The 57,671-nt window shown below is 72.4% G+C and carries 48 protein-coding genes (1 of these 48 cut by a window edge); 22 read left to right on the top strand and 26 right to left on the bottom strand.

Features of this window, described 5'->3' with window-relative positions:
- Positions 1-1,639, bottom strand: partial view of a sensor histidine kinase gene (locus ACZ6W9_RS20105; protein WP_470119006.1) — the 5' portion only. Its footprint begins 176 nt before the window's first position; only the first 1,639 of its 1,815 coding nucleotides appear in the window; the start codon lies at positions 1,637-1,639; its stop codon lies off the left edge, out of view.
- A gap of 192 nt (positions 1,640-1,831) precedes the next feature.
- Here ACZ6W9_RS20105 and ACZ6W9_RS20100 point away from each other — a divergent pair, with 192 nt between their 5' ends.
- Together ACZ6W9_RS20100 and ACZ6W9_RS20095 are read left to right on the top strand one after the other, a co-directional pair.
- Positions 1,832-3,244 (top strand): dihydrolipoyl dehydrogenase family protein, encoded by a 1,413-nt coding sequence (locus tag ACZ6W9_RS20100; RefSeq protein WP_389967933.1) that lies wholly within the window; start codon positions 1,832-1,834, stop codon positions 3,242-3,244.
- 327 nt (positions 3,245-3,571) lie between these two features.
- Positions 3,572-4,318, top strand: coding sequence for a hypothetical protein (locus ACZ6W9_RS20095; protein ID WP_470119004.1), 747 nt, complete (start codon positions 3,572-3,574; stop codon positions 4,316-4,318).
- Positions 4,319-4,388: 70 nt separating this feature from the next.
- Here the strand turns inward: ACZ6W9_RS20095 and ACZ6W9_RS20090 are convergent, their stop codons facing one another.
- The gene (locus ACZ6W9_RS20090; RefSeq protein ID WP_362937379.1) at positions 4,389-5,534 is read right to left on the bottom strand and encodes an acyl-CoA dehydrogenase family protein; all 1,146 of its coding nucleotides are present in this window, start codon (positions 5,532-5,534) and stop codon (positions 4,389-4,391) included.
- 78 nt (positions 5,535-5,612) lie between these two features.
- A complete protein-coding gene (locus ACZ6W9_RS20085) occupies positions 5,613-6,728 on the bottom strand; it encodes a M24 family metallopeptidase (RefSeq protein WP_389967929.1) in 1,116 nt (371 codons plus the stop codon).
- Between the two features lie 234 nt (positions 6,729-6,962).
- On the opposite strand from ACZ6W9_RS20085, the gene ACZ6W9_RS20080 reads away from it, so the two are divergent.
- The 3 genes from ACZ6W9_RS20080 to ACZ6W9_RS20070 all read left to right on the top strand — a co-directional run bounded on the left by ACZ6W9_RS20080 (position 6,963) and on the right by ACZ6W9_RS20070 (position 10,743).
- The gene (locus ACZ6W9_RS20080) at positions 6,963-8,192 is read left to right on the top strand and encodes a PP2C family protein-serine/threonine phosphatase (RefSeq protein ID WP_470119002.1); all 1,230 of its coding nucleotides are present in this window, start codon (positions 6,963-6,965) and stop codon (positions 8,190-8,192) included.
- A 94-nt stretch (positions 8,193-8,286) separates the two neighbouring features.
- Entirely contained in the window at positions 8,287-9,195 is a 909-nt protein-coding gene (locus ACZ6W9_RS20075; RefSeq protein ID WP_362937370.1) for a 5'-3' exonuclease, read from the top strand.
- 141 nt (positions 9,196-9,336) lie between these two features.
- Entirely contained in the window at positions 9,337-10,743 is a 1,407-nt protein-coding gene (locus ACZ6W9_RS20070; RefSeq protein ID WP_470119000.1) for an RNB domain-containing ribonuclease, read from the top strand.
- 114 nt (positions 10,744-10,857) lie between these two features.
- Here ACZ6W9_RS20070 and ACZ6W9_RS20065 read toward each other — a convergent pair whose 3' ends face one another.
- The 8 genes from ACZ6W9_RS20065 to ACZ6W9_RS20030 form a co-directional block, all read right to left on the bottom strand.
- Entirely contained in the window at positions 10,858-11,025 is a 168-nt protein-coding gene (locus ACZ6W9_RS20065; RefSeq protein WP_362937364.1) for a hypothetical protein, read from the bottom strand.
- A gap of 291 nt (positions 11,026-11,316) precedes the next feature.
- On the bottom strand, positions 11,317-14,046 hold the full coding sequence (locus ACZ6W9_RS20060) for a DEAD/DEAH box helicase (protein WP_362937361.1): 2,730 nt from the start codon (positions 14,044-14,046) through the stop codon (positions 11,317-11,319).
- Positions 14,047-14,106: 60 nt separating this feature from the next.
- Positions 14,107-14,982: a diacylglycerol kinase gene (locus ACZ6W9_RS20055; RefSeq protein ID WP_389967922.1), complete on the bottom strand. Its 876-nt coding sequence runs from the start codon at positions 14,980-14,982 to the stop codon at positions 14,107-14,109.
- Positions 14,983-14,999: 17 nt separating this feature from the next.
- Positions 15,000-15,902 carry a twin-arginine translocase subunit TatC gene (tatC, locus tag ACZ6W9_RS20050; RefSeq protein WP_362937355.1) on the bottom strand — a complete coding sequence of 301 codons (903 nt, stop codon included), beginning with the start codon at positions 15,900-15,902 and terminating at the stop codon, positions 15,000-15,002.
- Positions 15,903-15,937: 35 nt separating this feature from the next.
- Positions 15,938-16,246: a Sec-independent protein translocase subunit TatA gene (tatA, locus tag ACZ6W9_RS20045; RefSeq protein WP_362937352.1), complete on the bottom strand. Its 309-nt coding sequence runs from the start codon at positions 16,244-16,246 to the stop codon at positions 15,938-15,940.
- A 66-nt stretch (positions 16,247-16,312) separates the two neighbouring features.
- Positions 16,313-16,522, bottom strand: a complete 210-nt coding sequence (locus ACZ6W9_RS20040; RefSeq protein ID WP_389967919.1) for a hypothetical protein — start codon at positions 16,520-16,522, stop codon at positions 16,313-16,315.
- 55 nt (positions 16,523-16,577) lie between these two features.
- Positions 16,578-17,531 carry a helix-turn-helix transcriptional regulator gene (locus ACZ6W9_RS20035; protein WP_362937346.1) on the bottom strand — a complete coding sequence of 318 codons (954 nt, stop codon included), beginning with the start codon at positions 17,529-17,531 and terminating at the stop codon, positions 16,578-16,580.
- Positions 17,528-18,487: a helix-turn-helix transcriptional regulator gene (locus ACZ6W9_RS20030; RefSeq protein WP_362937343.1), complete on the bottom strand. Its 960-nt coding sequence runs from the start codon at positions 18,485-18,487 to the stop codon at positions 17,528-17,530. The genes ACZ6W9_RS20035 and ACZ6W9_RS20030 overlap by 4 nt, the downstream gene beginning before the upstream one ends.
- A 40-nt stretch (positions 18,488-18,527) precedes the next feature.
- Between ACZ6W9_RS20030 and ACZ6W9_RS20025 the strand changes: the two genes are divergently transcribed.
- The 6 genes from ACZ6W9_RS20025 to ACZ6W9_RS20000 all read left to right on the top strand — a co-directional run bounded on the left by ACZ6W9_RS20025 (position 18,528) and on the right by ACZ6W9_RS20000 (position 25,263).
- Positions 18,528-19,730 (top strand): DUF3866 family protein, encoded by a 1,203-nt coding sequence (locus tag ACZ6W9_RS20025; protein WP_470118996.1) that lies wholly within the window; start codon positions 18,528-18,530, stop codon positions 19,728-19,730.
- Positions 19,731-19,898: 168 nt separating this feature from the next.
- Entirely contained in the window at positions 19,899-20,612 is a 714-nt protein-coding gene (locus ACZ6W9_RS20020; protein ID WP_389967915.1) for a response regulator transcription factor, read from the top strand.
- The gene (locus ACZ6W9_RS20015) at positions 20,609-22,066 is read left to right on the top strand and encodes a HAMP domain-containing sensor histidine kinase (protein ID WP_389967913.1); all 1,458 of its coding nucleotides are present in this window, start codon (positions 20,609-20,611) and stop codon (positions 22,064-22,066) included. The genes ACZ6W9_RS20020 and ACZ6W9_RS20015 overlap by 4 nt, the downstream gene beginning before the upstream one ends.
- Positions 22,067-22,156: 90 nt before the next feature.
- Positions 22,157-23,014 (top strand): polyphosphate polymerase domain-containing protein, encoded by an 858-nt coding sequence (locus tag ACZ6W9_RS20010; RefSeq protein ID WP_389967911.1) that lies wholly within the window; start codon positions 22,157-22,159, stop codon positions 23,012-23,014.
- Positions 23,015-23,018: 4 nt separating this feature from the next.
- Positions 23,019-23,696 (top strand): DUF4956 domain-containing protein, encoded by a 678-nt coding sequence (locus ACZ6W9_RS20005; protein WP_389967909.1) that lies wholly within the window; start codon positions 23,019-23,021, stop codon positions 23,694-23,696.
- Positions 23,697-23,700: 4 nt separating this feature from the next.
- Positions 23,701-25,263, top strand: coding sequence for a CotH kinase family protein (locus ACZ6W9_RS20000; RefSeq protein ID WP_389967907.1), 1,563 nt, complete (start codon positions 23,701-23,703; stop codon positions 25,261-25,263).
- A gap of 49 nt (positions 25,264-25,312) precedes the next feature.
- On the opposite strand, the gene ACZ6W9_RS19995 is transcribed toward ACZ6W9_RS20000, so the two are convergent.
- The 7 genes from ACZ6W9_RS19995 to prcB all read right to left on the bottom strand — a co-directional run bounded on the left by ACZ6W9_RS19995 (position 25,313) and on the right by prcB (position 31,625).
- On the bottom strand, positions 25,313-25,807 hold the full coding sequence (locus ACZ6W9_RS19995; protein ID WP_389967905.1) for a DUF3291 domain-containing protein: 495 nt from the start codon (positions 25,805-25,807) through the stop codon (positions 25,313-25,315).
- A 43-nt stretch (positions 25,808-25,850) separates the two neighbouring features.
- Positions 25,851-26,477, bottom strand: a complete 627-nt coding sequence (locus ACZ6W9_RS19990; RefSeq protein WP_470118992.1) for a helix-turn-helix transcriptional regulator — start codon at positions 26,475-26,477, stop codon at positions 25,851-25,853.
- 107 nt (positions 26,478-26,584) lie between these two features.
- Complete coding sequence (locus ACZ6W9_RS19985; RefSeq protein WP_389970779.1) at positions 26,585-27,538, bottom strand: FKBP-type peptidyl-prolyl cis-trans isomerase; 954 nt, start codon at positions 27,536-27,538, stop codon at positions 26,585-26,587.
- 96 nt (positions 27,539-27,634) lie between these two features.
- A complete protein-coding gene (gene pafA, locus ACZ6W9_RS19980) occupies positions 27,635-28,993 on the bottom strand; it encodes a Pup--protein ligase (RefSeq protein WP_362937313.1) in 1,359 nt (452 codons plus the stop codon).
- A 292-nt stretch (positions 28,994-29,285) separates the two neighbouring features.
- Positions 29,286-29,837 (bottom strand): hypothetical protein, encoded by a 552-nt coding sequence (locus tag ACZ6W9_RS19975; RefSeq protein WP_389970783.1) that lies wholly within the window; start codon positions 29,835-29,837, stop codon positions 29,286-29,288.
- Between the two features lie 116 nt (positions 29,838-29,953).
- Positions 29,954-30,787 (bottom strand): proteasome subunit alpha, encoded by an 834-nt coding sequence (prcA, locus tag ACZ6W9_RS19970; protein WP_389970786.1) that lies wholly within the window; start codon positions 30,785-30,787, stop codon positions 29,954-29,956.
- Between the two features lie 19 nt (positions 30,788-30,806).
- On the bottom strand, positions 30,807-31,625 hold the full coding sequence (gene prcB / locus ACZ6W9_RS19965) for a proteasome subunit beta (protein ID WP_389970870.1): 819 nt from the start codon (positions 31,623-31,625) through the stop codon (positions 30,807-30,809).
- 214 nt (positions 31,626-31,839) lie between these two features.
- Between prcB and ACZ6W9_RS19960 the strand changes: the two genes are divergently transcribed.
- From ACZ6W9_RS19960 to ACZ6W9_RS19930, 7 genes are all read left to right on the top strand, one after another.
- Positions 31,840-33,222 (top strand): extracellular solute-binding protein, encoded by a 1,383-nt coding sequence (locus ACZ6W9_RS19960; RefSeq protein ID WP_470118989.1) that lies wholly within the window; start codon positions 31,840-31,842, stop codon positions 33,220-33,222.
- 278 nt (positions 33,223-33,500) lie between these two features.
- On the top strand, positions 33,501-34,346 hold the full coding sequence (locus tag ACZ6W9_RS19955) for a carbohydrate ABC transporter permease (protein ID WP_389970793.1): 846 nt from the start codon (positions 33,501-33,503) through the stop codon (positions 34,344-34,346).
- Positions 34,343-35,287 carry a carbohydrate ABC transporter permease gene (locus ACZ6W9_RS19950; protein ID WP_389970796.1) on the top strand — a complete coding sequence of 315 codons (945 nt, stop codon included), beginning with the start codon at positions 34,343-34,345 and terminating at the stop codon, positions 35,285-35,287. The genes ACZ6W9_RS19955 and ACZ6W9_RS19950 overlap by 4 nt, the downstream gene beginning before the upstream one ends.
- On the top strand, positions 35,284-36,369 hold the full coding sequence (locus ACZ6W9_RS19945; protein ID WP_389970799.1) for an ABC transporter ATP-binding protein: 1,086 nt from the start codon (positions 35,284-35,286) through the stop codon (positions 36,367-36,369). Before ACZ6W9_RS19950 ends, ACZ6W9_RS19945 begins: the two co-directional genes overlap by 4 nt.
- A complete protein-coding gene (locus tag ACZ6W9_RS19940; RefSeq protein ID WP_389970802.1) occupies positions 36,366-37,574 on the top strand; it encodes a CehA/McbA family metallohydrolase in 1,209 nt (402 codons plus the stop codon). The genes ACZ6W9_RS19945 and ACZ6W9_RS19940 overlap by 4 nt, the downstream gene beginning before the upstream one ends.
- Positions 37,574-38,653, top strand: coding sequence for a Gfo/Idh/MocA family protein (locus tag ACZ6W9_RS19935; RefSeq protein ID WP_470119108.1), 1,080 nt, complete (start codon positions 37,574-37,576; stop codon positions 38,651-38,653). Before ACZ6W9_RS19940 ends, ACZ6W9_RS19935 begins: the two co-directional genes overlap by 1 nt.
- Positions 38,654-38,740: 87 nt before the next feature.
- Positions 38,741-41,623, top strand: a complete 2,883-nt coding sequence (locus ACZ6W9_RS19930; protein ID WP_470118985.1) for a glycoside hydrolase family 38 N-terminal domain-containing protein — start codon at positions 38,741-38,743, stop codon at positions 41,621-41,623.
- Positions 41,624-41,741: 118 nt separating this feature from the next.
- On the opposite strand, the gene ACZ6W9_RS19925 is transcribed toward ACZ6W9_RS19930, so the two are convergent.
- Positions 41,742-41,951, bottom strand: a complete 210-nt coding sequence (locus ACZ6W9_RS19925; protein WP_179828145.1) for a ubiquitin-like protein Pup — start codon at positions 41,949-41,951, stop codon at positions 41,742-41,744.
- A 747-nt stretch (positions 41,952-42,698) separates the two neighbouring features.
- Between ACZ6W9_RS19925 and ACZ6W9_RS19920 the strand changes: the two genes are divergently transcribed.
- A complete protein-coding gene (locus tag ACZ6W9_RS19920) occupies positions 42,699-43,493 on the top strand; it encodes a serine/threonine-protein kinase (RefSeq protein WP_389970808.1) in 795 nt (264 codons plus the stop codon).
- A gap of 123 nt (positions 43,494-43,616) precedes the next feature.
- Here the strand turns inward: ACZ6W9_RS19920 and dop are convergent, their stop codons facing one another.
- The 4 genes from dop to ACZ6W9_RS19900 form a co-directional block, all read right to left on the bottom strand.
- Positions 43,617-45,134, bottom strand: coding sequence for a depupylase/deamidase Dop (gene dop, locus ACZ6W9_RS19915; RefSeq protein ID WP_362937276.1), 1,518 nt, complete (start codon positions 45,132-45,134; stop codon positions 43,617-43,619).
- A gap of 86 nt (positions 45,135-45,220) precedes the next feature.
- Positions 45,221-46,471, bottom strand: a complete 1,251-nt coding sequence (locus ACZ6W9_RS19910) for an acyltransferase family protein (protein WP_389970812.1) — start codon at positions 46,469-46,471, stop codon at positions 45,221-45,223.
- Positions 46,472-46,663: 192 nt separating this feature from the next.
- A complete protein-coding gene (gene arc / locus ACZ6W9_RS19905; RefSeq protein WP_362937270.1) occupies positions 46,664-48,427 on the bottom strand; it encodes a proteasome ATPase in 1,764 nt (587 codons plus the stop codon).
- A gap of 206 nt (positions 48,428-48,633) precedes the next feature.
- The gene (locus ACZ6W9_RS19900; RefSeq protein ID WP_362937267.1) at positions 48,634-49,500 is read right to left on the bottom strand and encodes a tRNA (adenine-N1)-methyltransferase; all 867 of its coding nucleotides are present in this window, start codon (positions 49,498-49,500) and stop codon (positions 48,634-48,636) included.
- A 115-nt stretch (positions 49,501-49,615) separates the two neighbouring features.
- Here ACZ6W9_RS19900 and ACZ6W9_RS19895 point away from each other — a divergent pair, with 115 nt between their 5' ends.
- The gene (locus ACZ6W9_RS19895; RefSeq protein WP_470118981.1) at positions 49,616-50,722 is read left to right on the top strand and encodes a GNAT family N-acetyltransferase; all 1,107 of its coding nucleotides are present in this window, start codon (positions 49,616-49,618) and stop codon (positions 50,720-50,722) included.
- A gap of 98 nt (positions 50,723-50,820) precedes the next feature.
- On the opposite strand, the gene ACZ6W9_RS19890 is transcribed toward ACZ6W9_RS19895, so the two are convergent.
- Together ACZ6W9_RS19890 and ACZ6W9_RS19885 are read right to left on the bottom strand one after the other, a co-directional pair.
- The gene (locus tag ACZ6W9_RS19890) at positions 50,821-52,152 is read right to left on the bottom strand and encodes an FHA domain-containing protein (protein WP_389970819.1); all 1,332 of its coding nucleotides are present in this window, start codon (positions 52,150-52,152) and stop codon (positions 50,821-50,823) included.
- A 229-nt stretch (positions 52,153-52,381) separates the two neighbouring features.
- On the bottom strand, positions 52,382-53,473 hold the full coding sequence (locus ACZ6W9_RS19885; RefSeq protein WP_389970874.1) for a site-2 protease family protein: 1,092 nt from the start codon (positions 53,471-53,473) through the stop codon (positions 52,382-52,384).
- Positions 53,474-53,643: 170 nt separating this feature from the next.
- Between ACZ6W9_RS19885 and ACZ6W9_RS19880 the strand changes: the two genes are divergently transcribed.
- Complete coding sequence (locus ACZ6W9_RS19880; RefSeq protein ID WP_389970822.1) at positions 53,644-54,513, top strand: RecB family exonuclease; 870 nt, start codon at positions 53,644-53,646, stop codon at positions 54,511-54,513.
- 14 nt (positions 54,514-54,527) lie between these two features.
- Here the strand turns inward: ACZ6W9_RS19880 and ACZ6W9_RS19875 are convergent, their stop codons facing one another.
- Positions 54,528-56,417 (bottom strand): ABC transporter substrate-binding protein, encoded by a 1,890-nt coding sequence (locus tag ACZ6W9_RS19875; RefSeq protein WP_389970825.1) that lies wholly within the window; start codon positions 56,415-56,417, stop codon positions 54,528-54,530.
- 261 nt (positions 56,418-56,678) lie between these two features.
- Between ACZ6W9_RS19875 and ACZ6W9_RS19870 the strand changes: the two genes are divergently transcribed.
- A partial coding sequence (locus tag ACZ6W9_RS19870) for a trypsin-like serine protease (protein ID WP_470118978.1) occupies positions 56,679-57,671 on the top strand: 993 nt, incomplete at its 3' end.

Raw genomic sequence — 57,671 nt, 5'->3', positions numbered from 1 at the left:
CCGGGGCGGCCCCCCGCCCGGCTCCGGCCTCACCGCCGGAGGCATCCGGGGCGTCGGAGGCATCCGGGGCGTCAGAGCCGTCGGAGGCGTCCGGGATGTCGGCTACCGGCAGTGTGAGGATGAAACGGGCGCCCTCGGTGTACTCGGTGTCCAGCCAGATCCTGCCCTGGTGCTGCTCGACGATCTTCCGGCAGAGCGCCAGGCCGATCCCGGTGCCCTCGTAGGCGTCCCGGTGGTGCAGCCGCTGGAAGATCACGAAGATCTTGTCGGCGAAGTGGGCCGGGATGCCGATCCCGTTGTCGGTCAGGGAGATCCGCCACTCCCCGTCGTCCTTCTCGGCCGCGATCCGCACATGCGCGCGGCGGTCCGGGGAGCGGAACTTCAGCGAGTTGCCGATCAGGTTCTGCCAGAGCATCACCAGCTGGGTACGGTCGCCGATGACCACCGGCAGGTCCCCCACCTCGATCTCGGCGTCCGCCTCCTCCACGGCCGTCGAGAGATTGTCCAGCGCGTGGCCGACCATCTCGTTCAGGCCGGCCGGGACGGGATCCTGTCGGATGCGGCCCACCCGGGAGAAGGTGAGCAACTCGTTGATGAGCACCTGCATCCGCTTGGCACCGTCGACGGCGAAGTCGATGTAGGTGTTCGCCCTCTCGTCAAGCTGACCGGCGTAGCGCTGCTGGAGCATCTGGCAGAAGGATGCGATCTTGCGCAGCGGTTCCTGCAGGTCGTGCGAGGCGACGTAGGCGAACTGCTCCAGCTCGGCGTTGGATCGTTTCAGCTCCTCGGCCTGGGCGGCGAGCTGCTGCCGGGAGCCGCGGGCCTCCTCCAGTTCGGTGACGATCCGCCGCCGCATCGCCTCCATGTCGCTCGACAGCGCCGCCAGGTCGGCCGGGCCGCCGGTGTCGACGTGGTGGGAGAAGTCGCCCCCGGTGACCCTGCGGGACGCCTCGCCCAGGCGTGCCAGGGGGCGGAACACCGCCAGCCGCAGCAGCACCGCGACCGTGACGATCGTCAGGAGGAAGGCCGCCAGGATGATGAAGAACGTGGTGTCGCGGGTCGTGCGGGCCCGCTCCAGCTCGGCGCGGGCGCGGTCCCTGACCGCGCTCCAGGCGGCGTTCTGGTCGTCGAGCGCGCGGCGGACCGCGTCGAAGGCCGTCTTGCTCTCCTCGGCCCGCTCCTGGGTCACGGCCGAGGTGCCGCCGCTCCGTACGGCCGCGATCATCGGCTCGGCGTACTCCGAGCGCCATCGCTCGCTCAGCCGCTGGACCGTCTCCAGGCGGTCCAGCATCCTCTCCCCCGACGCCACCATCCGCACCTGCGCCGCGGCGGTCCGCTGGGCGCTCAGGCCGTCCTCGTACGGCTGGAGGAACTCCTCCTTGCCGGAGAGGACGAACCCCCGCAGGCCGGTCTCCTGGTTCACCAGGCTCGTCTGCATGCGCTCCGCCTGGAGCCTGCCCACGGTGATCTGGTCGATGAGCCGGTTGGACGCCTCGGCCGCGGTGCGCAGCACGCTCGCGCCGAACACCGCGGACACGGCGAGCAGCACGGCCATGGCCAGCAGCACCACGTTGAACCATGTCTGCGCGTTCCAGCGGCCATGCCGGGAACGGGCGGCGCGCGCCTGGTCGGAGGTCATGACGTCTCATCTCAGGGATCCGGCTCGCCGGGGCCGGGGAACACAACGGCTGACGAAAGATACCGGAACGGGGGGCCTTCGCCGTACCCGATCCGGCGTCACGGGTCCGGGGCGGGCGGGACGTACCCGTGTCGGAGTGGGAAGCTGGTGTGATCCCCGCCGTTCGACGGCGTACGCGTCCTGGAGGTAGTGGTGTCCGACGAGTTCGACGTGATCGTGATAGGGGCCGGTCCCGCCGGGGAGAACGTCGCGGCCCGGGCCGTCCGCGGGGGGCTGAGCGCCGCGGTGGTGGAGAAGGACCTCGCCGGCGGAGAGTGCTCCTACTGGGCGTGCGTACCCAGTAAGGCGCTGCTACGCCCGGTGGAGCTGGCCGCCGACGTCAGCCGGGTGCCCGGCATGTCCCTCGGCCCCCTGGACGTCGCCGCGGTGCTCGCCCGGCGCGACGAGGCCGTCTCGCACCTGGACGACGCCGGACAGGTGAAGTGGATCAAGAACGTGCCCGCGGAGTTCGTACGGGGCCGGGGACGACTGAGCGGGCCGCTGCGGGTCGAGGTGACCGCTCCCGGCGGCGCCGTCCGCCTGCTGACCGCCCGGCACGCGGTCGTGCTGGCCACCGGCAGCCAGGCGGTGCTCCCGCCGGTCCCCGGTCTGCGGGAAGCGGCCCCCTGGACGAGCCACGAGGTGACCGTCGCCCAGGAGGTCCCGAAGCGGTTCGTCGTGGTGGGCGGCGGCGTGGTGGCCTGCGAGATGGCGCAGGCCATGCACGGGCTGGGCGCCGCGGAGACGACGATGCTGGTGCGGGGCCACTCGCTGCTGGACCGGATCGAGCCGTTCGCCGGGGAGCTGCTGCGCGACTCGCTGGCCGACGGCGGCGTCGACGTCCGCTTCGGCGTCGAGGTGACGAAGGTGGAGCGGCCCGTACCGGGCGGCCCGGTGACCGTCCACCTGAGCGAGGGACCGCCGATCACGGCCGACGAGCTGCTGATGGCCACCGGACGCCGGCCCGCGACCGGCGACCTCGGCCTCGACACCGTGGGCCTGTCCGGGAAGGGCCCGGTGGAGGTCGACGACAGCATGCGCGCCACCGGGGTCCCGGAGGGCTGGCTGTACGCGGTGGGCGACGTCAACGGCCGCAACCTCCTCACCCACATGGGCAAGTACCAGGCGCGGGTGTGCGGCGACGTGATCGCGGCGCGGGCCCGGGGCGACCGCGACGACCTGCCGGGGCTGCGCGCCGTCGCCGACTCCCTCGGCGCGCCCCAGGTGGTCTTCACCGACCCGCAGATCTGCGCGGTCGGCCGGACCGAGGCCGCCGCCCGCTCCGAGGGGTTCGACGTCCGCGTGGTGGAGTACGACCTGGCCTCGGTGACCGGGGCCTACCTGCTCGGCGAGGACTACCGGGGGCGGGCGAAGGCGGTGGTCGACGAGCGGCGCCGCGTCCTGCTCGGAGTGACCTTCGTCGGCGCGGGCGTCGCCGAGCTGCTGCACTCGGCGACGATCGCGGTGACCGGCGAGGTCCCCCTCGACCGGCTGTGGCACGCCGTCCCGTCCTTCCCCACCGTCAGCGAGATCTGGCTCCGCCTCCTGGAGGAATACGGCCTCTGACCCCTCACGGACACCGGTGACCGGACCCGCTCAAAGGCACCCCTGATCGGACCCGCTCAAGGGCGCGACTGGCTGGACCCGCGAGGGGGCGCCGGTGTCTGGACCCGCTCGGGGGCGCCGGTGTCTGGACTGAGGAACGCAGCCGCGAAGCGGCGGAGTGACGAGGGAAGACACCGGCTCAGGAGCCCCCGAGCCGCGACGCGCAGCGTCGCCATAAGCACAGTTTAGAAAAGCTTTGCCCCTTTCCCGCCACCACACCCACCCCATATGCGGAATTAAGACCATACAGATGGATTCCGGGAAGTTCGGGGAGGTGAGGTCGCCGCCATGAAGACGAGCGATGACGCGGCGCGGTGGCCCGCGTCGCGGGAGGGCGGCCCTCCCGGGGTGCTGCCCGTCTCCCTCGAGCCCGACTTCCGGGCGCTGGACCGGCGGGAGCGGGCCATCATCGGCCGGATGCTGGCGGGCCTGACCCTGGGCATGGCCCTCGCCCTGGCCGGCCGGATGCTCACCGAGGTGCTGCCCACGCATGTCGTGGCCTTCTACGATCCCTACCTGTACGGCGTGCTGATCCTGGCCATGACCCGCGGCATCGCCCGGCCCGGATGGGCTCTGCTGACCGGCGGCCTGACCGGGGCGGGCATCGCGGCCGGTCAGATGACGGCCTACGCGCTCGACCGCCAGACCCCGCTCATCCCCGGCGATCCCGGCGATCCCGGGGGCATCGGCTGGGAGATGGCGGCGCTGGCCGTCGTGCTGGCCGCCTTCGGCCTGACCGGGCATCTCTGCCGTCGTCCCGGCCTGTGCGGCGACCTCGTGGTGGGGGCGCTCAGCGGGGTGCTGCTGGCCCGGTTCGCCCAGGAACTGCGGTCGGCGGAACTGCTGGACAGTGTGAACTCCTTCTCCGCGCTCCCGTGGTCGCTCGCGGCTCTGGTGATCATGGGCCTGGCGTTGCCGGTCATCCTGCGCCCGACCGCCGCGGCGCGGGCCCGCACCGCGGTCGCCACCCTGGCCTGCGCCGTCCTCTGCACGGTCGGCTTCGCCTTCGTACCCGTCCTGTCCCTGCCCGTCTGACCGGGGGGCCGCCGGAGCCCCCGGAGCCGCCGGAGCCCCCGGCGGCCAGGATCGACCCCGGACCAGCCGGTCAGCCCTTGGCGACGGCCCTGCCGATGACCAGGCGCTGGACCTGGTTGGTGCCCTCGACGATCTGCAGCACCTTCGCCTCGCGCATGTACCGCTCGACCGGGAAGTCCTCGACGTAGCCGTAGCCGCCGAGCACCTGCACCGCGTCGGTGGCGGTCTTCATGCACACGTCGGTGGCGAACAGCTTGGCCATCGCGGCCTGCGTGCCGTACGGCCGGCCGGCGTCGCGCAGCCGGGCGGCGTCCAGGTAGAGGGCGCGCGCGGCGGCGATCTGGGTGGCCATGTCGGCGAGCATGAAGCCGACGCCCTGGAAGTCGACGATCCGCGAGCCGAACTGCCGCCGCTCCCTGGCGTATGAGGCGGCGGCGTCGAACGCGGCCTGGGCCACGCCCACCGCGCAGGCGGCGATGCCGAGCCGCCCGCCGTCCAGGGCGGCCATGGCGATCCGGAATCCCTCGCCCTCGGCGCCCACCATGGCGTCGGGGCCGAGCCGGGCGGCGTCGAAGCGGACCTGGGCGGTCGGCGAGGACTTCATGCCCATCTTCCGCTCGGGCTCGCCGAACGACAGTCCCGGCGTTCCCGCCGGGACGTGGAAGCAGGAGATGCCGCGGGCCCCGTCGGGGGAGGTGCGGGCCATGAGCGTGTAGAAGTCGGCGGCACCGCCGTGGGTGATCCACGCCTTGACCCCGTCCACGGTGTAGCCGCCGGCGTCGCGCGCGGCCCGGGTGGTCAGGGCGGCGGCGTCGGAGCCGGACTGCGGCTCCGAGAGGCAGTAGGCGCCCAGCAGCTCACCGCCGAGCATCTCCGGCAGCAGTTCCGCGCGCTGGGCGTCGGTGCCGTAGGCCGCGACGGGGAAGCACGACAGGGTGTGCACCGACAGGCCGAGGCCGACCGCGAGCCACCCGGCCGCCAGCTCCTCGATCACCTGGAGGTAGACCTCGTACGGCTGCGCCGCGCCGCCGTGCTCCTCGGGGTAGGGCAGCCCGAGGAGGCCGGAGCGGCCCAGGGTGGTGAAGACCTCCCGGGGGAAGCGCCCGGCGGCCTCGTCGGCCGCGGCCCGGGGCGCGACCTCCTTGCCGGCGAGGTCGCGGACCAGGTCGATCAGGTCGTGGGCCTCGGCGGTCGGCAGAACACGTTCAACGGTCATATCCGCACACTCCAGGTCATGGGCGCGAGCGACAAAAAGGGTGACCGGGTTCACCGGCCACCCCGATTGTGACACTTGTTACACGATGACGAGTTCGCGAGGCCGGTGGTTGACGCGCTCCCCGCCGTCCTCGGTGCAGACGAGGATGTCCTCGATGCGGGCGCCGTGGACGCCGGGGAGGTAGATGCCCGGTTCGACGGAGAAGGCGAAGCCCGGTGCCAGCGGCTCGGCGTTGCCCGCGACGATGTAGGGCTCCTCGTGGGTCTCCAGGCCGATGCCGTGGCCGGTGCGGTGGATGAAGTACTCGCCGTAGCCCTCCTCGGCGATCACCTCCCGCGCGGCGGCGTCGATCGCCTCGCACGCGACGCCGGGCCGTACCGCCCGGCAGGCGGCCTCCTGGGCGCGCTGGAGCACGTCGTAGTACTTGGCGAAGTCGGCCGGGGGCTCCCCGACGCAGTAGACCCGGGTGGAGTCGGAGCAGTAGCCGCCGGGCATCTGACCGCCGATGTCCACCACGACCGGCTCCCCGGCCTGGATCACCCGGTCCGACAGCTCGTGGTGCGGGCTGGCGCCGTTGGGGCCGGAGCCGACGATGACGAAGTCGACGGTCGTGTGGCCGGCGGCGACGATCGCCTCGGCGATGTCCCGCCCGACCTCCCGCTCGGTACGGCCGGCCCGCAGGAACTCCGGGACCCTGGCGTGGACGGAGTCGATGGCGGCGCCCGCCTCGCGCAGCGCGGCCACCTCCGCCGGGCTCTTGCGCATGCGCAGCTCCCGCAGGACCGTCCCGGCGAGCACCTGCTCGGCGGCGGGGAGCGCGTCGCGGAAGCGCAGCGACTGCATCGCCCACATGCGGTCGGCCAGCCCCACCTTGGAGACCCCGCCCAGCCGGGCGGCGATCGCGGTGTACGGGTCGTCGGTCTCGTCCCAGGGCACGAACTCGATGCCGAGCCGGGAGGCCGGTGAGTGCTCGGCGGCGGGCAGCTCCAGGCGGGGCACCACGAGGAAGGCGTCGCCCTCGGCCGGCAGCACCAGGCAGGTCAGCCGCTCCAGCGGCAGCGCGTCGTAGCCGGTCACGTACCGCAGGTCGGGGCCCGGCGTCAGGAGCAGCGCGCCGAGTCCGGCGGCGGCGGTCGCCCGCCGGGCGTCGGCCAGGCGGGTAACGGGATACAGGTCAGCAGACTCCGTTGTCACACCGCCCAATCTAGTGCCGGAAGGACGAACGGCGCATCCGGCCCCGGAGCGCCAAGGAAAGTGCGGGAAAGCCAGGGAAACCCCACCCGGACCGCGACGATGTCACTACACTCCGTTGAAGGACGATCACAATTTGTCGATAGAATATCCGCAAGACCCCTCATTTCGAGAGCGAGCTAAATGGTCGGCGTAGTGGGCGGCCACCAGCCACCCCTCCACCCACGAAACGACCACGTGACCGGTTCCGCCCCGCTGACCGCGACCGACACGGCGCGGCGCCCGCGGGGAGAGCTGGACGGGCACCTGGCCGTCGAACACCACCTCCTCAGCGTCCGGCTGGCACAGGCCGAACGGCTGGGCGATCTCGGCTGGGCCGAATGGAACCTCCAGACCGGGGAGACCATCTGGTCCGACCGGGTGTACGCCATCTTCGGCCGTGATCCCGGGGAGGGCCCCATCCGTCTGGCGGATCTGATCTCCCACGTCGAGACGGGCGACCGGGCCGGTCTGGATCACCTGCTGCGGGCCGTCGTGCACCGGGCCGAGCCGGGCGAGACGGAGTTCCGCATCCGCCGCCGGGGGGAGATCCGCAACCTGCGGGCGGCCCTTGACCCCGTGGCGGCCGAGGGGCGCACCGCGGTGCACGGTGTGATCCAGGACGTCACCGGCCACCGGCGGGCCGAGCACGGCGTCGCCGAGGCGCGGCGCCGGCTGGGCGAGCTCCTCGGCCGGGCGACCCGGGACCGGCGGCGCAGCGAGGTCCTGCGCGAGGCGCTGCTGCCCGGCCCCGCCGCCCCGGCCGGCCTGCCCGGCGTGCGGATCGAGACGCGCTACCACCCGGCCGGCGCCGAGGACGGCCTCGGCGGCGACTGGCACGACGTCGTCCCCCTGCCGGACGGCCGGATCCTGCTGGCCGTCGGCGACGTGTCCGGGCACGGCCTGCCCGCCGCCGCGGAGATGACCGTGCTGCGGCACGCGCTGGCGGCCCTGGCGATGACCGGCGAGCCCGCCGGCCGGCTGCTGTCGTGGCTCAACCACGTGGTGACGCACCGGATGGCCGAGGCCACCGCTACCGCCGTCGCCGGTCACCTCGACCCGGCCACCGGGGTGTTCACCTGGAGCCAGGCCGGGCATCCCGCACCGGTCCTGGTCCGCGACGGGACGGCCGTCCAGCTCGACCCGCCGGAGGGGGTGCTGCTCGGCGCCACCCTCGCCGAGCCGTACGCCTCGGCCGCGATCCGGCTGCGCGAGGACGACCTGCTGCTGTTGTTCACCGACGGGCTCGTGGAGCGGCGCGACCGCGACATCGACGACGGCGTCGCGTTGCTGCTGAGGGCGGCGGCCGGGCTGTCCGGGCTGCGCGGGGCCGGGCTCGCCGCGGGGCTCGACCGGCTCGTCGAGGCGGTCGGCGGACCCAACCCGGAGGACGACGTCTGCGTTCTGGCGTTCGCCCCGGCCGGTTGAGCGCCGTGATCCGTCGTCCCAGGCCCGGCGGCCCCGGCCGCCCGTCGGCGGCGGCATCTCCCGCCCCCCGGCGACTTACCGGCATGCTGGTGCGATGACGACCGATCCCCAGAAGCTTCTTCTGCTCGACACCCCTTCCCTGTACTTCCGCGCCTTCTACGGCGTCCCCGAGTCGGTGACCGCACCGGACGGCATGCCGGTCAACGCCGTCCGCGGCCTCATCGACATGATCGCCATGCTGGTCCGGGACCACTCCCCCGGTGAGCTGGTGGCCTGCATGGACGCCGACTGGCGCCCGGCCTTCCGGGTGGCGGCGATCCCCTCCTACAAGGCGCACCGGCTCGCCGCCGACGGCGGCGAGGAGGTCCCCGACACCCTCGCCCCGCAGGTGCCGGTGATCGAGCGGGTGCTCGACGCCGCCGGCATCGCCCGCGTCGGGGTGCCCGGCTACGAGGCCGACGACGTGATGGGCACGTTCACGGCCCGAGCCCGCGGACCGGTGGACATCGTCACCGGCGACCGCGACATGTTCCAGCTCGTCGACGACTCCCGCCCGGTCCGCGTCCTGTACACCGCGCGGGGCGTGAAGAACCTCCAGGTCGTCGACGAGGACGCGGTGTCGGCCCGGTACGGCGTGCCGGGCCGTTCCTACGCCGACTTCGCCGTGCTGCGCGGCGACCCCAGTGACGGCCTGCCCGGCGTCGCGGGGATCGGCGACAAGACGGCGGCCGCCCTGATCACCCGGTTCGGCTCGCTGGAGGCGCTGGTCAGGGCCCTGGACGACGGTACGGGCGATCTGCCCGCCGGGCAGCGCGCCAAGCTCGCCGCGGCCCGCGACTACCTGCGCGCCGCCCCCGCGGTGGTCCGGGTCGCGCCCGACGCGCCCGTCCCGGAGCTCGACCTGTCCCTGCCCGCCGCGCCGCGCGACCCGGAGGCGCTCGACGCCCTGGCCGAGCGGTACGGCCTGCGCGGCCCGCTCAAGCGCCTGTCCGCCGTGCTCTGAGGAGGACAGGGGCGGCATCATCGGGGGCCTGCGGGGAAGGCGTGTTCTCCGACCCCGCACCCGAAGGACGTCGAGATGCCAGGATCCACCGACGCGACGGTGAACGATAGGTTGGCCCCCGTGTCCCCCAGAACCATACGGATGCCCGAAGAGTCCCATCCGCGGCTCGACGATGGTTTCGAGCGGATCCGCCGGGAGCTGCGGCTTCCCGAGGAGTTCCCCCGCGCAGTGATCGACGAAGCCGAGTGGGTCGCCCAGACGCCCGCCCTGCCGGAGCTGGACCGCACCGACCTGCCGTTCATCACCGTCGACCCGCCCGGCTCCATGGACCTGGACCAGGCGATGCACCTGGAAGAGCGGCCCGGCGGTTACCGCGTCTGGTACGCCGTCGCCGACGTCGGGGCGTTCGTACGGCCCGGCGGTGCGATCGACCTGGAGGCCCGCGAACGCGGCGAGACGGTCTACCTGCCCGACGGCCGGGTTCCGCTGCACCCGCCCGTGCTGTCGGAGGGCGCGGCCAGCCTGCTGCCCGGGGTGACGCGTTCGGCCGCGCTGTGGTGCGTCGACCTCGACTCCGACGGCCGGATCGCGGGCGCCGACGTGACGCGGGCGCTGGTGCGCAGCCGCGAGCGGCTCGACTACGACTACGTGCAGGCCGCGGTGGACACCGGCACCGCCGACGGCACGCTGCGACTGCTGGCCGAGATCGGCCGGCTCCGCCTCGCGCTGGAGCGCGACCGCGGCGGGATCAGCCTGCCCACGCCCGAGCAGGAGGTCGTCCCCGACGCGGGCGGCTACCGGGTGGAGCTGCGCGCCTCACTCGACGCCGAGGCGTGGAACGCCCAGATCTCGCTGCTGACCGGCATGGCCGCCGCCTCGATGATGCTCGACGCCGAGATCGGCCTGCTGCGGGTGCTGCCGCCCGCGCCGGCCGAGGAGGTCGCCCGGATGCGCCGGGCCGCCGCCGCCCTGGGCGTGCCCTGGCCCGAGGACGCCTCCTACGGCGACATGGTGCACCGCCTGGACCCGAAGGTCCCCGAACACGCCGCGTTCCTGCGGGAGTCCACGGTGCTGCTGCGCGGCGCCGGGTACGTCGCCTTCAACGGCGAGCCTCTCCGGCAGGCGGAGCACGCCGCGGTGGCCGCGCCGTACGCGCACGTGACCGCGCCGCTGCGGCGGCTCATCGACCGCTACGCCACCGAGATCTGCCTGGCGGTCGCGGCGGGCGAACCGGTTCCGGAAGAGGTCCAGGCGGTCATGGGCGAGCTGCCGGACATCATGCAGGCCACCGGGCGGCGGGCGAGCGCCGCCGAGCGGGCCTGCGTGGACCTGGTGGAGGCGTTCGTGCTGCGCGACCGGGTGGGCGAGACGTTCGACGCGGTGGTGATCGACGTGGCCGACGACGGGGAGTCCGGTGTGGTCCAGGTCACCGGCCCGGCGGTGGTGGCCCGCTGTGACGGCGGGCGGCTTCCGCTGGGCGAGGCCGTCCGGGTACGGCTGACCCGCGCCGACCCGGCGACCCGGGAGGTCCGGTTCAGCGTGGCGTAGTCCCGCCGTCACGGACGAAGGCCGCGCCCGGATCGCCGGGCGCGGCCTTCCGCGCTGTGACGGGGCCTCGCGCGGCGGGCCCCTGCGGGACCCGCGCGGTCCGCCCGTCCTCGGTCAACGCCTGAGGGTCCAGCCGGTGCCGACTCCCATCAGGTGCAGGGCGACGGCGAGCAGCCCGGCCAGGGCGAGCGTGGCCACGGTCACGACGGTGCCGATGGCCACACCGGCGATCTGGAAGATCAGGGCGAGGAGGAACAGGATTGCGGCGATGAGAGCGAACACGGTTACCTCCCTGAGCGGGGGTCCAAAAGGGGCCTGATACCGGGATTTCCGTGGCGATCACTCAGGAAACAGGCCCCGGGGCTACTTTCCGCGCACCGGCCGTCACAGGGTATTGACCGAGCGGTCAGTCTGCCCGCTCTGCGGACCGGGAGCACCGGCCATGCGTTCCGCGGGCCGGAGCCGCCGGTCCCCTGCCCGGAGCGGCGCCGAGGCCGCCGGCCACCGTCCGGAGCGGCGCCGTACCCGGAACGGCGCCGCTCCGCCCCGGGCCGGCCCACCGAGGAGCCCGGGTCAGCCCACCGAGGAGTAGGCCACCACACCGCGCCGCAGGGCGTCCATCGCCTTGCCCGCCGTCTGCTTGACCTTGCTGTCGGCGGGGGCCGCCTCGGCGATCTGACCCAGCAGGTCCAGCAGCTGCTTGATCCACCGGACGAAGTCGCCCGCGGCCAGCTCGGAGCCGCCGAGACCGTCGCCCAGCACGGCGTCGAGGTTGTGCCCCCGGGCCCAGCGGAACGCCGCCCAGGCGAACCCGGCGTCGGGCTCCCGGAGGAACGACAGGCCGTGGTCGCCCTCGATGGACTCCAGCTCGGCCCACAGGCGGATCATGTCGGCCAGTGCCTTCTGCGCCTCGCCCCCGGGCAGCCTGGGCTGGCGGCCCTCATCGGCCTGCCGGGACTCGAAGACCAGCGCGGAGACGCAGGCGGCCAGCTCCGCCGGGTCGAGGTCCTCCCAGATGCCGGCGCGCAGCGACTCGGCGGTGAGGAGGTCCAGCTCGGTGTAGAGGCGGCCCAGCCGGCGGCCCTCGGCGGTGACGTGCTCACCGTCGAGGTAGCCGAGCTGGTCGAGCACCCCGCAGACCTTGTCGAAGGTGCGGGCGATGACGTGGGAGCGGCCCTCGACGCGGCGGCGCAGGCCCTCGGTCTCGCGCAGCAGCTTGTAGTAGCGCTCGGCCCAGCGGGCGTGGTCCTCACGCTCGTCGCAGCCGTGGCAGGGATGCTGCCGGATGTCCCGGCGCAGGCGCGCGACCTCCTCGTCCTCGGCGGCGTGGTCGCGCACCCTGGGCGGCTTGCCGAAGTCTCGGTCGCCGAGTTTGGCGTGCATCGAGGAGACGAGGTTCGCGCGGTCCTTGGGCGAGCGGGAGTTGAAGCCCTTGGGGATGCGCAGCCGCTCGACCGGCTCCACCGGCATCGGGAAGTCCGTCGGCGAGAGCTTCTTGACCTGCTTGCCGATGGTCAGCACCAGCGGGGAGGGGCCTTCGCCGCGGGAGTTGAGGCCGGGGTCGAGGACGAGCGCCAGGCCGGCCCGCCGCCCGCCGGGGACGCGGATGATGTCGCCGGGCCGCAGCGCCTCCAGCGAGCGCAGCGCCTGCGCCCGGCGGGCCGCGCCGCGCTGCCGTGACAGCTCGGCCTCGCGGTCCGACAGCGTCCTGCGCAGCGCGGCGTACTCCTCGAAGTCGCCGAGGTGGCACGTCATCGCCTTGCGGTAGCCCTCCAGGGCCTCCTCGTGGCGGCGGAGCTGCTTGGCGATGCCGACCACGGCCCGGTCCGCCTGGAACTGCGCGAAGGACGACTCCAGGAGGGACCTGGCGCGCTCCCGGCCGACCTGGCCGACCAGGTTGACCGCCATGTTGTAGGAGGGGCGGAAGCTGGAGCGCAGCGGGTAGGTACGGGTGCTGGCCAGGCCCGCGACCTGCAACGGATCGGTGCCCGGCTGCCACTGGACCACCGCGTGGCCCTCGACGTCGATGCCGCGCCGCCCGGCCCGGCCGGTGAGCTGGGTGTACTCTCCGGGCGTCAGGTCGGCGTGGGTCTCGCCGTTCCACTTGTCGAGCTTTTCGATCACCACCGAGCGGGCGGGCATGTTGATGCCCAGCGCGAGGGTCTCGGTGGCGAAGACGGCCTTGACGAGGTTGCGGGTGAACAGCTCCTCGACGACCTCCTTGAAGGTCGGGAGCATGCCCGCGTGATGGGCGGCCAGGCCACGCTCCAGGGCGTCGCGCCACTCGAGGTAACCCAGCACCGCGAGGTCCTCGTCCGGCAGGTGCGCGGTGCGCTCGTCGACGATCTGGCGGATCTCGTGCCGCTCGGCGTCGGTGGTGAGCCGGATTCCGGCGAAGACGCACTGGGCGACGGCGGCGGTGCAGCCGGCCCGGGAGAAGATGAAGGTGATGGCGGGCAGCAGACCCTCGGCGTCGAGCCGCTCGATGGCCGCGGCGCGGTCCGGCGGGCCGGGCCTGCGGGGCCGGGAGTAGCCGCGGCGGCCCCGGCCGAACGCCTGGCGCTCCTCGTCGCGGGCGATGCGCATCAGGGCGGGGTTGACCTGCGGGCGGCGGCCCTCCTCGTCGGCGACGAACAGGTCGTACAGGCGGTGGCCGACGAGCATGTGCTGCCAGAGCGGAACCGGGCGGTGCTCATCGACGATGACGCTGGTGTCACCGCGCACCTCGCCCATCCACTCGCCGAACTCCTCGGCGTTGCTGACCGTGGCCGACAGGGCGACCAGCCGCACCGACTCGGGCAGGTGGATGATCACCTCTTCCCAGACCGCGCCGCGGAAGCGGTCGGCCAGGTAGTGCACCTCGTCCATGACGACGAACCCCAGGCCGGTGAGCGTGGAGGACCCGGCGTAGAGCATGTTGCGCAGGACCTCGGTGGTCATCACCACGATGGGGGCGTCGCCGTTGACGCTGTTGTCGCCGGTGAGCAGGCCGACGTCGGCGGCGCCGTACCGCCGGACCAGGTCGTTGTACTTCTGGTTGGACAGCGCCTTGATCGGGGTGGTGTAGAAGCACTTGCGGCCCTCGCTCAGGGCCAGGTGAACCGCGAACTCACCCACGACGGTCTTGCCCGAGCCGGTCGGAGCGGCGACCAGGACCCCGTCGCCCGCTTCCAGGGCCCGGCAGGCGTCGAGCTGGAAGTCGTCCAGCTCGAAGTCGTACAGACCGCGGAACGAGGTCAGCGCGGGCCCGCTTTCGGCCTGGCTCTGACGGAAGGCAGCGTAACGTTCCGCTGGGGTCGTCATGTCTCCACCCTACCGACCCCGGGATTCCGATCGATCCGCCCGTGCCCCGCGCCAGACGCCCTACGCCAGGACGTTCAGGGCGCCGGGGACGATCTCGCAGGTCAGGGGGATGGGGCCGAGGCGCTCGCCGTCGGCGTAGGCGACGACGCCCGGAGCCTCCAGCGTCACCCGCCGGACGCGGTGGACCGTCACCGAGGGGTGGGAGACGTGGGTGCCGCGATACACCCGGGGGAAGGTGCGCAGGAACTCCCCGCGGGGCACGGCGCCGAGGATCGTCACGTCCAGCAGGCCGTCGTCGGGGACCGCGGCGGGGCACACCCGCATGCCCGCGCCGTAGGAGCAGGTGTTGCCGACGGCGACCAGCATCGCCTCGCGCTCGACCACCTCGCCGTCGAGGTCCAGGCGGAACGGGATGGGCCGGAAGGAACGCAGCTCCTGGGCCAGCGCGACGACGTACCTGGCCATGCCGGGCGGCCAGGTGAGCCGGTTGGCCCGCTCGTTGACCCGCGAGTCGAAGCCGCAGGCCACCACCCCGGCGAACCACTCGTCCGCACCGGCGCGGGCGGCGTCGACCGTCCGCACCCGCCCGCGCAGCACCGCGTCGGCGGCGGCCAGGGGGTCGCGGACCGGCAGGCCGAGCGCGGCGGCGATGTCGTTGCCGGTCCCGGCCGGGATGACGCCCAGCGGGACGTCGGTGCCCGCGACCGCCTGGACGGCAAGGTGGACCAGGCCGTCGCCGCCGAAGGCGACCAGCGCGCCGGGGCCCTCGGCGACCGCCGTGCAGGCACGCTCCAGGGCGTCGTCGGCGGACTCGCCGAGGATCACCGAGACCTCGGCGCCGCCGCTGCGCAGCCGGTCGAGCACCGGGGCGAGCAGGCCGCGGGAACGGCCGCCCCGGGCGGCGGGGTTGACGAGCAGGGCGATCTCTCCGGGCACAGACCGGAACCTATCCGCTACCTCGCCGGATCGGAATCAGTCGTGTCCGAATCGAGAGGGGAAACCTCGTCCGGCAGAGCGGACGCCTCGTCGTCGGACAGGTGGGAGAAGTCCCCGCCCTTGGCAGCGGCTCTGCGTTCCCGCAGGTACATGAACCCCTCGGCCAGGGCGAACAGCAGGACCATGGGCAGGGCGAGCGCGATCATGGAGAACGGGTCGGTGCTGGGGGTGGCGATCGCCGCGAAGACGAACATGATGAAGATCACCATGCGGCGGTGGGCGGCCACCGTGGCGTGCGGCAGGACGCCGATCACGTTGAGGAACACCATCAGCAGCGGCAACTCGAAGGAGACCCCGAAGATGATGAGCATCACCAGCGCGTAGGTGAGGTAGTCGTCCATCTCCAGCAGCGGGATGGCGTTCGACGGGGCGAACCCCAGCAGGATCGACAGCCCCTTGTCCATGATCACATAGGCCAGCGCGGCGCCCGCGAGGAACAGCGGGATCGCCATGCCCAGGAACGCCGCCGAGTAGCGCTTCTCGTTGCGGTACAGGCCGGGGGTGACGAACGCCCAGATCTGGTAGAGCCAGACCGGGGAGGAGACGACCAGCGCGAAGAGCGCGGCGACCTTCAAATTGACGAAGAACGCCTCGAACACCCCGCGGATGGCGAACGTGCACTCGCCCTTGCGCAGCACCTGCGAGGCGGGCAGGTTGCAGTAGGGCTTGGTGATGAACGCCCAGATCGGGTCGAAGAAGACGAGCCCGATGATGATCCCGGCCACCAGGCCGAGCAACGCGATGATCAGCCGGTTGCGCAGCTCACGGAGGTGGTCCATGAGCGGCATGCGCCCCTCGGCCGCGCCCTCGGACGGGACCGACCGGTTCTGCCCAGGCTTGGGCCATTTCAGCAGCGCCATTGACGAATCCCGGTCCGAGAAAGTGTTGAGTTGGACTACTGGGGCTTGGAGGCGGCCTGGGCGCGGAGGCGGGCGGCCTGCTCCTCCAGGGCGCGGGCCTGCTCCTCCGCGGAGAGCGCGGGCGCCGGGGTGATCTGCTGCGGCGCGGGGGCCGGAGCGGGCTGCTGCGGCTGGACGGTGGCGGCCGGAGCCTCGTCGTCGTCGCGGAGCTTGGAGGTCTCCGCCTTGAAGATGCGCAGCGAACGGCCCAGCCCGCGCGCGGCCTCCGGCAGCTTCTTCGCGCCGAACAGCATCACCAGGATCACCCCGATGATGATCAGCTCAGTGGGTCCAAGGTTGCCCATGACACATCCTTACGCGAGCGACATGCGGTCTTCTGCCACCGATCGTACGCTGCCCGGGTGACAGACTCATCCCTTCGGCGGAGTCCGGCCGGCCACCGACAGTCGCGCCTCGGCGGTCCGCTCGGCGAGCAGCGCCCGGGCCGGCTCGATCCGGCGCCGGGTCCGGTCCACCTCCCGGCCCAGTTCGCGGGCCGCGACCAGCACCCGAAGGCCGAGGACGGCGAGCAGCGCCAGCCCCGCGAGGGCCAGCCCCGTCCCGGCGAAGATCCAGTTCATACCGGCCGATCCTACCGCCGACGGCCAACGGAAGGTTTTGAAACGTTCACTAACTTTATACGCTTTCGTACAGTTTGAGGGCCGATGCGGCGGCCTCCCGGACGCTCGCCGCCAGCGACGCGGGCGACAGCACCCGGCCGGTGTCGCCCAGCCGCAGCGCCAGCCGTACCAGCCAGCCCTGGTCCCGCGCGCGCAGCGCCACCCGCAGTCGGCCCTCGCCCAGCTCGGTGACCTCCTCGCACGGGTAGTACTCGGCGACCCAGCGCCCGGCCGGGGTCAGCTCCAGCTCCACCAGCTCGTCGGTGGAGGAGGGCCGGAACACCCCGGGCGTCACCTCGCCGGGCTCGGCCCCGTCCGGCGGGTCGGCGGGCACGTCCAGCACGTCCACGGTGAGCATCCGGTCCAGCCGGAACAGCCGCACCGCCTCCGCGCGGTAACACCAGCCCGACAGATAGGAACGGCCGTCCACCATGACCAGCCGCAGCGGGTCGACCTCGCGCGGGGTGACCTCGTCGCGGCCCGGCACGTAGTAGCGCAGCGACAGCCGCCGCCGGCGGCGCAGCGCCTCGTTGACCGTGGGCAGCGCGTCCGGGGCGGCGTCCACCTCCACCGCGACCTGGCTGCTGACCGCCGCGGCGGCCTCCCCCGCGGCCCGCTCCAGCTTGGCGATGACCCGCGACAGGGCGTCGCGGTCGCCGAACTCCGGCAGCTCGGCGAGCATCCGCAGGGCCACCAGCAGCGCGCTGGCCTCGTCCACGGCGAGCCGCAGCGGCCGGGCGATGGTGTCGGCGTTGTCGATGAGGATCTCGCCGCCGTCCCAGGAGACGTCGATCAGGTCGCCCGGGGTGTGGCCGGGCAGCCCGCACATCCACACGAGCTGCAGGTCGTCGATGAGCTGCTTCTCGGTCAGCCCGAAGACCTTCGCGACCTCGGGGACCTGCGCGCCCGGGTGCGACATCAGGTAGGGCACCAGGGCCAGCAGCCTGGGCAGCCTGTCGGCCGTGCTCACGTCAGTGCTCCCTTCAGGCGGCAGATCACCGCGTCGCGGGCGTCCGGCGGCCCGACCACCTCGGCGTCCGCGGCGAAGCCGACCACCCATCCGGCCAGCCGCTCGGGGTCGTTGAAGTCGAGTTCCAGCTCGTCCCACCCGCCGGATGCGGGCCGTACCTGCCTGGCCACCTGGCGCAGCCCCTGGCAGGTGCCCTCACGGACCCGGATCAGCGCGGTGCGCTCCCGGACCGTCATGGCGTCGCTGTAGCCGACCATCGACTTCAGGTCGACGCCCTCGGGCACCACCACGTCGCCGGGGCGGCCGGTCGGGGTGACCGGCCCGGTGATGCGGCTGAGCCGGAAGACCCGCGCGTCGTCACGGTCGCGGTCGTGGCCCACCATGTACCAGCGGCCGCGCCGGCTGACCACGCCCCACGGCTCCACCGTACGGGTCAGCACGGTCTGGCTGGAGGCGGCGCGGTAGGGGAAGCGGACCGCGCGCCGGTCGCGCACGGCCTCCCACAGCGCCGGGAACGCCGGGTCCTGGGTGTCGAGCCGCAGCTCCAGGGCGCCGCCGAGCACCCCGCCGGCCTCCTCGGTCTCCACCCCTCCGGCGCGCAGCTTCAGCAGCGCCTTGCCGGCCGCCTCGGCCAGGCTGGCCCGCTGCCACACCTGGGCCGCCAGGCCCACCACGGCCGCCTCGTCGGGCTCCAGGGTGATCTCGGGCAGCTCGTAGCTCTGCCGGACGATCCGGTAGCCCGGATCCTCCTCCCAGGGGTCCTTGTGCACCTCGATCGGGATGCCGATCTCGCGCAGCTCGTTCTTGTCGCGCTCGAACATCCGCTGGAAGGCCTCGTCGTTGTCGGCGTCGTAGCCGGGCACGGCCTGGCGGATGTGATCGGCGCTGAGCGGCCGACGGGTGGCCAGCAGGCAGATCACGAGGTTCAGCAGCCGCTCGGTCTTCCGGCGTGACATCGGGCCTCCTTCCTCTTCGAAGTGACGCTACTCTTCCCGCGTGATCAGATGGCGCAAGGGAGTCGTCGCGCGGGTCCGGCGCGAGTGGCCGGGAGCGGTGGAACTCGACGTCACCACCGAGGAGGGCGGCGCGCGAGCGCTCGCCTATCCCGCCCTGGTGGGGCGCCCCGAACCCGGCGACACGGTGCTGCTCAACACGACCGCGCTCGCGATGGGCCTCGGTACGGGAGGTTACGCCATGGTGGTGGCGCTTCCCGACAGGTTGCCGCAAGATCCTTCCGGCCCCGGACACCTGGTGAAGGCACGCTACACCCCGTTACAGGCCACCGTACTCGGCGTCGACGAGCAGGACTCGCCCTTCCACGAGGTGCTGCGCGACGCCGACTCGCTCGACGGCATGCCGGTGATCGTCGCCGACCTGCACTCGGCGCTCCCGGCGATCCTGTGCGGCCTGTACGGCCCGCACCCGCCGCTGCCGTCGCCGTCCGGGGACGCGCGGGAGGCCGATGGGGAGCCCTCCCCCGGGGAGGCGGGCGGCGGGGGCGCTCACGGCGCGGGGGCCGGCGGGACGGTACGGCCGCCCCGGGTCGTCTACGTGATGCTCGACGGCGGCGCGCTGCCCGCCTGGTTCTCCATGTCGTGCGCGCGGCTCAGGGAGGCCGGCTGGCTGGCCGGGACGGTCACGGTCGGCCAGGCGTTCGGCGGCGACATGGAGGCCGTGACCCTGCACACCGGCCTGCTCGCCGCCCGGCACGTGATGGGCGCCGACGTCGCGGTCGTCACGCAGGGTCCGGGCAACCTCGGCACCGGCACCCGGTGGGGCTTCTCCGGCGTCTCGGCGGGCGAGGCGGTCAACGCCGCCGCCGTCCTGGGGGGCCGGCCGGTCGCGGCGCTGCGGGTCAGCGAGGGCGACCTGCGTGAGCGCCACATCGGGGTCTCCCACCACTCGCTGACCGCCTACGGACGGGTCGCCCTGGCCCCGGCCCAGGTCGCCGTGCCGGAGCTGCCCGGTGGTTTCGGCGAGCGGGTCACCCGGCAGGCGGAGCCTCTGTCGGCCCGGCACGAGCTGGTGCGGGTGCCGGTGGACGGCCTGCGCGAGGCGCTCGCCGGCTGCCCGGTACGGCTGTCGACGATGGGCCGGGGCCTGGATGAGGACCTGCCCTACTTCCTGGCCTCGGCCGCCGCGGGCCGCCACGCGGCCTCGCTGCTGACCGGTGAGGGCACGGGCTCCGGGGCCCTCTGACGCGCCGGCCCCGGAGCCCGGCCCTCGCCGGCCGGGCCGCCCGGGGAGCCCGGGGAGGACACGGGCCCGGCGCCTCCAGGAGAGCGCCGGAGACGTTCCGGCGGCGCCGGGGTCCTCCACCGGCGCGGGTCGTGAGCCGCTCTCAGCTCCTTCTCATAGAAGGTGCGTATGAACGGCGTCATGAGCCGGTACGCCTGCGCGAAGGTCATGGTCGTCGACGACGAGCCCGCCATCAGGGAGTTGTTGTCGGAGGCTCTGGAACTGCACGGCTTCCAGGTGAGCACCGCCTCCAGCGGCCACGGGGCGCTGGAGGCGGTGACGCGTGAGCGGCCCGACCTCATCGTGCTGGACGTGATGCTGCCCGACCTCGACGGGTACGCGGTGGCGCGGAGGCTGCGCGAGCGGGGTGACGGCCCGCTGGTGCTGTTCCTGACGGCCAAGGACGCGGTCGGCGACCGGATCGCCGGGCTGACCGCGGGCGGCGACGACTACGTGGCCAAGCCGTTCAGCCTGGACGAGGTGATTCTGCGCATCCGGGCGATCCTGCGCCGGGTCCGGCCGCCGGAGGAGCAGGCCCGCGACGGCGTGCTGCGGTACGCGGATCTGGAGCTGGACGAGGAGGCCCACATCGTACGGCGGGCCGGGCGGGTCGTCCACCTGTCGCCGACGGAGTTCAGCCTGCTGCGCTACCTGATGATCAACGCCGAACGGGTGGTCAGCAAGGCCCAGATCCTCGACCGGGTGTGGGACTACGAGTTCGACGGCGACAGCAGGATCGTCGAGTCCTACATCAGCTACCTGCGGCGCAAGATCGACCAGGACCGTCCGCCGCTGATCCACACGCTGCGCGGCGTCGGCTACCGGCTGCAGGCGCCCTCGTGAGGCCCCCCTGGCCCCTGCGGCACCGGCTGCTGGCCGCGCTGCTGGGCCTGTGCGCCGCCGGGCTGACGACGTTCGCCGCGGCGAGCGTGCTGCTCCTGGAGCGTTCGCTGCTGTCCAGGACGGACGCGCAGCTCACCGAGGTCGCCCCCACCTTCGGCAGGCACCCGCCCTCCCCTCCGCCGTCCGGCGGCGCGGCGCCGGACGTGCAGCTCCCGACGCAGTTCAGGATCGCCTTCCACAGCTCCTCGGGCACCCTGCTGCGCAGCCTGCCCGCCCAGGACTCCGACGCGCCCGCCATCCCGGCGACGGTGATCTCCACGGTCCCGCGCGGTCCCGTGACCGTGCCCGGCAGGACCGGGATGGGGCAGTGGCGCGTACTGGTGAAACGCCTGCCCGACGGCACCAGGCTGACGGTGTCGATGTCGCTGGAGCCCAATGTGACGACCGTGCACCAGATCCTGGTGATCGAGGTGGCCGCGGGCACGCTGGTGCTGATGCTGCTCGGCGTCCTCGCCCTCGCGGTGGTACGCCTGGGGCTGCGCCCGCTCACGCGCATGGAGCGCACCGCCGAGGCCATCGCGGGCGGGGACATCGACCGCAGGGTCAGCGACACCGCCCCGGGCACCGAGACGGGGCGGCTGGGCAGGGCGCTCAACGTCATGCTCGAACGCCTGGCGACGGCGCTGCGTGAGCGTGAACGCTCCGAGCGGAGGCTGCGCCACTTCGTCGCCGACGCCTCCCACGAACTGCGCACGCCGCTCACCTCCATCCGCGGCTTCGCCGAGCTCTACCACCACGGCCAGGGTGTCAGGGACCCGGTGGCCGAGCGCCTGCTGCGCAGGATCGAGGGCGAGGCCGGACGCATGGGCGTCCTGGTGGAGGACCTGCTGCTGCTGGCCGGGCTGGACCGCGAACCCGCGCTGGAGGCCGGCATCGTGGACCTGCACGTGCTGGCGGGGGACGTGGTGCACGCCGCCCAGGCCCGCGACCGGGAGCGGCCGATCAGGCTGGTCCTGTCCGAGGAGCCGGTGTTCGTGCTCGGCGACGAGCACCGCCTGCACCAGGTCATCGCCAACCTGGTCGGCAACGCCATGAAGCACACGGCCGCGGGCACGGGGATCCGCGTACGGGTCGGCCTCCGCATGACCGCCGGAGTCCCCGCCCCCGGGGTCGTGCACGCCGGCGCCGGGCCCGCCTCCCGTGCCGGGGCGGCGCTGGTCGAGGTGCGCGACGAGGGGCGGGGCATCGACCCCGGGCACCTGCCGCACGTGTTCGACCGCTTCTACCGCGCCGACGCGGGCCGCTCGCGCGACAGCGGCGGGACAGGGCTGGGGCTGGCCATCGCCGCGGCGCTCGTACAGGCGCACGACGGCCGGATCGAGGTGACGAGCACGCCGGGCCGCCGCACCACCTTCCGCGTGCTCCTGCCCCTCCACCGGCCCCGGGACGGCTGAGGGCGTCGCCCGTTCACCTCCACGTCGGTCGCGGTTCACACATTGTTCCCAGCTTCGTGCTGTCAGATGTGCGCTGACGAGAGGAGGAACATGCTGCGAAGGTTCCGCAGACCGGTTGATCCGGGGACAGGCGGCGAGGAAGGCCGGCGGTCGCGGGCGCCCGGCGCGCCGCACGCCTTCAACCGGTACGAGATCAAGTACCTCGTCAGCACGGCGGAGGCGGCCGGGCTCCGGGAGGAGATCGAGCGGCGCCTCGACCGCGACCGCCACGGCGGCGACGAGGGGTACGGCGTCTGGAGCGTCTACTACGACACCCGGCGGCTCCGCTTCTACTGGGAGAAGATCGAAGGGCTGAAGTTCCGCAGGAAGCTGCGGGTGCGCCACTACGGCGACCGGTTCGCGGTGGACGACGGCACTCCGGTGTTCGTCGAGATCAAGCAGCGGGTCAACCGGGTCACGCAGAAGCGCCGGGTGCGCCTGCCGTACCGGGACGCGCTGCTCCTGTGCGACGGACGGCGGATGCCCGGGCACGAGCCCTCACAGCGCGCCTTCATGGAGGAGGTGCTCGACCTGGTGCTCCGCCTGGACCTGCGGCCCACCGCGATGACCGGCTACCAGCGGCACGCCTACGTGGGCCGCGACGCCGACGTGGGCCTGCGCGTGACCTTCGACCAGCGCGTCCGCGGCCGCGACCGGGACTTCCACCTCGGCGCCGACGCCGAGAACCGGCTCATCGTCCCGGCCGGCAGGACGATCGTGGAGGTCAAGGCCGACGAGCGGGTGCCGTACTGGCTGACCGACCTGACCGCCAGACGAAACCTGCAGGTGGTGCGGGTTTCCAAGTACTGCCAGAGCGTAGAAGCGTACGGGCTGGCCCCGCGCTCGATCTTCCACGTCCCCGGCCACGACCTCGACCTCGACCTCGACTCTGTTCTCCCGGAGGCATGACCCCATGGACTTCTCCTTCCAGGACCTGTCGGGCACGTTCAGCGTGGCCGACATCGCGATCGCGATGACGCTGTCGTTCGTGCTCAGCGCGATGATCGGCTGGGTGTACCGGGCCACGCACCGCAACGTGTCCTACAGCCAGTCCTATGTGCAGACCCTGGTCATCCTCGGCATGCTGATCTCGCTGATCATGCTGGTCGTCGGTTCCAACATCGCCCGCGCGTTCGCGCTGGTCGGCGCCCTGTCGGTGGTACGGTTCCGCAACGCCATCAAGGAGACCCGCGACGTCGGCTTCATCTTCCTGGTCATGGGCATCGGCATGGCCGTCGGCACCCGCTTCTACCTGCTGGGCGTCGTGGCCGCCGTGGCGATCTCGCTGATCGTCATGGTCATGCACCGGTTCAACTGGTTCCATCTGAACGTACGGCGTCAGGTGGTCAAGGTGCAGGTGCCCTCGGACGAGGACTTCACCGCCACGATCCAGGACGTGCTCGTCCGGCACACCGACGAGTTCGAGCTGGTCAGCATGGAGTCGATCCGCGGGGGCGCGCTGACTGAGCTGACGTACACCGTCAAGATCAAGAAGGGCGGCGAGCCCGCGGACCTGATCACCGGTCTGCGCGAGCGCAACCACGGCCAGTCGGTCACGGTCCTGACCGGGTACGACCAGACCGACCTGTAGCGTCATGGCGTCCCTCAAGCATCGCGTCCCCGTCAGGCTCCGGCAGAACTGGAAGCTGGTCGCGCTGTGCGCGGCGTTCCTGGCCGTCTGCTGGGGCGTGTTCGGCAGCGGAACGATCCGCCCGTACGTCACCACCTCCCAGACCGGCGAGGCCGAGACCGCCACCACGAACCTGACCGGGGCCAAGGACCTGTTCGACGCCTCGGTCGCGCACGACGTGAAGATCACCTTCACCGACGGGGCGTACGAGGACATGCTCGGCGAGTACTTCAAGGACGGCGAGAAGAAGTACGTCGAAGCCGACCTGACCATCGACGGCACCAGGATCCCCAGCGTGGGCGTCCGGCTCAAGGGCAACTCGACCCTGAGGGGGCTGACCTGGAAGGGACGGAGCAAGCAGGGGACCGGGCCCGGCGGCGGAGGGGGGCCCGGAGGACCTCCCGGCGGCTTCCAGCCCCCGGACGGCTTCCAGCCACCCGAAGGCTTCCAACCACCCGGCGACGGGCAGTCCCAGAACGGCCGACCCCAGGACGGGCAGCAGCGAGGTGACGGGCCGCCCGGGGGCGGAGGCATGATCGGCGCCCGGCTCAAGGGTGAGGAGCCGGAGAAGCTGCCCTGGCTGATCAGCTTCGACGAGTTCGTGGAGGGCCGCCGCTACCAGGGCCACAGCCAGGTGGCGGTGCGACCGGCCGCCATGGGCTCGACGACGATGCTGAACGAGGCACTGGGCATCTCGATGGTCGGCGCCTCAGGCGAACCGACCCAGCGCTCCACCTACAGCTCCTTCACGGTCAACGGCCGTTCCTCCGCCCCACGGCTCCTGGTGGAGTACCTCGACGAGGGCTACGCCGAGGGTCTCGGCGACGGCGTGCTGTACAAGTCGCTGGCCTCAAGCGGCTTCACCTACAAGGGCGAGGACCAGACCGGGTACACCACCGACTTCAAGCAGATCAACAAGGTCGGCGGCAAGGACCTGCAGCCGGTCATCGGCCTGGTCGAATGGGTGAACGGAGCCTCCGACGCGGAGTTCGCCGCGGGGCTGGCCGACCGCCTGGACGTGACGTCGTTCGCCCGTTACCTGGTCCTGCAGAACCTCATGGTCAACTTCGACGACATGGCGGGCCCCGGCCGTAACTACTACCTGTGGTACGACCTGAGGACCGGGAAGTTCCAGGTCATCACCTGGGACCTCAACCTCGCCTTCAGCGGAGACGCCAAAACCGGAGTGAACGACACGATCTCGATGGGCGGCTTCGGCCGGGGCCGTCCTCCCGGGGGAGGCGGGCAGGCGCGTCCCGGAGGCGGCATGATGCGTATGGGCCATCCCCTGAAGGAGAGGTTCCTCAAGAACGCCGCCTTCAAGAAGCTCTACGAGGAGCAGTACCGCATCCTGTACGCCAGGCTGCTGGGCGACGGCGCCGCCTCCGGCCTCCTCGACGGCCTCGTCGCGGCCTACAAGCTGAACGAGGGCGCCGACGCCTCCAAGGTCGACGCCGAGGCGCGGACCCTGCGCACGTTCCTGCGGACCAGGACCGAGACGCTCCGCTCCGACAAGGCGATCGGCTAGCCCCCTCGTCGTGGTTCCTCCCGGTTCCGCCGGGGAGGCCGCCCGGAGCCTACCGGCGGCCCCCGGCGGGCTCCGGGGCGTCACGGAGGTCCCCGGCGGGCCCCGAGGCCTCGTGGAAGTCCCTGAAGGTGAAGGCCGCCGACGTGGGGCCCTCCGCCCGCAGCAGGGCCAGCCGTTCCATCCCCTCCTCCAGCGTCGGGACGTACCCGGCGGGGATCCACCACATCACCGTGTACGGCTCCGCCATGCGCAGGAACCACTCCCTGCGCCGCCGCAGGAACTCCAGGTGGACGGTGCGGTAGGCGAAGTCCCACAGGGTCTCGCGCGACTCCCACACCGAGAAGTTGATCAACAGGTGGTCGCCGTAGTCGTGCTGGACGGTGTCCTGCGGATCATCGCCGCCCTTGAGCCGCCAGACGAAGCCGGGGGCGCTCTCGGCGAGCGCGTTGATGGGTTCGAGTCCGGCCATGAAGTCCGTGAGCTCCGGGGAGTCGAGGGGCGCGCGGAGGTGACCGACGTTCATCTGAGCCAGGTGCATGGTCATCAGCAGACCATCCCGCCCCCTTCTATGTCAATCCTCGTTGTTTTTAGAAGAAGGCGACGCAGCACTCCCCCGGTCTCGGATCCATCCGGGCCGTCACCCCCTCCTGGCCCGCGCCCTCCAGCAGCCCCCGGCACAGCTCCAGGTTCATCGCGCAGACCAGCACCGGATGCTCCTCGGCCAGGACGTGGAACGGGCAGTTGCGCAACCTCAGCCGCCCCTCCTCCTCGTACGGCTCGTAGCCCCGCCGGCGCAGCAGCCCCGCCAGGTCCTCCCCCGGCTCGGCGAGGCGCGTCCCGGCCCGCCGCGCGGCCTCCTCGGCCCGCTCGTCCCCGCCCAGCAGCTCGACCACCTCGGCCAGCACCAGCGCGAGCGTCCGGTAGTCCCGGGCCGGGACGCTGACCTGCCACTCCCCCGCCGCACGGCGGTAGACCTTGGCCGGGCGGCCGCTTCCGGGGCCGGTCCGGTCCGTGAGCCGGCGGAAGCCCGCTTCCAGCAGCCCCGCCTCGACCAGCCGGTCGAGGTGGAAGGCCGCTAGGGTCCGCTGCGTCCCCACCGCCTCGGCCACCTCGCCGCGCCCCACCTCGCGGCCCTGCGCGGCCACGTACTCGTAGACGGCACGCCGTACCGGATCCTGCAGGATCGACACCACGCCGAGATCATCGCTGCTCACAGCGGAATTTTAGGCTCTGTCCCCGAAAACACGGCCGGGGGCGCCAAAGGCGGCCCCGGCACGGGAAACGGAGGAGGAACGGATCGGGAAGGGGACGGGAGGACGCCTCAGTAAGCGCCGAGGACGTCCACGGCGAAGACCAGGGTGTCAGTGCCCTTGATCTTGTCACCGGAGCCCTGCTCGCCGTAGCCGAGGCTCGGCGGGATGCTCAGCAGCACCCGGCTGCCGACCGGGACGCCCACCAGGCCCTGGTCCCAGCCCTTGATGACCTTGCCGGTGCCGATCTGGAACATGATCGGCTGGCCACCGCGCGCCCAGCTGCTGTCGAACTCGACGCCCGAGCCCCAGATCTTGCCGACGTACTGGACCAGGATCGACTGCCCCGCCTTGACCTCCGGGCCCGATCCCTTGATCACCGTCTTGGCGACGAGGTCCTTGGGCGCCTTGTCCTTGGTCTTGGTGTCCAGCTTCGGCGCGGCGTCGCCGCCGGGGTTCTCCAGCTTGATGCCCTTGATCCCGGCGTCGGTGGCCTTGCCCTGGACCGCCTTGTCCTTGGGCACGCCCACCACGTCGACCACGAAGACCTGCGACTGGCCGGCGGGGGCCTGCTTCTGCTGCTCGGCGGGCAGCGAGTCCTTGGCGACGACGGACAGGAAGCGGCCGCCGTCCTTGGTCTCGGCGAAGCCCTTGCGCAGGATCTCCGGGACCTGGTCGTTCAGCGTGATCAGCTGCGGGCCGCCCTCGTCGTAGGTCGAGCCGACCATCTTGTTGGCCTTGCCGTCCCAGGTGTAGACGGTGAAGTTGGCGACCACGTTGGACCCCTTCTGGGCCGGAGCGCCGGCCGTACCGGGGGTGATCACCTGGTAGGAGGAGGTTTCGGCGACCTTCGCGGGGAAGGCCACCGCCGGCTTGGCGTTGGGCGCGCCGGTGACCTTCAGGGCCGAGACCCCCTCGCCGCTCGGGTTGGCGGAGTTCGCGGTGGCGGTGCCGTCACCGGACCCGCAGGCCGCGGCGAACATCAGGGGCAAGGCGGCCAGTACGGCCAGGCTGCGGCGACGCATAGACATTCCTCAGGCAGACGTCAGGTTCGCGCAACATTACCCGTCCCGCCATAGGGCCGCGATAAATCATCGACCGCCTTGCCGAAAGCATGACCATCACATTCCGGCGATCAGCTTCTCCACCCTCTCGTCCACGCTGCGGAAGGGATCCTTGCACAGCACGGTGCGCTGCGCCTGGTCGTTGAGCTTCAGGTGCACCCAGTCGACGGTGAAGTCGCGCCGCTTCTCCTGCGCCCGGCGGATGAACTCCCCGCGCAGCCGCGCCCGGGTGGTCTGCGGCGGCACCGACTTGGCTTCGAAGATCTTCAGGTCCGTGCTCACCCGCTCCACCGAGCCGCGCCGCTGCAGCAGGTAGTACAGGCCGCGGCGGCGGTGCACGTCGTGGTACGCCAGATCCAGCTGGGCGACCCGGGGGCTCGACAGCGGCAGGTCGTACTTGTCGCGGTACCGCTCGATGAGCTGGTACTTCGTCACCCAGTCGATCTCACGGGCGACCAGGTCGAGGTTGCCGGTGTCGACGGCGTTGAGGGTGCGCTCCCACAGCTCCAGCACCCGCTCGCTGGTCTCGTCGCCGCCGCGGCGGTCGACGAAGTCGCGGGCCTTCGCGAGGTACTCCTGCTGGATCTCCAGCGAGGACGCCTCCCTGCCGTTGGCCAGCCGGACCCGCCGCCGCCCGGTCATGTCGTGGGAGACCTCCCGGATGGCCCGGATGGGGTTCTCCAGCGACAGGTCGCGCATCACCGTGCCGGCCTCGATCATGCGCAGCACCAGGTCGGTCGCGCCGACCTTGAGCAGCATGGTCGTCTCGCTCATGTTGGAGTCGCCGACGATGACGTGCAGCCGGCGGAACCGCTCGGCGTCGGCGTGCGGCTCGTCGCGGGTGTTGATGATGGGCCGCGAACGGGTGGTCGCACTGGAGACGCCCTCCCAGATGTGCTCGGCCCGCTGGGAGACGCAGTAGACCGCGCCCCGGGGGGTCTGCAGCACCTTCCCCGCGCCGCAGATGATCTGCCGGGTGACCAGGAAGGGGATGAGCACGTCGGCCAGGCGGCCGAACTCGCCGTGCCGTCCCACCAGGTAGTTCTCGTGGCAGCCGTAGGAGTTGCCCGCCGAGTCGGTGTTGTTCTTGAAGAGGTAGATGTCGCCGGCGATGCCCTCCTCGCGGAGCCTCTTCTCGGCGTCGACCAGCAGGCCCTCCAGGATGCGCTCCCCCGCCTTGTCGTGGGTGACGAGCTCCACGACGTTGTCGCACTCGGGGGTGGCGTATTCGGGGTGACTGCCGACGTCGAGGTAGAGGCGGGCGCCGTTGCGCAGGAAGACGTTGCTCGATCGGCCCCAAGACACGACACGGCGGAAGAGATAGCGCGCGACCTCGTCGGGCGACAGCCGCCGCTGTCCCCTGAACGTGCAGGTGACCCCGTATTCGTTCTCAAGTCCGAAGATGCGACGGTCCATTGCCTCACACTATTCGCCGAACCCCTCCCGCGGGAGGGATCAGTTGGGGGGTTTTCGGTCCTACGGCTTATGCCCTGCGCGGTGCTCGGCTAAGCACGCGCGGGCCCCGGCCGGGCCCGCCACGACCGCACACCCGGCCCCGGCCCCCGGCACGCCACAGCCGCACCCGGACCCAGCCCCAGTCCCGGCCCCGGCACGCCGCGGCCCGCGCCCGGGTTCGTCCCCGGGCGCGGGCCGCGGCGTGGGTCCTCCTCCCGGCGGCGCACAGGGCCGGCGGAGAGGGGCGAGGAGGTCAGGGGGTGTAGATCTCCTGCACCTTGACGATCCGCCCGCGATAGACGGTGATCAGCGACGGACGCTGCATCTTCGCGGCCCGCTTCAGCAGCGTCGTGCGGGAGCAGCGCTTCGCGCCCAGGCCGCGCCTGTCGACGGTCAGGTCCGCCATCCGCGACGAGCAGCCGAACGCGCTCAGATAGACCACGTTCCCGGCGACGGGTGAGCTGTAGGCGTTGACGTCGCCCTCCCGCGGGCCCGTGAAGTGGCCCTCGGTGTACTTGTCCCGCACCCACCTGATCGGCTCGTACTCGGCCTGCCCGCCGGACACGTGGGTGATCCAGCCGCGCAGGATGCCGTCCCTGCGGGGGCTGAGGCTCTTGGTGAAGTCATGGCCGGGGTCGGACTGGAACTTCGTGCCGAAGATCTTCGGCGTGGGGAAGTGTGGGATCGCGCTCGCCTGGGCGGGGGCCGCGGCGGCCTGGACGGGAACCACGGCCGCCTGGGCGGGGGCCGTACCGGCGGCAAGGGCCGCGCACAGGGCGGCGGCGGTCAGAACGGATCGTCTCATGACTGCTTCGACCACGCCCCCGCGCCCCGGGTTCACCGAACCGGGGTGTGATCCATGTCACAACGCGCGGGCGCCGCGCCCCCCTCGAAGGGACGCGGCGCCCGCGGAACACGCGATCAGCCGCCGGAACCGGTGTCGATCTCCCCCTCGGGAGCCGTGGGCGGGGTCTGAGAGCCGTCGTCCTGCGGCGCGGCGAGCGCCGAGGACGCCGGAGACGCCGGGGACACGGCGCTCCCGCCGTCCCCCGCGCCCTCCGGGGCGGACGGCCCGGCCAGCAGTGCCTCCAGCCTCGGACCGGCCAGGCGCTGGAACTTGCGGTGCGGCCGGTTGCGGTCGAGCACCGCCACCTCCAGCTGCCCGGCCGGGGGCCGCTCGCCACCCGGCTCGGTCAGCGCGAACAGCGCCGCCTGCAACGCGTCGGCCAGGGACAGGCCGTCGCGGTAGCGCTCCTTGAGCCGGCCCGCGACCGCCTCGGCCTGACCGCCCATCGCCACCAGACCGGACTCGTCGAACACCGAGCCGTCGAAGGTGAGACGGTAGATGTGGTCCTCATCGACGGTGTCGCCGACCTCCGCCACCACGAGCTCCACCTCGAACGGCTTCAGCGACTCGGTGAAGATCTGGCCGAGGTTCTGCGCGTAGAGGTTGGCCAGACCCCGGGCGGTGACGTCCTCCCGGTCGTAGGTGTAGCCGTTGATGTCGGCGTAGCGGATCCCGCCGAGACGCAGCGCCTCGAACTCGTTGTACCGGCCGACCGCGGCGAAGCCGATCCGGTCGTAGATCTCACTGATCTTGTGCAGGGCACGGGAGGGGTTGGGGGCGACGAACAGGATGCCGTCCTCGTACTGCAGCACGACGACGCTGCGGCCTCGCGCGATGCCCTTGCGCGCGTAGTCCGCCTTGTCCCGCATCTGCTGCTCGGGCGAGACATATCCAAAGGGTATGGACACCTGCGGTGATCCTCTCGTGTTAACGCAGCGGAGCGGTGGGGCCGTCGGGGGAGGTCTTCCGGCTCTCCACCATCGCCTCGACGTACTCGGCGATCTCGTCGTCGCCCAGGCGGCGGTAGCCGTCGGCGGTGAGCACCGCGACGACGGGCCAGATCCTGCGGATGACGTCCGGGCCGCCGGTCGCCGAGTCGTCGTCGGCCGCGTCGTAGAGGGCCTGCAGGACCGCCGCCACGGTGTCCTCCGGGGAGGCCCCCTCGCGGTACAGCTTCTTCAGCGCCCCCCGCGCGAAGATCGAGCCGGAGCCGATCGCGTGGTGCTGGTGCTGCTCGTACGGCCCGCCGCCCACGTCGTAGCTGAAGATCCGCCCGCTGTCACCGGCCGGGTCGTAGGCCACGAACAGCGGGACCACGACCAGACCCTGCATCGCCATCGGCAGGTTGCCGCGGATCATCGTGGCCAGCCGGTTGGCCTTGCCCGCCACCGACAGCGAGCGGCCCTCACGCTTCTCGTAGTGCTCCAGCTCGACCCGGTAGAGGCGCGCCAGCTCGATGCCGGTGCTCGCCGCACCGGCGATGCCCATGGCCGAATGGTCGTCCAGGCGGAACACCTTCTCCATGTCACGCTGGGAGATGATGTTGCCCGACGTCGCCCGCCGGTCCCCGGCGATCACCACGCCGCCGGCGCAGGTCGCCGCGACGATCGTGGTGGCATGGGGGATCTGGTCACCCACCGGAGCCGCCAGCGTCTCGTTGCGTCCCGGCAGCAAGTCCGGCGCGTGGGACCTGACGAACTCCGAGAAAGAGGAACTCCCGGTGTCGGTAAAGATGTGATTCACCATGCCGGCGGGCAGGTCCCTGTGCGATCCCACGCGACTCCCTCCAAAGGTGCGGTCCCTTAAGGCCCGACCTTACTCACGTTGCCGTGCTGTCTGCACTTCCCTCGATCAGCTCAGCGCGAACCACCTGCGTCCCTTACGTTGAATCTTTACGCCCGTGTAAGCCTGTGTAATTGTCGAGTTGTCGTGACATGCCTCACCTCCCCCTGGAGGTCACGTGAGACCCTTCCACCGGCCTGTCCTGATATCGGCCCTGGCAGCCGCCGCCCTCGCCCTCTGCTCCTGCGGCTCCGGATCCCCCGCCGACGGCGGCGGCGTCACCCTGACCATCACGGCCAACTCCATCTCCGGCGGCAAGAACTCGGTCAGCGCCGACTGGATCAAGAACTGGGTGATCCCGAGGTTCGAGGCCGCCCAGAAACAGGCGGGACGGGACGTGCACGTGCTGTTCCAGCCGAACGGCGTCGACGACGAGCAGTACAAGACGAAGGTCGCGCTGGACCTGAAGGCGAAGACCGGCGCCGACGTGATCGACCTCGACGGGATCTGGGTGGGCGAGTTCGCCCAGGCCGGGTACATCAGACCCCTCGGCGAGGTCGGCGGCGCCGCGGCGGACTCCTGGGACGGCTGGCGGCGGATCCCCGAAGCGGTGCAGGGCCTGGGCGTATTCGAGGGCAAGAGGTACGGCGTGCCGCAGGGCACCGACGGCCGCATCCTCTACTACAACAAGAGCCTGTTCACCAAGGCCGGCCTGCCGGAGAAGTGGCAGCCCAGGAGCTGGCAGGAGATCCTCGACGCCGGGACGGCGCTGCGCCGGCTGCCCGGCGTGACGCCCATCCAGATCAACGCCGGCACCGCGATGGGCGAGGCCACCTCGATGCAGGGCGCGCTGCCGCTGCTGGCCGGCACGGGCACCGAGATCTACGCCGGCGGCAAGTGGGCCGGGGCCTCCCAGGGCGTCAAGGACGTGCTGGACTTCTACCGGCGGATCTACGCGGGCGGCCTGGGCGACCCCAAGCTGCAGCAGGAGGCCAAGGGCCGCGACAAGTCCTTCGCCGAGTTCGCCGCCGGCAAGATCGGCATCCTCGCCGAGGGCGACTACTTCTGGCGCTCGGTGATCGAGCCCAAGACCGGGGTCGCCCCGATGGCCGACCGCGACAAGGTCGTGGGATACGCCAAGATCCCCGCTAGGACGCCCGGCGCGGGGATCCGCGGCCAGGACTTCGTCAGCATGTCCGGCGGCGCCGTACGGGTGCTGAACCCCTTCTCCAAGCATCCTCGGCAGGCGTGGGAGCTGCTGGCGTTCCTGCACTCGGCCGAGGCGGTCAAGGCCGAGCTGGCCGGGGCCGTCCGCGTCACCTCCCGCTCCGACGTCAACGACGAGGTCCTCGCCGGCGACCCGCTGCTGAGCTTCATCTCCCGGGAGATCCTGCCGATCACCGCCTACCGCCCCGGACTGGCCCTCTACCCCCAGGTGTCGGCCGCCCTGCAGGAGGCCACGGCCGACGTCGTCTCCGGCAGGTCCGTCGAGGAGGCCGCCGCCGCCTACCGCACCAAACTCGAACGCCTCTCCGGCAACCCCGCCAACATCACCAACTGATGCCGCCGACTGAACCCGCTCGGGGGCGCCGGTGTCTGGACTGAGGAGGGCCGCGAGGGGCGCCGGTGTCTGGACTGAGGAACGCAGCCGCGGAGCGGCGGAGTGACGAGGGAAGGCACCGGACCAAGAGCCCCGAGCCGCGACGCGCCAGCGTCGCCATGAACAGGGAGCGGAGCGACGGAGTGACGAGGGAAGACACCGGCTCAAGAGCCCCCGAGCCGCGACGCGCCAGCGTCGCCATGAGTACAGACGCGGCAGGCCTCGGGCGGACACGGGCGGTGGCGTTCGCGTCGCCCGCTCTCGTGCTCATCGGCGTCTTCCTGGTCTTCCCCGCCCTGTGGACCATCTACCTGGGCCTCACCGACTACCGGCTGACCGGCCTGGCGGCGGCCGACCCCCAGGTGGTGGGGACCGGCAACTACACCGCCGCGCTCGGCGACGAGCGGTTCCGCAACTCCTTCTGGCTGACGGCGCAGTACGTCCTCGGCTCGGCGGTCATCGGGCAGGCGGGGCTCGGCTTCACCCTGGCGTGGACGCTGCGCGGCCGGCGCGGAGCCGTACGGCGGGTCGTCGAGGGGCTGGTACTGCTGTCGTGGATCCTGCCGGGTTCGGTGGTGGCGTTCCTGTGGATCGCGCTGCTGGACCGCGACGGCGGGACCCTCAACGCCCTGCTGGGCACCCCCGGCGCCGCCTGGCTGCTCGACCACCCCATGCTGTCGATCATCGTGTTCAACACCTGGCGGGGCACCGCGTTCTCGATGATGCTCTACTCGGCGGCGCTGGAGAACGTGCCCGTCTCCCACCTGGAGACCGCCCGCCTGGCCGGCGCCTCCACCCTCCAGCAGCTCCGCGACGTGGTGCTGCCGCAGATCAGGGGACACGTGCTGACCAACGTGCTGCTGACGAGCCTGTGGACGTTCAACGACTTCACACCGTTCCTGATCACCGCGGGCGGCCCCGAGGGGCGGTCGGAGATCCTGCCGTTCTACGTCTACAACACCGCGCTGCGCGGCGGGCAGCTCGGCTTCGGCGCCGCCGTGTCCTTCCTCATCCTGCTGATCAATCTCGTCTTCGCCCTGGCCTACCTGCGCCTGCTGCGCAACCGCCGGGAGGTGGCCGCATGACCCCCGACCCCGCCGCGGACCCCGCGATCCGCCCCGAACCCGCCGCATCCGCACAGCAGGCGCCCGCACGGCAGGCACCCCCACAGCAGATGTCCGCACGTCAGGCACCCGCCCGGCGCTCCCCCGTACGGCACGCGCTCGGCCGGATCGCCTCCGCCGCCTTCCTCGCGCTCGCCGCCGCCTTCTTCGCGCTGCCGATGCTCTGGCTCGCCTCGGCGCCGTTCGACGCCCACCCCTCCGTCACGGTGTCGGTGCCGGAGTTCACGCTGGCCAACTTCCGCGCCATCCTCGACAACCCCTACGCGGCGGGCTCCATCGTCAACTCCGTCATCCAGGCCGGCGGCGCGGCCGTCCTGGTGGTCGTCCTGGCCGCGCTGGCGGCCTACGCCCTGTCCCGGGTCCGGGTGCCCGGCCGCGACGTCCTGCTGTACGTGCTGCTGCTCCTGTCGTCGGTCGTCACCGGCACCGCCGCGATGGTGCCGATCTTCGAGCTGGCCACCCGGCTCGGCCTGGTCGACACCCACCTGGGCGTGATCCTCGTCGTCTCCGGCGGCCTGCTCCCCGCGGCGATCTTCATCCTCAAGGACTTCATGGACGCCACCCCCACCTCCTACGAGGAGTCGGCGCGGGTCTTCGGCGCCTCGCCGGCGCAGATCCTGCGCCACATCGTGGTCCCCCTCGTCCGGCCCGGCCTGGCGACGGTGGCGGTGTGGGCGGTGGCCAGCGTGTGGGGCGGCTTCCTGATGCAGTACATCCTGCTGCGCGACCCGGGTAAATCCCCCAGCGCGGTCGTGCTGTTCACCCTCTACACCGAGGGCGGGCAACCCGACCTGCCGTTGATCTCGACGTTCTCCCTGCTCTACTCACTGCCGGTGGTACTGATGTACCTGTTCGTGAGCAGCAGGTACGGCTTCCGCTTCCATGGAGGGATCAAGCAGTGATCTCCGTGCACGGCCTGACCAAGGTGTTCCCCGGCGGCGTCCGGGCACTCGACTCCCTCGATCTGGAGATCGCCGAGGGCGAGTTCTTCGCGCTCCTGGGACCGTCCGGCTGCGGCAAGACCACGCTGCTGCGGACCATCGCCGGCCTGGAGACCCCCACCTCCGGGAGCGTCGTCATCGGCGGGACCGACGTGACCGCGCTGCCGCCCGGCCGCCGCGACGTCGCCATGGTCTTCCAGGACTACGCCCTGTTCCCCCACATGGACGTCACCGACAACATCGCCTACCCGCTGCGGATCAGAAAGGTCCCCCGCGCCCGCCGCCGGGCCAGGGCCGCCGAGGTCGCCGACCGGCTGAGCCTCACCGGGCTGCTGGGCAGGCGCCCCGGGCAGCTGTCGGGCGGCCAGCAGCAGCGGGTGGCGCTCGCCCGGGCCATCGCCTGCCGCCCGCGGGCGTTCCTGTTCGACGAGCCGCTGTCCAACCTCGACGCCCGGCTCCGTCTGGAGGCCCGCACCTTCCTCAAGCGCCTGCAGGACGAGCTCGGCGTCACCACCGTTTTCGTCACCCACGACCAGGGCGAGGCGCTCGCCCTGGCCCACCGGATCGCGGTCATGGACGCGGGCCGGATCGCCCAGGTCGGCACCCCCGCCGAGGTGTTCCACCGTCCCGCCACCACCTTCGTCGCCTCCTTCATCGGCTCCACCCCGATGAACCTGCTGCCCGGACGGATCGGCGACGGCGGCGCGCTGCACGTGGCGGGCGCCGTACTGCCGGCCCCCCAGGACGCGCCCGGCGGCGAACCCAGTGAAAACGTCGGAGACGCCGGGGAGATCGTGTACGGCGTGCGCCCGGAGTACACCGACCTGTCCACCACGCGGCGCGACGACGGGTTCGCCGGCGAGGTCGCCGTCCTGGAGAACCTCGGCACCGCCACCCTCGTCACCCTTGAGAGCCCCGGCCACCTCGTCCAGGCCGTCGTCCCCGAGGGCCGCGAACCCGCCCTCGGCACGACCGCCTGGGCGGTCCCCCGGCCGGGCCGCGCCCTGCTCTACCGCGACGACGTCCTGGTCGGCCGGGCATGAGGGCGCTGCGCCTGACCGGCCGCTGGAGCCTTGCGGACCGGGTCACCGGCCCGGTCCGCGGCGTGCCGTTCGAACTGCCCCCCGGCGCCCGCGCCTTCACCGTCCGTCTGGCCTACGACCGCTCCGCCGGCGTGCTGGACCTCGGCTGCGAGGGCCCGGCCGGGTTCCGCGGCTGGTCCGGCGGCGCCCGCTCGGAGTACACCGTCGCCCCCGGCTGGGCCACCCCGGGCTACCTGCCCGGCGAACCCGAACCCGGCCGCTGGCACGTCCTGCTCGGCCTGTACCGTGTCCCGCCGGACGGCCTGCCGTACGAGATCACGGTCATCCCGCACCTCGCCCCGCCCGCAGCGCCGCCCGCCCGCACCGGCCTGCGGCCCCCGCCGCCGCCACCGCGCGCCCCCGCCGCCGTCCGCCGCGACCTGCCCGGCCTCGGGGACCTGCGCTGGCTCGCCGGCGACCTGCACGCCCACACCGTCCACTCCGACGGCTCACTCGGCGTCTCCGAGCTCGCCTGCCTGGCCGCCGACCGCGGCCTGGACTTCCTCGCCGTCACCGACCACAACACCGTCAGCCACCACGCGGAACTGCCCGCCGCCGCGACCTACGCCGCGATCACCCTGATCCCCGGCCAGGAGGTCACCACCGACCTCGGCCACGCCAACGCCTTCGGCGACGTCGGCTGGATCGACTTCCGCGAACCCCCCGACCGGTGGGCCGAGACGGTCCGCGAACGCGGCGGAATCATGTCCGTCAACCACCCCGTGGCCGTCGACTGCGCCTGGCGCCACCCCATGCGCACCCCTCCCCCGGCCGTGGAGGTGTGGCACTGGAGCTGGTGGGACCGCACCTGGGGAGCGCCGCTGGCCTGGACGCAGGCGTGGTCGCCCGGCGCGGTGCTGGTCGGCGGCAGCGACTACCACCGGCCCGAGGAGGGCCACCCCCTCGGCGACCCCACCACCTGGGTGCTGGGCCGCGACCCCCTGGACGGACTCCGCCAGGGCGTCACCGCCGTCTCCGCCACCCCCGACGGCCCCCTGCTGCTGCGCCACGGCGACGACTTCCTCATCGTCGGCGGCGACGGGCTCGTCCTGTGGGGACCGGGCACCCGGCGCGTCGTCCTCGGCGACCGGGTCGTCCTGCCCGCCCGGCCCGGCCCGCACCGCCTGGAGACGTACCGCAACGAGGTGATGGCGCTGTGCACGTGATGAGGGCCGCGCTCGCCGGGCTCGGCGTCGCCGCCCAGGTGATCTACCTGCCGCTGCTGGCCAGGCGGCGGGACCTGTTCGAGGTGACCGACGTGTGCGACCTCGACCCGGCCCGCGCCGAGGCCGCCGGCCGTCTCACCGGCGCCCGCCCGCACACCGACCCCCTGGAGATGCTCGGCCGCGGCGGCTTCGACGCGCTGGTCGTGCTCACCGCAGGCTCCCACGGCGCCCTCGTCGCCGCCGCCCTGGAGGCCGGCTTCGCCGTACTGTGCGAGAAACCCCTCGCCTACAGCCGCGCCGAAGCCGAGGCGCTGCGGGCCGGACCGCTGCGCGCCGGCGAACGGCTCATGGTCGGCTACATGAAACAGTACGACCCCGCCGTACGGCGTGCCGCCGCCCTGCTGGCCGGCCGGGCCGTACGGCACCTCGACGTCACCGTCCTGCACCCCGCCGACGAGGCCCAGCTCGCCTTCGCCCGCGTGCGGCCCTCCCACCCGGCCCCCGAGGCCCTCGCGCCCTGGCTGCGGGCCGACTCCGCGGCCCTGGACGCGGCGCTCGGCCCGGACGCCCCGGAGGCGGTCCGGTCCCTCTACGCCGGCGTGGTGCTCGGCAGCCTCTGCCACGACCTGGCGCTGCTGCGGACGTTCGGCGGCCCGCCCGCCACCGTCGACCACGCCGCCGCCTGGGACGGCCCCTCCCTGGAGGCCGGCGGAGCCCTGCCCCGGGGCCGCTACGGCCTGCGCTGGCACTACCTGCCCGGCCACCCCGCCTACCGGGAGACCGTCAGCGTCCACCACGAGGACGGCACGCTGGAGCTGGTCTTCCCCTCCCCCTACCTGATGAACGCCCCCACGGTCCTGACCTCCTCCTCCCTGGACGGGACCACCGAGATCAGGACCGTCCACCGCGACGTGTCCGAGGCGTTCGAACTCCAGCTGGAGGCGTTCCACGCCTTCGTCACCCGGGGCACGCCCCCGCTCACCGGCCTCGACGGCGCCCTCGCCGACATCGTCGCCGCCCAGCAGATCATCCGGGCGGTCGCCGGGCCGTCCATCGGAGGTGAGGCACATGACGCCTGACATCACGACCACGCGTGAGACGTCCGCGGGCAGGACACGCGACACCTGGAACCACGACCACCCGGAAGCCGCAGGGAGGTGGGGGGCGTGACCCCTGAGACCACCGGCACGCCCGGCATCGTGGTCGTCCCGCACACCCACTGGGACCGCGAGTGGTACCTCCCGTTCCAGCGCTTCCGGCTCGGCCTGGTCCGCCTGCTGGACGAGGTCCTCGACACCATGGCCGCCGACCCCGCCTACCGGTTCACCATGGACGGCCAGCTCGCCGCCCTGGAGGACTACCTGGAGATCCGCCCCGAACGGCTCGGCGAGATACGGCGGCTGGTCACCGAGGGCCGCTTCGCCGCCGGACCCTGGCTCATCCTCGCCGACGAGTTCCTCTGCTCCGGCGAGACCCTCATCCGCAACCTGGAGTACGGCATGCGCGGCGCCGGGGAACTCGGCGGCGCCATGCGCGTCGGCTACCTCCCCGACCAGTTCGGCCACTGCGCCCAGATGCCGCAGATCCTCCGCCAGGCCAGCCTCGAGCACGCCTGCCTGTGGCGCGGGGTGCCCGCCTCCGTCGGCCGCGACGCCTTCGCCTGGACCGGCGCCGACGGCACCGCCGTCCGCACCCAGTACCTCCCCGGCGGATACGGCAACGCCGTCGCCCTGTTCACCGGCCCGGCCGACGGCCTCACCGGCCGGCTGGACGCCTTCGCCGAGACCATGCGGCCCTGGCACCCCGACGGCCCGCTGCTGGCCATGTACGGCGCCGACCACAGCGCGCCGGCCGCCGGCATCACCGCCGCCGGGCTGCGCCTGGCCACCCTGGAGGAGTACGTCACCGCCCACGACCCCGGCACCGCCGGACTGCCCGTCGTCCACGGCGAGCTGCGCTCCCACGCCCGCGCCAACATCCTGCCGGGCGTCGTCTCCGCCCGGATGCCCGCGAAAAGACTCATGGCCCGCGCCGAGCGCGTCGTCGCCCGCTACGCCGAGCCGCTCGCCGCGCTCTGGCTGCCCGGCGGCACCGCCGCCGCCAAGCTGCTCGACCTGGCCTGGCGCCGCCTCATCGCCTGCAGCGGCCACGACTCCATCACCGGCTGCGGCGCCGACGAGACGGCCCAGCAGGTCGCCGCCCGCATCGCCGAGGCCGGGCAGATCGGCCAGGCCGTCGTCGACCTGGTCGCCTCCTCCCTCGCCGCCGGCGCGGCCCGCGACGCCGTCGTGGTCGTCAACCCCTCCCCCTTCCGGCGCACCGGCCTCGTCCTGGCCGACGTGCCCGAGTCCCACCCGGTCCTGACCGCCCCCGGCGGGGCCCGCGTGCCGGCGCAGCGGCTGGAGCTGGCCCCGACCCTCCTCGACGAGACCGTCATGGACGACCTCACACTGCTTCTCGGCCGGGTCCATGACCGGGAACTGTTCGGCCGGCTGATCGTCTCGTGGTCCGCGGAGTGTCCGGAGAGGGACGGAGAGACCCCCGAGGGGATCTTCACCGTCGTCGTGGCCCGCGCCCCCGCCACCGGCTACGAATACACCGACCTGCGCGCGGCGGTCCTGGACGCCGCCACCGCGCGGCCGGGACCGTGGCGGGTGCGCATCGTCGCCGAACCCGTCGTCACCGTCGCCGCGCTGGTCACCGTCGAGGCGTTCGGCCGTACGGTGCTCACCCCCGCCGGGATCCCCGGCATGGAGGACCCGGCCGTGGAGGATCCGGTGGCCGAGGCCGCCCCCACCGGAACCGGGGCCACGGAGGGTCCGGTGTCCGGGATCGTCCCCACCGGAGCCGGGCCCGCGGAGGAGCGATCCGCCGAAGACCGGCTCACGGACGAGAAAGCCGAGGGAGCCTCCCCTCGGGGAAGCGAGCCGCCCCCCGCCGAGGGCGTCCTCGGCAACGGCCTGCTGCGCGTCGCCGTCGCCCCAGACGGCACCCTGTCACTGCGATCCGCCGGCGCCGAGATACACGGGGTGGGCCGCATCGTGGACGGCGGCGACGCCGGAGACACCTACAACCACGCCCCGCCCCGCCACGACCTCCTCGTCGACGCCCCGCTCCATGTGGAGGTCGAGACCCTCCACACCGGGCCGCTGACGTCGGTGCTGGAGATCCGCCGCGAGTACGCCTGGCCCGCGCACGAGGAGGGTGACGGGCGCTCCGCCGCCCGCGAGAACGTCACCGTCACCACCAGGGCCGAACTACGGGCCGGCGAGCCGTACCTGCGGCTGGAGATCTCCTTCGACAACCGCAGCCGCGACCACCGGGTCCGCTGGCACGCGCCGCTGCGGCCCGGAACCGGCGAGTCCTCCGCCGAAGGACAGCTGTCGGTGACGCGCCGGGGGACGACCGCCGAGGGCGGCTGCGGCGAGGAGCCGCTGCCCACCTTCCCCGCCGAGGGATTCGTCGCCGCGGGCGGCCTGGCGGTCCTGCTGGACCAGGTGACCGAGTACGAGCTGACCGGCGGGGAACTGGCGCTCACCCTGCTGCGATCGGTGGGGTTCCTGTCGCGCAACCGCAACGCCTACCGCGACGAGCCCGCCGGCCCCCAGATCGCCACCCCCGACGCCCAGTGCCCGGGGCCGGCCACGATGCGCTTCGCCGTACTGCCCTGTCCCGGCTCTTGGCACGAGGCGGGCCTGCCGCGGCTGGCCGAGGAGTATCGGCACGATCTGCTGACGGTGCCCGGCGACAGCCCGTCCATCGGCCCGGTCGCGCGGACGGAGGTGGCCCGGGACGGAACGGGCGCGCGACTGGAGGTCGAGGGTGCCGGCGTGGTACTCACCGCTCTACGCGAGCGGAACGGCGCGCTGGAGGCCCGCCTCGTCGCCGAGCATCCCCACGGCACCGAGGCCGTCATCCGGGGCACGTTCACCGCCGCCCGCCGCGCGGACCTACTCGGGGTGCCGGGTGAGCGACTGGAGACGGAGGGCGGGGAGGTGCGGCTGCCGCTGCGCCCCTTCGAGATCGCGACGGTGCACCTCATCCCATGAACGGCGGGGCGGCCCCGTCACCCGCTGAGCGGCGGGACGGGCTCGTCCCGGCCGCCCGTACGCCGGAGTCGGCCGGGACGGGCTCCCGTCCCGGCCCCGGGAACGAGGGTGACCCCGGCTATTCCCCGCCCTTCTGGATGTACGACCTGACGAACTCCTCGGCGTTCTCCTCCAGGACCTCGTCGATCTCGTCGAGGATCGCGTCGACGTCGTCCGAAAGCTTCTCGTTGCGCTCCTGGACGTCGGAGGTGTCGACCGAGGTGGTCTCCTCCGCTTCCCGTTCGGTCCGGCCGGTCTGCTTCTGGCCGCCGGTGTCCTTGCTAGCCATCTGTGGCACCTCCGCCTGGGGGACGCTTGTGATTCCTATCTTCCCCGAAGCGACTGACATTGCGCGCGGATCGCCCCCCGATCTTTGTCCGGGGTCCACGCCTGCCGTCCAGGGGTTGTAGTCCGTCCAGAAAACCCCTTTCGTCCCCTTTAAAGCAAATATCCCCTTTCCCCAGCCATCCCACCCCTGCCCGAACGGGAGTGTCACCCCCCGTTCGAGGAACGTTCCCGCGCCTCCCCCACACCGGACCGAGCTCGGAGCGATCGACCCTGGACGGACCCAGCCGGACCGGAGACCCTCAGTCCCGGGAAAACTACGCTCGCACAGCCCCCACTCGAAAGCCCAGATTTCCATTCTCTCGACCGGACCCCTTTACAATGTAGATTAAAGACTTGGACGAGTCTCCTGACAGCTCACGGGCCTGCCAGTCAGCCCATGGGAAACACCGCGAGGGGGCGCCGGTGTCCGGACCCGCTCGGGGGCGCCGGTGTCTGGACTGAGGAACGCAGCCGCGAGGGGGCGCCGGTGTCTGGACTGAGGAGCGCAGCCGCGGAGCGGCGGAGTGACGAGGGAAGGCACCGGTCACCAGCCCCCGAGCCGCGACGCGCAGCGTCGCCATGAGCACAGCGGAGCGGCGGAGTGACGAGGGAAGACACCGGCTCACCAGCCCCCGAGCCGCGACGCGCAGCGTCGCCATAGGTACGGCACAGTGTCGCCATTAACAGAGAAGACTGCGATCATTGACCGGTGAGCACCATCGTCGACAACCGGTATGAACTCGTCTCACCCGTCGGCCGAGGAGCGACAGGGGTCGTCTGGCGGGCCTATGACATGCTTCTGGACCGCGAGGTGGCGCTCAAGGAGATCCCCCTGCCCCCGGGACCGGAGGCGGTCGACCGGCGGCGCCGGGTGGTGCGCGAGGCGCGGATGGCGGCCCGGCTGAGCCACCGGGGCATCGTGACGGTGCACAACCTGGCCGAGGAGGCCGAGCGGCTCTGGATCGTCATGGAGTTCCTGGAGGCGCTGACCCTGCACGACACCCTGGTGCAGGCCGGACCGCTGCCGGCGGACCTGGTGGCGGCGATGGGGGGCCGTCTGCTGGACGCGCTGCGGCACGCGCACGACGGCGGGGTGATCCACCGGGACATCAAGCCCGCCAACATCATGCTGACGGGCGACCGGGTGGTGCTGGCCGACTTCGGGTTCGCCGCGCCGGAGGGGGCGGCGAGCCGCTCGATGCGGGGCACGCCGGCGTTCCTGGCGCCGGAGGCCCTGCACGGGCGGGGCGGTACCCGTGAGGCGGACATGTGGTCGTTCGGGGCGACGCTGTACATGGCGGTGGAGGGGCAGACGCCGTTCCGCACGGTCAACTCGATGGCCGCGCTGGCGGAGGCGCTGCGCGGGCCGGCGCGGGCGCCGCGGCGGGCCGGCCCCCTGGAGCCGGTGCTGCGGGGGCTGCTGCGCAAGGATCCGCGGGCCAGGCTGAGCGCCGAGCAGGCCTCCGTCCTGCTGGCCCGCATCCGCTGCACCAGCGCGGCCTGACCGTCGCGGGCGCCGTCCCGGGCGGAGGAGGACGTCACCGCCAGCCGTACGGTCCCGGCGGAGGGGAGGACGGGCGGGAGGGCCGGGCGCGCCGCGCGGGGGCGTCCCCGCGCGGCGGCGGGCTCACCGGTCGCCGGTGAGGGCGCTGACCAGGTCGGCGGCGGTGCGGCAGCGGTCGAACAGCTCGCCCACGTGGGCCTTGGTGCCGCGCAGCGGCTCCAGGGTGGGGACGCGCTGCAGCGACTCACGGCCGGGGATGTCGAAGATGACCGAGTCCCAGGAGGCGGCGGCGATCGACTCGCTGAACTGGCTCAGGCAGCGGCCCCGGAAGTAGGCCCGGGTGTCGCTGGGCGGAGCCTCGATGGCCCGCTGGACCTCCTCCTCCGTGACCAGCCGCCGCATCCGCCCGCGGGCGACCAGCCGGTTGTACAGGCCGCGGTCGGGGCGGATGTCGGAGTACTGCAGGTCGACGAGCTGCAGCCGCGGGTGGGACCAGGGCAGGCCGTCGCGGCTGCGGTAGCCCTCCAGCAGCTCCAGCTTGGCCACCCAGTCGAGCTCGCCGGCCAGCTGCATCGGGTCCTCGGCCAGGCGGGTGAGGACCGACTCCCAGCGGTCGAGGACCTCCTTGGTGACCTCGTCGACGCCGTTGCCGCTGCGCTCCTCGGCGTACTTGCGCGCCAGCTCCAGGTACTCCATCTGGAGCTGGACGGCCGTCAGGCGGCGGCCGTCGCGCATGGCGATCTCGTATCTGAGGGTCGGGTCGTGGGAGACCGCGCGCAGCGCCTGGACGGGGTTCTCCACGGAGAGGTCACGCGTGAAGTAACCGTCCTCGATCATGGCGAGGACGAGCGCGGTGGAGCCGAGCTTGAGGTAGGTGGAGATCTCCGACATGTTGGCGTCGCCGATGATGACGTGCAGGCGCCGGTACTTGTCGGGGTCGGCGTGCGGTTCGTCGCGGGTGTTGATGATCGGCCGCTTGAGCGTGGTCTCCAGGCCCACCTCGACCTCGAAGAAGTCGGCCCGCTGGCTGATCTGGAAGCCCTCTCCGCGGGAGTCCTGGCCGATGCCGACCCGGCCGGCGCCGGTGACGACCTGGCGGGACACGAAGAAGGGCGTCAGGTGCCGGACGATGTCGGCGAACGGCGTGGCCCGCCGCATCAGGTAGTTCTCGTGGCAGCCGTAGGAGGCGCCCTTGTTGTCGGTGTTGTTCTTGTAGAGCTGGATGGGAGCGTTGGAGGGGATCGCCGAGGCGCGGACCGCGGCGTCGTGCATGACCCGCTCCCCCGCCTTGTCCCAGATCACCGCGGCTCGTGGGTTGGTGCACTCGGGAGTGGAGTATTCGGGATGGGCGTGGTCCACGTAGAGCCGGGCGCCGTTGGTGAGGATCACGTTGGCCAGGCCCAGGTCCTCGTCGGTGAGCTGACTCTGGTCGGCCATCTCACGGGACAGGTCGAAGCCCCGCGCGTCGCGGAGGGGGTTCTCCTCCTCGAAGTCCCACCGTGCCCGTCTGGCCCGGGCCGCCGAGGCGGCCAGGTAGGCGTTGACGACTTGGGACGAGGTCACCATCGCGTTGGCCCCCGGCTGTCCGGGCACGGAGATGCCGTATTCGGTCTCGATGCCCATCACCCGCCGTACCGTCATGCGCATCCTCTGTTCATCCGGGACTGTCTCCTCCGCCGTATATATCCCCGACCCTAGACCCTTCACTATGCCCGGTGGCCGGACAGTTATGGCAACGAAGCCTTTTCGCCCGCCGACCAGGGGTCCGGGCGGTGATCCGGGGGCGGGGCGGACGGCGGCGAGGCGGGGAACACGGGGGCCGCGGAGGCGACCGGCGACGCGGAGACGACCGGCGACGCGACGGGGAACGCCGGCGGGGCGGCGGGGGCCTGTGGCGCGGCGGCCCGGCGCGTCCTCGCCCTGACGAACTCCTGGACCGGCCGCTCGGCCACCCGGTAGACGAGGTAGGAGAACGCCATCGCGGCCGCGACGGTGGCCAGGGCGGTCAGCCAGGGCGGGAGGGCGTCGCGCAGGGCGGGGATGATCAGCACGGCCGCCGCGGTGTGGAACAGGTACAGGGGATAGGTGAGCGCGCCCAGCGTGACCAGGCCGCGCCATCGCAACCGGCGGAGCATGCCGAGCGCGACCAGCGCCATGAGCGCGTAGAAGCCGATGACGGTGACGGCGACGGCCCACGGGGGCACGGGCATGGCCGCGTAACCGACCAGCCCGACCCGTCCGGCCACCCGGTCCATGGCGGCGCTGACGGCCAGCCCGGCGCTGATCCCGGCCACGCACCACAGGACGAGCCGGGGGCCGAACCTGGTCATCAGGAAGAAGGCCATGCCGCCGACGAAGTACGGCGCGTACTTCGGCATCACGACGAGGTCCACCCACGCCTGGTCGCTGCCGGCGAGGAGCCCGGCCGCCAGCAGCCACACGCCCATGAAGACCAGGCACCGGCCGAACGTCACACCGACGATCACCAGGACCGAGATGAGCACGTAGAAGCGGAGCTCGGCCCACAGGGACCAGTAGACGCCGTTGGCGTCGTAGACGCCGAGGGCCCGCTGGAGCATCGTGAGGTTGACCCCGTACTCGGCGGAGCTGAGCTTGGGGTCCAGGGCGGTGGCGCCGGTCAGGCCGTAGAGGGCGGCGGTGACGGCGACGCTGACCCAGTAGGCGGGGAAGAGGCGCACCAGCCGGGAGAGGGCGAACGTGCCGAGTCCGCGGCCCCAGATGCTCATCAGGATGACGAATCCGCTGATCATGAAGAACAGCTCGACGCCGAGGATGCCGAGTCCCGAGAGGGTGGAGATCGCGGGGAAGAGCTTCGCCGGCCGCTCGCCCCACACCGAGTTGAAGGCGATGAAGTAGTGGAAGGAGAGCACCGCCATGGCGGCGACGAAACGGAGGAGGTCGAGTTCGGCGAGACGGCCGCTCCCCCGGGCCGTCCCGCGGGACCCCGCGCCGGTCACCGGGCGACCGCGCCTGAATGATCACGCACGTCGGTTGGACGGCGGCTGGACCGCCTGGGTTCCCCGTGGCGTGATCACACTTGTGTGACGGACGGTACGGCGGGGCAGGCCGTACGGGCCCGGACACGCCTCGCGGCGCGGCCCCCGCCGGGGTCGCGCCGCGAACGCGCTCGCCGTGCGCCGGTGACGGCGCTAGAGGTACTGACCGGTGTTGGCCACCGTGTCGATGGACCGGCCGGCCTCGGTGCCCTGCTTGCCCGTCACGAGGGTGCGGATGTAGACGATCCGCTCGCCCTTCTTGCCGGAGATGCGGGCCCAGTCGTCGGGGTTGGTGGTGTTGGGAAGGTCCTCGTTCTCGGAGAACTCGTCGACGCAGGCGGCCAGCAGGTGCTGGATCCGCAGGCCCTTCTGCCCGCTCTCCAGGAACTGCTTGATCGCCATCTTCTTGCTGCGGTCCACGATGTTCTGGATCATGGCGCCGGAGTTGAAATCCTTGAAGTACAGGACCTCCTTGTCGCCGTTGGCGTAGGTCACCTCGAGGAAGCGGTTCTCCTCGCTCTCGGTGTACATCCGCTCGACGACCCTCTGGATCATCGCGACGACGGTCGCCGCGCGGTCGCCGTTGTGCTCGGAGAGGTCGTCCGGGTGCAGCGGCAGTTCGTCGATGAGGTACTTGGAGAAGATGTCCTTGGCCGCCTCGGCGTCCGGCCGCTCGATCTTGATCTTGACGTCCAGGCGGCCGGGCCGCAGGATCGCCGGGTCGATCATGTCCTCGCGGTTGGACGCGCCGATCACGATCACGTTCTCCAGGCCCTCGACGCCGTCGATCTCGCTGAGGAGCTGGGGGACGATGGTGTTCTCGACGTCGGAGGAGACCCCCGAGCCTCGGGTCCGGAAGATCGAGTCCATCTCGTCGAAGAACACGATCACCGGGGTGCCCTCGGACGCCTTCTCACGGGCCCGCTGGAAGACCAGGCGGATGTGCCGCTCGGTCTCGCCGACGTACTTGTTGAGGAGCTCCGGCCCCTTGATGTTGAGGAAGAAGCTCTTGCCGGACTGCCCGGTCTTCTCGGCGACCTGCTTGGCCAGGGAGTTGGCGACGGCCTTGGCGATCAGGGTCTTGCCGCAGCCGGGCGGCCCGTACAGCAGCACGCCCTTGGGGGGGCGCAGCTTGTGCTCGCGGAACAGGTCGGCGTGCAGGTAGGGAAGCTCGATGGCGTCCCTGATCTGCTCGATCTGCCGCATGAGCCCGCCGATCTCCTCGTAGGAGATGTCGGGCACCTCCTCCAGGACGAGCTCCTCGACCTCGGACTTGGGGATGCGCTCGTAGACGTAGCCGGAGCGGGGCTCCAGCAGCAGCGAGTCGCCGGCGCGGATCGGCTGGTCGAGCAGCGACTCCGCCAGCCGCACCACCCTCTCCTCGTCGGCGTGTGAGATGACCAGCGCGCGCTGGCCGTCCTCGAGCAGCTCCTTGAGCATCACGATCTCGCCGAGGTCCTCGTATCCGAGGGCCTCCACCACGTTGAGCGCCTCGTTCAGCATGACCTCCTGGCCACGCCTGAGCGACTCGGCGTCCACCGCGGGGCTGACGTTCACCCGGAGCTTGCGGCCACCGGTGAAGACCTCCACCGTGCCGTCTTCTCTGGCCTCGAGGAAGACGCCGAACCCGGACGGCGGTTGCGCCAGCCGGTCGACCTCCTCCTTGAGCGCGACGATCTGGTCTCTGGCCTCCTTGAGGGTTGCCACCAGACGCTCGTTCTGGCCGGTGACGGCCGCGAGATTCGCCTGCACCTCATGGAGACGCTCTTCGAGGACCCTGGCCTGCCGGGGAGACTCCGTCAGCTTCCGACGCAACGCGGTGATCTCCTCCTGCAGGAAGGAGACCTGCGTTCTGAGATCAGCGACCTCCCGTTCGCGCTGCGCGGCCCGAGCCTCGGCGTCATCGCGAGCTGCCACGGCGTCACCTCCTTCCCAGTCGAGACCGACTACTCGAAACCCTACCCATCGGGGGGCTGTCAGTTACCTGGTAGAGCAGTGTTCGTATGGCTACATTAAGTATTTGGCGATTAATCCCTTATGAAGCGTTTAGTGCTTGGAAGCATAAGAACACGACGATCTGGTGTCATGTAACACGCCGATGTGCTCTCGTGGCTGAATCGTCATCATGCGGTGGAAGTCGACTCCTCGCCATACGCTCCCTTTGCCGGACGCCTGCGCCGGGGTGGTGGGGTCACCCCGTCCGCCATGCGACGGGCGGTGACGAGGAATCCGGTGTGTCCGACCATCCGATGGTCGGGCCGTACGGCGAGCCCCTCGACATGCCAGTCGCGAACCAGGGTCTCCCACGCGTGGGGCTCGGTGAAACTCCCGTGTTCGCGCAGAGTTTCCACCGTTCGCGACAACTGCGTGGTCGTCGCCACATAACAGCAGATCACGCCGCCGGGCGTGAGCGCCTTGGCCGCGGCGTCCACGCACTCCCACGGGGCGAGCATGTCGAGGATGATCCGGTCGACGTCACTCTCGTCGAGCGACTCGGCGAAGTCCCCCACCACCAGGCGCCACTGCTCCATCGGGCCGCCGTAGAACTTCTCCACGTTCTTGGTGGCCACCTCCGCGAAGTCCGCCCGCCGCTCGTAGGACGTCACCCTGCCCTCCGTTCCCACCGCGCGCAGCAGGAAACACGTCAGCGCGCCGGAGCCGACCCCCGCCTCCACGACGCGCGCGCCGGGGAAGACGTCGGCCATCGCGACGATCTGCGCCGAGTCCTTCGGGTAGATGACCGCCGCGCCGCGCGGCATGGACAGCGTGTAGTCCTGGAGCAGGTGCCGGAACGCGAGGTACTGGGTGCCGCCGGACGAACGGACCACCGACCCCTCGGGCTGCCCGATGAGGTCGCTGTGCGGGATCGCACCCTTGTGGGTGTGGAAGACCCCGTCCTCCTTCAGCGTCACCGTGTGACGCTTGTTCTTGGGGTCGGTGAGCTGAACCTGATCCCCGGCCCTGAAGGGGCCATGCCTGCGAAAACCCATGAAGGCAAGGTTATCGGCGCGCGGAGTGCCCCCGGTCCGGGACCGCGGGACCGCCGGACGCGCGGGGAGGGCCGTTCGTTCGCTCCTTTCGGGAGGAGCTGATAGCACTTGGAGGGTGTTCCCCAGAGACGTCATCCCCGCCGGTTCCCTCCTCCTGCGCGAGACGACCCCTGCCGACCTGGAGCCGATGGTCAAGGCCTGCGCCGATCCGCTGATCATCCGGTTCATCCCGAGCGTCCCGGTGCCGTACACCCTCGCCGACGCGTCCTCCTACCTGGAGGTCGCCGAGCGGACGTGGGGCAACGGCGGGGCCTCCTTCTCCGTGACGGACGCCGCCACCGGCGAGTGGCTGGGCAACATCGGCCTCAAGCCGTCCGACCCGCGCGGCAACGCCGAGGTCGGCTACCTCATCGCGCCGTGGGCGCGGGACCGCGGCGTCGCCACCGCGGCCACCCGGGCGCTGACGGAGCGGGCCTTCGCCCACGGGGTGGCGCGCGTGGAGCTGCTGGCCGACGTGGAGAACCTCGCCAGCCAGCGGGTCGCGATGGCCGCCGGCTTCGGCCGCGAGGGCGTACGGCGCGCGGCCGAGCCCCGCCGCGACGGCACCCGCGGCGACCTGGCGTCCTTCGCCCGGCTGGCCACCGACTCTGGCGAGCGGGTACGGCCGTTCCTTCCGGCCCTGCCCGGCGGCTCCCTGACCGACGGCGTCGTCCGGCTGACGCCGCTGGGCCCGGACGACGCCGACGACTACCACGCCCTGCAGAGCCTGCCGGACGTCGTGGCCCACAGCGTCCCGCCGGAGGCGCCCGACCCGGACGACAGCGAGCGGTTCTGCCGGGAGGCGGGCATGCGGTGGCTGGCCGGCGAGCGGGCCGAGCTCGCCGTACGGGACGCCGCCACCGGCGCCTTCGCCGGGCACATCCAGCTCAGCGGGGTCATCCCCCCGTTGGGCGAGGCCATGACCGGCTACAGCATGCTGCCGGAGTTCCGGGGGCGGGGGTTCGCCTCCCGGGCGGTGGACCTGCTCACGGACTGGGCGCTGACGCGCACGCCGCTGGCCCGGATCGTGGCCGGCACCTCGCCGGAGAACACCGCCTCCCAGCGTGTGCTGGAACGCGCGGGCTTCACCCGGGAGGCGCTCCTGCACGGCCGGCTGCCCGGCCCCGGAGGCACCCGTCTGGACGACCTGCTGTGGTACCGCGCCCGGACGGCCGGGGCCTGACCACCGGCCCCTGAGGACGCTTCCCGGGCCGCCTCCGTTCCTTCCGGCGCCTTCCGGTGCCTCCCCGCGCCGCTCGGCGCGGAGAGGCCTCCCGGAACCTAACGGTTGCGGTGCGACTCGTAGCGCATGGTGCGGGAGACCCCGATCCGCACGGTCGTGCCGGGCATGATCGTGACCGGCTCGTTCGGCGGGATGTCGTAGAAGTTGGGGTCGCCCGGCGGCTGGATCTGCGTGCCGTTGACCGAGCCGAGGTCGATCAGGTTGACGTCCCAGCCGTCCAGCGCCACCCGCAGGTGGCGGCGCGACACCGAGCCGTCGGGGCTGGTGACCTTCGCCGGGCGGACGGAGCCGTCGGCGACCTCCGGGGCGCGGTCGGGGTCGCGGCCGACGAGGTGGTCGGCGTCGAGGCGCAGGGTCATCCCGTCGTCGAGGAGCAGCACGCCCAGCGGCGGGCGCGGCCCCTGGTAGGGGGCGAGCGAACGCTGCACGAGGGCGATGCCGCACACCGCGCAGTACGGCACGCGCGGGTCGTTGAAGTGGTCGTTCTTGCAGTCGACCCCGTAGACGAGCGGCTGCTGCCCGGGGCCGGCCTCCGGCTCGGGGGCGGCCGGGGACGCGGGCCCCGGCTGCGGGCCGCCCTGCGCCGGCGGCTCGGGGGCGAACGGCCGCTCGCGCGGACCGGCGGGCTCGCCGCCCGCCCGCGGGGTCTCCGGAGCCTCCGGGGGCGCCGTGTCCTGCGGCGCGACGACCGGGATCGGGCCGGACCCCGGGCCCTGCTGAGCCGGGACCTGCGGCCCCGGCTCGGGCTGCCACGCCTGCTGCTCCGGCCTCGGCGGCGGGGCCGGGACCGGTGGGACGGGGTCGGGGGGCCCCATCGGGTAGGGCGCCGGAGGCGGGACCTCCGCCGCGGGCGCCTCCGCCTGGCGCGGCACGGCGTTCCGGGCCGCGGGCGGGGCTCCGGCGGCGGCCGGGTCGCACAGGATTCCGCCGCCCACGATCACGCCGCCGTCCAGCCGGGCCAGCGGGTGCGCCGGGCCGGCCTCGGGCAGGCGCAGCTCGATGCCGGTGACCGGACCGGGGACCAGCCGGTCCGACCAGGTGAGCGCGTCGCGTCCGGCGAGCCGTACCTCGCCGGCCGGACCGGTGACCGCCGCGGAGGCGGGTCCGCTGACCAGGACGGCCACCCCGTCGCCCACCGGCCCGGCGACGGCGCACGCGACGGGCTCGCCCATCATCACGGCCAGCACCTGGGCCACCCGGCGGGCCAGGGCCCGGCCGTCACCGCCGGACGCGGCGGTGTCGTTCAGCGCCCCGAGAAGGTTCGCCGCGACGTCCTCGGCCGCGTCGCACACCAGCAGCAGGCCCTCCACGCGGGCGACCAGCCCGTCGCCCGGCAGCGGGCGCACCGCCCCCAGGCCGTCCCCCCTCACCGAGCACCCCCGGCATGACGGCCTCGTCCTTCTGCGCGGGGGGAAAACGCGGCTCGTTTCTGCATTCTGTCCTCTGAGTCTCGGTGGCGGGGATGGGGCGTCCGGCCGGCCCGGGAGGGGATGCGGCGGACCGACATCGCCGATGATTCCAGGCCATAGGAAAAAGTACAGCAGACGGACCTGGGGCGGACTCCCTCCCGGCGGCCGCCGGCCGGGCCTCCGGCGCGGGTCAGACGTTGCTGAACATCCGGTTGACGTCGGAGGTGGCGAGCACACCGAAGATCGTGCCGTCGCGCTCCACCAGGAGGTACTCCCCCGACGGGGACTGGCGCATGGCGTCGATCAGGGACTCCCCCGTCAGGTCGGCGGCCAGCACCAGCGACGGTTCGAGGCTGCGCGCCAGCGAGCCCGCCGTCACCCAGGGGCGGCGGTGCTCCGGGGTGGCCTCGACCGCCGCCTCGTTGACGATGCCCGTCGGGCGGCCGTCGTGGCCGACCACGACCATCGCGCCCGCGTGGGCCTCCCCGGCCCGGCGCAGCGCCTCGGCCAGCGGCACGTCCCCGGTCACGGCGACGGCCCGGCGGGCCAGGGAACGGGCGTTCAGCTGGGGGATGCGGGCCCGCAGCCGGGCGCCCTGCAGGGCCTGGGTGGCGCCGATCCAGATGAAGCTGGCCAGCAGCACCGACCAGATGACCGTGAACCAGCTGGGGTCCTGGCCGCTCATCAGCGCCAGGCTGACCGGCACCGCGATCAGGACGACGGCCAGCACGCGGCCCGCCCAGGCCGCGGCGATCGTGCCGGAGCCGGGGCTGCGGGTCACCTTCCAGACCCCGGCGCGCAGCATGCGCCCGCCGTCGAGCGGCAGGCCGGGCAGGAGGTTGAAGATCCCGACGACCAGGTTGGCGAGCCAGAGCTGGAAGACCAGGACGCCGAGGACGGTGCCGGGGTCGATGAACATCGAGGAGGCGTAGCCGGCGGCGGCCAGGCCCAGCGACAGCAGCGGCCCGGCGAAGGCGACCATGAACTCCCTGCCGGGCGTCTCCGGTTCGCGCTCGATCTCCGAGACACCGCCGAGGAGGTAGAGGGTGACCCGCCGGACCGGCAGGCCGTACATCTTGGCGACCACGCAGTGCGACAGCTCGTGCAGCAGCACCGACACGTACAGCAGGACCGCGAAGACGAAGGAGACGACGTAGGTGAGCGGGATGCTGAGCTGCGGCAGCCGGTAGGCCACGACCTCCTGGAAGGTGAACGTGATGAACGCCGCCACCAGCAGCCAGGTCGGTGAGACGTAGACCGGGATGCCGAACGGCCGCCCCATCCGCAGCCCGGGACTCTCCTGGCGCGGGCTCTCGCTGCTCACCGCTGGCTCACCGTTCCTCGCTCGCTCGCGTCTGTTGGCCTTGATGCTACGCGCCGGCCGCTCCGGGCGCGGACGCGCGGAGCCCACCCCGGGCCCAAACTGTCGTCACCGTGACCTACAGTGCGGGCATGTCACCGACCGAGCCCACGATCATCGGAGCGCTGTCGCCGTCCCGCGCCGGCGACTTCATGACGTGCCCGCTGCTGTACCGGTTCCGAGTGGTCGACCGGCTTCCCGAGCCGCCGTCGCCCGCCGCGGTGCGCGGCACGGTCGTCCACTCGGTGCTGGAGCGCCTGTACGACCTGCCCGCGCCGGGCCGCACGGTGGCCGCGGCCCTCGACCTGCTGGAGCCGCAGTGGCGCAGGCTCCTCGAGGAGGAGCCCGCCTACGAGGGCATGTTCTCCGGGGAGCGGGAGCGGACCGAGTGGCTGGCCGGGGCCCGCGCCATGCTGGAGCGCTACTTCACCCTGGAGGACCCCACCTGCCTGGAGCCCGCCGAGCGGGAGCTGTACGTCGAGGCGGTGCTGGAGAGCGGCCTGATGCTGCGGGGCTACATCGACCGGCTGGACGTCGCGCCCACCGGCGAGGTCCGCGTGGTCGACTACAAGACCGGCAGCGCGCCGGGGCCGGCCTTCGAGGCCAAGGCGCTGTTCCAGATGAAGTTCTACGCGCTGACGCTGTGGCGGCTGCACGGGTCGGTGCCGCGCCTGCTGCAGCTGATGTACCTCGGGGGTGAGGGCGAGGTGCTGCGCTACGCCCCCGACGAGGCCGACCTGCTGGCCACCGAGCGCAAGGTGCGGGCGCTGTGGGCGGCCATCGAGCGGGCGCTGGAGACCGGCGAGTGGCGTCCCCGGCCCAGCCGGCTGTGCGACTGGTGCAACTACCGCGAGCTGTGCCCGGAGTTCGGCGGCACTCCCCCGCCGGTGCCCGAGCGGCAGCCGGGCGACACCGTGCGCAGCACCCGCCGCACGCCCAGGGCCGCCACCGACGAGCTCTGAGGGATCCGGGGGCCTCAGGTCGGCGGTTCGCCGATCTCATAGGAGATGCTGACATATGTATTGTCGGATTTATATTGATAAATCCCGATCGGCGCCTTCGCTGGGTCGCCCTTGCCGGTGAAGTCGATCGGGCCGCTCGCCCCGTCGTAGTCGATGTCCACGCCCGAGGCCAGAAGCCGGGCGCACGTGCGGAAGTCGGTGCACCGCTCGCCGCCCCCGGTGACGTCCGCCATGGCGCGGGCGATGCTCTTCGGATCGTCGCGCCCCGCGGCCACGGCGGCCAGAGCGGCGGCGATCGTCGCGTCGTAGGCCTCCGGCGCGTACCTGAAATCCGTCACCCCCGGGTCGAAGGGCGCCAGCCGCCGCCGGAAGGCGTCGGTGACCTCGGCTCCCGCCATGGTCCCCTTGACCCCGGTGAGGGTGCCTCGCGGGAGGCCGCCGCGGCCGGTGGTCCCGTAGAAGGACAGGTTGCCGTCCACGAAGTACCACCTGTGCCGGCCCGTGCCCAGCCCCTGCCTCACCAGTTCCCGCGCGATCGCGGCCGTCTCGCCGCGGCCGGCCACCACGATCGCATCCGGGGCCGAGGCCTTGATCCTCCCCACCTCGGTGGCGTAGCCCGTGTCGAAGACGTCGTAGGTCTCGGCATGAACGTGTGTGATGCCGCGGTTCGACAGCGACCTGCGGACACGCTCGCTCAACCCGCTCCCGTAGGCGTCGTTCACCGCCAGCACGCCCACCCGCCTGCCGCCGTCCGCCGCGATGAGACCCCCGAGGACGTCGCCCTGGATGGAGTCCGGCGCCACCGTGCGGAAGTACAGGCCGTCGTCGTCCACGTCGGTGAGCCGGTCGTCGGTGGCCGTGGGTGAGATCTGCACCACCCCGGCGCTTCTGATCCGGTCGATCATCTCGAGCGACATCGACGAGGTGATCGGGCCGATGACGACGTCGGACCCCTCTGAGATCAGCCGGTTCAGCGCCCGGAGGTGGAGGTCCGTGCTCGAGTCGCCCGAATCGGCCTCGATCTCGGCCACCTCCCGGCCGAACACCCCACCGGCCGCGTTGATCTCGCTGAGGGCGAGACGTACGCCCGCCGCCATCGGCCGGTTGAAGAACTGCAGGTCCCCACTCCAGGGCACCAGCACACCCAGGCGGAGCACCCCGTCGCCGCCCACGTCCGCCACCGTGGTCGAGGCGTCGGGGGCGCCGGTCCCGGCCGTGGGAACCGGCCACGAGGCCCAGGCGGCGGCCGCCGCACCGATGAGCGCCACCGCGGCGGCCCACCTCGCACGTCCGCCCTTCCGGCGCCGCCCGGGACCGGCGGCCGCGACGGGCACGACGGCCGGAGGCGGGGGCGTGAGGCCACCGGACGGGTGCGGCGGATCGATCGGTTCCGGCGGGCGGAGAGACGATTCACCGGACGGCGGCACCGGCTGTGGTATCGGCTCGGGTCCGGGCTCGGACGGCGCCGGCTCGGGGCCGGGATCGGCCGCCGGGCCGGCCCTCTCCGCCGGGGGGTCGCCCGACCGCAGCCGCCTGGCCGCTTCTCCGGCTCTCCTGCCGGCGCCGCGCACCCCGGCCATGCTCAGCAGCACGTCGCGATAGGCCGCGTCCCAGGCCCCGGGGTCGGCCAGGTCCCCGGGCAGGGAACGGCCTGATTCCCCGGCGATGCGCAGGCAGGTGTCAACAAAAACCTCAAAATGCTCTCGTTCTGGACATACAGGACGAGTTCTGCTGATCATTCCGGCGATGGTGCCGCGTTTCAGCCGCAGGGGCGGCAGGCCGTTGCGCCGCCGCGGCGTCCGGGCGCTGGCGGCCTCCATGTCGCGGACCGAGACGCCCACCGCGTCCTTCAACGCCCGAAGCCGCTCGGCGAACCCCGGCCGGGGATCCGACTCGTCACCCACCTGACCGCCCCTGAGATCCAGCCCGGCTCCCGGCTCACGTGTCCGGCGGCGCCGGACACCCCGATGATCCGGAGTATAGAGAGCTGCCTGCGGATTCATAGCCGTCCGTCCGGATTCGTCCGCCCGCATCGCCGGACACCTGCCCCAACGGCGAACGTGACGACGGCACGCGCCCTTCCACCCGGCGCCGCCCCTCCGGACGGCCGGTCATGACCCCTGTCCGCGGGGCGTCCGCAACGACAGAGAGGCAGGAACCCCTCGATGACCATCCTTCGCCCGCACGGGTCGCCGAGTCCCGGCCGCCGCCGCGGCCGGTGGCTGCTCGGGTCCGCGGCGGTCATGCTGCTCGCCGGCGTCCTGCCGGTGACGGCTCCGCCCGCGGCCCAGGCCATCACCGGCGGCACCCCGGTGCCGGACAACGACCTGACGTTCGTCGCCGAGGTCCGCAACACCGCGGTAGGCGGCCTCTGCACGGGTTCCCTCATCCACCCGAGCTGGGTGCTCACCGCGGCGCACTGCTCGGTTCCGGTCTCCGTCGGAGATCAGGCCGTGCGGGTGGGGAACAACGTTTCCGCCACCGGCGGCGAGTTCCGCAGGATCACCCGGATCCTGCGCCACCCCGCCTACAAAGGCGGCCACGACGACGTCGCACTGCTCGAACTGAGCTCCCCGGTGACGAGCGTGGCCCCGGTCCGGCTGGCCGTCCCGGCCGACGCCGGCCTATGGGACGGGGTTCAGGGCGGTCCGTTCACCCGCTACGACCAGGGCGTGGCGACGGGCTGGGGAAGGGACGGCAACGGCCTCCTGCCCACCCGGTTGCAGATGGTCGTGGTGAACATCACCCCGCCGCAGCCGGACGATCTGGGCATCAAGAGGATCATGGTGGACCGCGGGCCCTGCCAGGGCGACAGCGGCGGCCCGCTCCTGGTGTCGGTCGGCGGAGCGCCGCGACAGGCCGGAGTGCTCAAGGCCGCCAGCTGCGGGGGGATCGCCTCCTACAGCGAGGTGGGCGCCGGCGGGAACCGCGACTGGATCCTCAGCCAGGTCACCAAGCTGCCGTACGGCTTCTTCGGGGCGACGGACTGGGACCGCGACGGCCACCAGGACCTCATCGCCCGCCAGGACACGACGGGCGACCTCCTGCTCTACCCGGGACAGAGCACCCGCGGCTACAGCACCACCCAACCGGTGAGGATCGGCAACGGCTGGAACGGCTACAGCTTCTTCGGAGCGACGGACTGGGACCGCGACGGC

It is taken from the genome of Streptosporangium sp. NPDC053982, assembly GCF_055585205.1.
The sequence above is the reverse complement of the archived record's forward strand: the minus strand, read 5'-3'. Positions and strand labels throughout refer to the sequence as shown.

Bases quoted from the DNA above. Each gene is read 5' to 3' on its own strand.
- ACZ6W9_RS20075 (WP_362937370.1), top strand. From the start codon at position 8,287: ATGACGACCGATCCCCAGAAGCTTCTTCTGCTCGACACCCCTTCCCTG.
- pafA (WP_362937313.1), bottom strand. From the start codon at position 28,993: ATGGACCGTCGCATCTTCGGACTTGAGAACGAATACGGGGTCACCTGC.
- ACZ6W9_RS20000 (WP_389967907.1), top strand. From the start codon at position 23,701: ATGGCGTCCCTCAAGCATCGCGTCCCCGTCAGGCTCCGGCAGAACTGG.
- ACZ6W9_RS20070 (WP_470119000.1), top strand. From the start codon at position 9,337: ATGCCCGAAGAGTCCCATCCGCGGCTCGACGATGGTTTCGAGCGGATC.
- ACZ6W9_RS19950 (WP_389970796.1), top strand. From the start codon at position 34,343: ATGACCCCCGACCCCGCCGCGGACCCCGCGATCCGCCCCGAACCCGCC.
- ACZ6W9_RS19995 (WP_389967905.1), bottom strand. From the start codon at position 25,807: ATGACCATGCACCTGGCTCAGATGAACGTCGGTCACCTCCGCGCGCCC.
- ACZ6W9_RS20095 (WP_470119004.1), top strand. From the start codon at position 3,572: ATGAAGACGAGCGATGACGCGGCGCGGTGGCCCGCGTCGCGGGAGGGC.
- ACZ6W9_RS19985 (WP_389970779.1), bottom strand. From the start codon at position 27,538: ATGCGTCGCCGCAGCCTGGCCGTACTGGCCGCCTTGCCCCTGATGTTC.
- ACZ6W9_RS20020 (WP_389967915.1), top strand. From the start codon at position 19,899: ATGAACGGCGTCATGAGCCGGTACGCCTGCGCGAAGGTCATGGTCGTC.
- dop (WP_362937276.1), bottom strand. From the start codon at position 45,134: ATGACGGTACGGCGGGTGATGGGCATCGAGACCGAATACGGCATCTCC.
- ACZ6W9_RS19880 (WP_389970822.1), top strand. From the start codon at position 53,644: ATGTCACCGACCGAGCCCACGATCATCGGAGCGCTGTCGCCGTCCCGC.
- ACZ6W9_RS19900 (WP_362937267.1), bottom strand. From the start codon at position 49,500: ATGGGTTTTCGCAGGCATGGCCCCTTCAGGGCCGGGGATCAGGTTCAG.
- ACZ6W9_RS20005 (WP_389967909.1), top strand. From the start codon at position 23,019: ATGGACTTCTCCTTCCAGGACCTGTCGGGCACGTTCAGCGTGGCCGAC.
- tatA (WP_362937352.1), bottom strand. From the start codon at position 16,246: ATGGGCAACCTTGGACCCACTGAGCTGATCATCATCGGGGTGATCCTG.
- prcB (WP_389970870.1), bottom strand. From the start codon at position 31,625: ATGGTGAATCACATCTTTACCGACACCGGGAGTTCCTCTTTCTCGGAG.
- tatC (WP_362937355.1), bottom strand. From the start codon at position 15,902: ATGGCGCTGCTGAAATGGCCCAAGCCTGGGCAGAACCGGTCGGTCCCG.
- ACZ6W9_RS20030 (WP_362937343.1), bottom strand. From the start codon at position 18,487: ATGTCACGCCGGAAGACCGAGCGGCTGCTGAACCTCGTGATCTGCCTG.
- ACZ6W9_RS19885 (WP_389970874.1), bottom strand. From the start codon at position 53,473: ATGGGGCGGCCGTTCGGCATCCCGGTCTACGTCTCACCGACCTGGCTG.
- ACZ6W9_RS19935 (WP_470119108.1), top strand. From the start codon at position 37,574: ATGAGGGCCGCGCTCGCCGGGCTCGGCGTCGCCGCCCAGGTGATCTAC.
- ACZ6W9_RS20060 (WP_362937361.1), bottom strand. From the start codon at position 14,046: ATGACGACCCCAGCGGAACGTTACGCTGCCTTCCGTCAGAGCCAGGCC.
- ACZ6W9_RS19925 (WP_179828145.1), bottom strand. From the start codon at position 41,951: ATGGCTAGCAAGGACACCGGCGGCCAGAAGCAGACCGGCCGGACCGAA.
- ACZ6W9_RS19975 (WP_389970783.1), bottom strand. From the start codon at position 29,837: ATGAGACGATCCGTTCTGACCGCCGCCGCCCTGTGCGCGGCCCTTGCC.
- ACZ6W9_RS19940 (WP_389970802.1), top strand. From the start codon at position 36,366: ATGAGGGCGCTGCGCCTGACCGGCCGCTGGAGCCTTGCGGACCGGGTC.
- ACZ6W9_RS20010 (WP_389967911.1), top strand. From the start codon at position 22,157: ATGCTGCGAAGGTTCCGCAGACCGGTTGATCCGGGGACAGGCGGCGAG.
- ACZ6W9_RS20040 (WP_389967919.1), bottom strand. From the start codon at position 16,522: ATGAACTGGATCTTCGCCGGGACGGGGCTGGCCCTCGCGGGGCTGGCG.
- ACZ6W9_RS20090 (WP_362937379.1), bottom strand. From the start codon at position 5,534: ATGACCGTTGAACGTGTTCTGCCGACCGCCGAGGCCCACGACCTGATC.